The organism is Paenibacillus taihuensis (assembly GCF_003386535.1).
Lineage (GTDB): Bacteria > Bacillota > Bacilli > Paenibacillales > Paenibacillaceae > Paenibacillus_Z > Paenibacillus_Z taihuensis.
Genome location: NZ_QTTN01000021.1, coordinates 1 through 57,671, shown reverse-complemented (window position 1 = coordinate 57,671; position 57,671 = coordinate 1). Strand labels below are relative to the sequence as shown.

Genomic DNA, 57,671 nt, shown 5'->3' with positions numbered 1-57,671 from the left:
GGATATTCAGCTACGTACCGGTGCGAAACCAATAGAAGAATCGAGTTAGAAAGAATTAGGAAGAAGGTTAATAGAAACAGACTAAGGGCAACGTCTTTTACCAATGTTACCCTCCCTTTCTGTGTGAATCCATCGACCAAAACTTGCTATCAGGCAGTTTCCGATGAATAATAGTGTCGTATATATCTTTGATGAATAAGGCGGTGTTTATTGTGACGCAATCCAGCTTTGGCATTCAAGCCATCGAAGTCAGCATGTCCATTCAAGGGAATCCATTCGTCATCTATCCGACTGTACTATGGGATGAGCAGGAAGTTATTCTTGTCGATACGGGTCTTCCCGGCCAAGTGGAGCTTATCCGCGCAGCGTTCGAGAAAGCTTCGGTCCCGTTTGACAAGCTGACGAAAATTATCATCACGCATCAGGACCGCGACCATATCGGCAGCTTGCCGGAGCTTGCGCGCTTGTTCGGCGAGCAAATGCAGATCCTTGCGCATGAAATCGCCGTTCCGTTCTTGTCGGGCAAAGTGCCGCTCGTGAAAAGCAAGACTCACGCCGAACCGGTTCACGTCGATGTCGTGCTGCATGACGGAGATGTACTGCCTTATGCCGGCGGCATTAAGGTTGTTTTCTCTCCTGGACATACGCCGGATCACACTTCCTTGTACCATATCCCGAGCAAAACGCTTATAGCCGGCGATGCTCTTACGGCACAAGACGGCGTACTGCAATCGTTTAATCCTGCATTTACACCTGATCAGACGACTGCGCTGCAATCCATCACGAAATTCCAAGCGCTTGAGCTGGATCGTGTAATCGCCTATCATGGCGGTATTTGCACAGACGATCTGCAAGCGCATCTGGAAACGATCGTTACGGCTCCACAAACGGAGCAAACCAAATAGTCCTTATAAGGAAGGCGGTTTTCCAGCTATTTGCTGCCACGAGCAGCAACGGAAAACCGCCTTCTTCGATCAATCAATTGGAGTTTTACTGCAAACTTGCGATTGAGTCGAGCACTTCCTTAAGCCGTTCCTCTAGCGTATCCAGTACAACCTCAAGCTTCGCATATTTGCCTTCGTGAATCATTGTCTCCAGCCTAAGCGCCGCCTGATGCAGCGGATTTGCGCCAATGTTGGCCGCAACGCCTTTTAACGTGTGTGTCAGGAACCGCGCTCGATCGATATCCCCGCACGAGAATGCAGCAGCGATGTCCTTCACTGCTCCCGTCGATTTCGCCGCGAACTGGCTTAGAATATGCCGGTACGATTCCGGCTTCATGCGATAACGTTCAAGGAACCCGCTAATATCCAGCCCTGGAAGCTGGTCCGGCAATGGCCGTACTTCGCCAGTCAGTTGCTGCTGTACCGGAGCTGGCACAACCGCCGTCTTCGATTGCAGAATAAGCTTCTGCAGCATAACGAACAATTCAATCGGCTCAAACGGCTTCGTAATGTAACCGTCCATGCCTGCTTCGAGCACTTTATCGTGAACGCCTTTCATCGCGTCAGCCGTCATTGCAATAATGGGAATGCGGTGTTCGGTTGCCGCAGCATGCTCCGCTTCCCTAATCTTCCGAGTTGCCTCGTAGCCATCCATAATCGGCATTTGCACATCCATCAGAATCGCATCGAAATGGTCCGCTGCTGTTTTCTCCACGGCCTGCAGCCCGTTCTCCGCGATGTCGACCATGACGCCGGTCTCTTCAAGAATCGACCTCGCGACATGCTGATTTATCTCGTTATCTTCAACGAGCAATACACGCGCGGCGTTCAGCATGGCAAACTTCTCCATCCCTTCCGTTTGTACCGCGCTGCCCGCAACCGCCATCGGCTTCTGCCTGATAACCGAAGAAATTTCGTTATACAGCTGCGATTGGCTAATTGGATAAGGAAGCACCTTGTCCAGATCCGTATCGTCCAAATGCCGCTGCAATTCATAGTTATGCGTATCGCTAATAAGTGCAATTGTCTTCTTCAAGAACGGGAATGCTTCGTAGATCTGCTTGAATACTTCGGTTCCATCATGGTCTTTAAGCTTCCAATCCATAAGAACCAAATCGTAGCTGCCGTATTTATGAATGCTATCGAACGCTTCCGTCGCAGAAGTAGCAATCGTGACAATGTACTGGAACTGCTCCAGCTGCTGCTTCATGACAAGCTGCATCTGCTTGTCTTCACATACGAGCAGGACGCGCAGGAACGTTGAATTCATCTGCCGGATTTCTTTGAATAGATCGTAATCGCCTTCCTTGAACATCGCGCTGAACGTAAAGCAGCTGCCAGCTCCAACCTCGCTCTCGAGCATGATCGTACCACCCATGAGCTCGACTAGACTTTTGCTGATGACAAGCCCTAATCCCGTTCCGCCATACTTGCGGGTCGTGCTCATATCCCCTTGCGAGAATGTCTTGAACAGATGCAGCTGCTTCTCTTGCGAGATGCCGATGCCCGTGTCGGTCACTTTAAACTGCAGTTTGATCTTCTTCGCCTGGTGCTCCAGTACGCTGACGGCGACTGAAACTTCACCATGCTCCGTAAATTTGACCGCGTTATTGACCAGGTTGAGCAGCACTTGATTCAGTCGGAACGGATCGCCGTTCAGCACTTGCGGCACGCCGTGGTCGATTGCGATACGCATGCGCAGCCCTTTGTCAAAAGCCTTGAAGCTGACCATATTCGAGATGTTGCTCAGCACCTCGTACAGATCGAAATCAATATACTCGAGAGCAATCATCTTGGCTTCTACTTTGGAGAAGTCAAGAATGTCATTTATGATCGTCAGCAAGCCTTTCGCCGATTGAATCGTCATATCGACATAATCGAGCTGCTTATCAGACAACGCCGTCTTCTGCAGCAGATAGTTGTAACCGACGATCGCGTTCAGCGGCGTGCGAATTTCGTGGCTCATATTGGCAAGAAACTCGCCCTTCGCCCGGCTTGCGCTCTCCGCGATCTCCTTGGCTTCAATCAGCTGGACATTCTTCAGCTCCAGCTCTTCCGTTCGATCATCGATGAGTTCCTCCAGATGATCCTTGTGTTCCCGAAGCGCTTCTTCCGCCCTCTCGCGAAGCGACCTTGTCAGGAGCAGCACCATAACGAGCACAAGTTCGAGGACAGCAAGCGCGATCCCGCCGATAATGTACCAACGATACTGCTCCCACATGGTCGGATTTCTATATAGAATCTCGATGTCTCTCGGTAGCTCCCGCTCATTGATGCCCCAATTTGCAAGCGTTCTCCAATCGACCTGGACTGAATTCGCTTCGCTAAAAACCGTCTTCACCTCTTGCGATTGTTCCCCTGAGAGAATGATCTCGGCTCGCTGAGCAGCTGTCACGCCAAGATTGGTGAAGCTGTGCAACGCCCCGCCGACAATCCCGTTCCCCATGAATTGGGCGAAAGGTGAATAGACAGGCATATGTACCGTATCCAGAATCTGCTTCACAACATCGGCGGGAATATACGACCTGCCTGTCTGATCCTTGAACAGAAAAACATACAGGACTGCCGCATGCTCGCCAACTGCTCGCCGCAGCTTATCGAGCACCTGCGGATACGCCAAGCCATTCATATATTCAAACATTACCTTATTCCTGTATAAGCTTGTTTCCGCCTTAGCCATTTGAATTGCTCTTTGTTCGTTAGATGAACTGCCGATGACGATATAAATTTTATCTGTCCGCGGTCTCGTCTTCAGAATGAGATCGATCGTGCCAGACAGTTCGAAGTCGCCGATAACGCCGGAATAATGAGGAGGCATCGCATCCGGAAGGGCTCCCTCAAATTCGCTATAAGTGTAAATAACAGGAACGCCGGGAAAGAGGCTCTCACCGTATTCCTTCATAAAAGGCAGCAGGGCGTAGCTTGTCGTCGCAATTAAGTCCGGCTGATTATGTTCATACTTCTGCTTAAGAAGCGACTTAATCGTATCTTCATAACCTGGCCGCGAGCCGTATCTGGTCAAATCCAAATAATCTTGAAATATCGTCACATCAGCATGCGCTTTAAGTTCGCTTGAGAACGCATCCGCGAACAGCTTCGTCGTCGGATAATCCGGTGCCGCCGAATGAAGGATAAGTACTTTATGGTCCGTTGCCAGCGGCGCCGCTTCAGCTGCGCAGCTATAAGGTGCTGCCGTAATGAACATCATAATGAGCGCGAAAAGAGCTAGTAGAATCGTTCGTTTCAATCCAGTCGTGCGATGGCTGGTCATTTGCTCGCTCCGCCCTCCCTGCTTATTCATAGGAAAGAAGTTTCCTCACTTTCCACCATTGTATTGAATGAGCGGCGAATATGTAAAGGCATTTTGTCGATTTATGTCATATGTGCGTTGAATTAGGTAATATATAGCAAAAACCCGCTAAAATGGCGGATTTGACCGCATTTTAACGGGTATATTCACTCTACTAAACGCTGCTAGGAAAGCCACTCTTGCAGGTGCCCTCTTACGAACTCGTCATCATTCAAATGCGGATAATCAAGGTACATCCGGTCAATCTCTTCCAGCTGTCCTGGCGAAAGCGTCTCATGCGGGTTCAAGCACCATATCCCTTGCATCAATCCTTGCCGGCGCAGCACTTCATGTATTCCCGGAATGCAGCCTGCAAAATGATGCGCCGGATCGAAGAAAGCAGCATTCGTCTCGGTCACTTCAATGTTTCTTGTCAACCAATTCGCAGCTATATGCTCCTGCTGTCTGACCTGCTTCATCTCTTCAAGAAGCTCCACCGCTCGCTTCGTCCACACGGCCCAATGGCCAAGAAGACCGCCGACAATTCGTTTCTCAACTGTCTGTCCGTTCACCTGGAACCGATAGAGCGTCAGCAGATCGTTCACGATGTTATCGTCGTTGCCGGTATAGAGGGCGATCTCGTCTCTGCGCTCAGATTCGCACACCGCCCGGACGACATCGATTGTCTGATACCGGTTGAATGGCGCCATCTTGATTGCAGCAACGTTTGGGATATCGGCAAAAGCACGCCAGAACTCATAGCTTAGTATTTTGCCGCCTACCGAGGGCTGAAGATAGAAACCGACCACCGGAATTTGCTCCGCAATTTGCTCCGTACGCTTCAGCAGCTGGAGCTCGGACAGCTCCGCGAGCCCGCCCATGCTGAGCAGCCCTGCGTCATAATGGAGTGACGCCGCAATTTCCGTCTCTGCTAGCGCCTGCGCTGCAGGGCCGCATATACCCGCGATGCGAATGAACGGACGCTGCAGATCAGCGCGCTCCACTTCTTCCGATGCGAGCCGCAGCACTCTCTCGTAGAGGTTGTGCAACGAATCGCGAATTTCAAACTGCGTGGAGTGGACGCCTACCGCAATGCCGCCGGCTCCCGAGGCAACGTAATAACGAGTGAGCGCCCGCTGATGCCGCTCATCGAGACGGCGCCGTTCATCAAGCGCGAGCGGATGAGCAGGGATAACGAGACCATCGTGCAGTGCGCGCTGCTGCTCGGGGGACAATGCTTTTCGCTGACTCATCGTTAGAACTTCCCCTTTCGCTCCTGGAAGTGTGTTGGCTTAGCGAGCGTAGGTCCGTCAGCTTCCACCCATTCCGCTGCCCAATCAATCATTTGCAGCAGCGAAACGCGAGGATAGCCGAAGCGTTGCTGGCATCTCGCCGCATTGTTCAGCAGCGCATCGCTAGATTCAGTGCCTTCGAATATCGGCTCCACGCCGAGTCGTTTGCCGAACTCCTCAGCCGCCCAGCGCACCGACACCGTCTCCGGCCCGGTTACGTTCATGAATGCGGCTGGCGATTCGCAAGCGAGCAAGGAGCGAATGGCAATCTCGTTCGCATCGCCCTGCCAGATGACGTTGGCGTAACCCATCGTCAGATTGATCGGTTTGCCTGCCTTAACCGATCGTGCCAGCTCAAGCAGAACGCCATAACGCATATCGATCGCGTAGTTGAGGCGATAGATTAGCATCGGCGTCCCATTCCGCTTCGAAAAATGCTCAAATATCCGTTCCCGCCCCAAGCATGATTGACCATATTCGCCGACAGGTGACGGCGACACGGCCTCGGTTGCCCCGCCGTAGCCAACCGGCGTGAACGGGTAGACGTTGCCAGAGGAGAACACGACGATACGGGAATCGCGGTATTTCTCAGCGACACGGCCCGGGAGATACGCGTTCATCGCCCATGTGAACGACTCGTTCCCTGTCGTGCCGAACTTGTTCCCTGCCATGTAGATGACATTCGGTACTTCGGGCAGCGCATGAAGCGCTTCTTCGTTCAAGAGATCGCACGCGATTGTCTCCACGCCGTCCGCCTCCAGCTGTGCTTGCAAGCCCGGCTCCGAGAATCGGGATACCCCGATCACGCGTTTGTCCACACCAGCATCGCGAATGGCGTTCAGCAGCAGCCGCGCAAGGCTCGGTCCCATTTTCCCGCCGATACCCAGCAGCAATATGTCCCCCTGAATCTCTTTCACATCCCGTATCAGCGCCTCCGACGGTTCGGCCAGCTTTGCCTCCAACTCCTCAATCGTTCTCATGCTAAGGGCTCCCCTCCATGAATGAGTGATAAGATCTACTTTCATCTTAGAGGGGAGTTTATTAAAAGACAAATCCTTTAATTGTCTTTAAATCGGCGGCTGATGCTGCGGAGAAACCAGCTCCGTACGCCCGGAGAGCTGAGAGATCAAATACGCTCTTTCAGCATCAGATTTACACTAAAAGTCGACTGAGAGATCCTATTTGCTCTCTCAGTAACTAAAACCAGCCACCTTCGCTCGTCCGGCATCCCGAGAGACCATATACGTTCTCTCACCATCAAATTCGCGCCAAAAGTGGACTGAGAGATCATTATGCTCTCTCAGCAACTAAACCAACGACATCCACTCTCCCGGCGAGCTGAGAGATCTCATTCTGAGCTCTCAGCAGCAGGTTCGCGTCATTTCTCAGCTGAGAGTTCCGTTTTGGATCTCTCAGCACTTCAAACGAAATAACTTCGCCAACCCGCCGAGCTGAGAGACCTCATTCGGATCTCTCAGGACAAAATTCGCGCCGTTTTTCAGCTGAGAGATCCACATGGAAGCTCTCAGCCCCCCCTCCCCCTATATCCCCGCCTTATCCCGCAGGAACGAGAGCCGGAATATCTGGCGCGGTCTGCCTTTCGGCACCTTCTCCACGCCGGCGATTGCGACCAGACTGTGGTCCATCCATTGGAGCAGCAAGCGGTGTGTGCTGCGGACACTAATGTCTAGAATTGCTGCCAGTTCATGCACCATGTAGTCCGTTTTACCGGTGCGCGCGACCTGTGCCATCAGCTTGCTCAAGTAGCCCGACGTCATGCCGGCGTCCTCTGCTTTCTTGATTAGCTCCGCATCAGTGAGCGACAATGCGAACTCCAGCGGATCTGCCATTGCGAGCGGACCGATCAATGTTCGGTCTTCGCCTACGATGAAACAGGTGTCACCGCCTGCTTCCTTGGACTTGCGCAGCGCGATACGGGCGTGCGTACCCGCTTCGTTCGCTGAACGGCCGAAGCCCATGCCAATGCTGAGGGAGAGCCCGAACTTTTGATAGACGCTTTTGCCCAGCGAAATCGACTTATAGCCGCCTGTGACCCGCTCGAATATACCGCGCGTCGTGAAGAACAGATATTCATCCCCGCCAAGCGGCGTCAAATAACCGTCGAGCGATTCGACGTAATCGAGCAGCATTCGGTGGATGTCGAGCTTCAGCTTCTGCACTTCATGTTCGGACGTATGCACATGGACCCGCTTCTCGAACTGATCCAGATTGACAAGCCCGACGACGACCTGAGCTTCTCGGCTCTGACGTGTTTCCGTCGAGAGCAGCGCCCGCTCCAGCGCGACTGTAATATTCCCGTCCGTCGGGATGATCCATTCGATCGGAATTCCGCGCGCCGCAAGCTCCTGTGCCACCGATTCATCCGCCGTCAAAGCCGCATCACAGGAGCCTGATTCATAGCACCGCAGATGATAGGCGATCAACTGCTCCTTCGAAGCATAGACAGGACCGTCGTAGTAAACGGCTTCAACGTTCGTTTCATTAATCTCGCTGAGCGACTTCTGCACCATTTGCTTGCTGAGCGTGTCAATGGAAACTCGCAGCAGCTTCTTCGCATCCACGCCAACTGTATTTTTCAATCGAAACAACGCACGGTAGAAGCCCGTATCCGTCAATGGCACCACATGCAGCGCCACTTTCACATTCGCTTCTTCGCGAATCCGATTATATGGTACGGGTCCGGAAGCGAGCAGCACCTCGACCGAATCCTCCAATTCCTCTGCCAATCGCGGCGCATCCTCGTCCTGCTCATATATGAGCGGAATGGGACGGAAGGACGGAAATGCCTTGAGCACCTTCAGTATCCGATCGACCAGCTGCGCGGTGCCAATAATGCCGATCGATATCCCTCTCGCAGCAGCAGCTGTCGTCCCCTCTTCACCACCGTCGGTTGGCATTGCCGCAATTTCATTAATGCTCTTCTGCATCGCTGCTCCTCCTCCACTTACAGACACCAGCAGTAAAATGTCTTTAAATCTTTTATTAATCCAACATAACACAAAAAGACCACGATCGAAATCGCGGACTCCCTGCTTGCACCTTCATTTATGCTTCCACACTATTGCAACCTAAATTTCGTTACCGTATCGGTCAAATCTTGCGCAATCGACGTGAGCGATTGGGACGAGCTTGCCGTCTGCTCTGCCGCTGCCGCCGATTCTTCGCTAACAGCTGCAATCGATTCAATCTCTCTCATAACTTCCATCGATTGAGCAGATTGACCGCGGCTCGCACGTGCGATCTCTTCGGACTGGCGAGCTACCTCTCCAACCATGCGCACAATGTTATCGAGCTCTTCGCCCGTTTGCTGGGACAATGCAGCCGTCTCAGCAACTGCCCGAACGCTCTCTTGCGTGCTGTGCTGCATGCTCGTAATAATCCTGACGATCTGCTTCGTCGCTTCGCCGCTGCGTTCCGCCAGCTTGCGCACTTCATCCGCTACGACCGCGAAGCCTCTTCCCTGCTCGCCAGCACGCGCCGCCTCAATCGCAGCGTTAAGCGCCAGCAAGTTCGTCTGCTCCGCAATGTCGTTAATAACTTGAATGATATCTCCAATTCGGGTCGAATCCTTCTCGAGCTCCGACATCTTCTGCGACAGCCGCTCCATGCTGAGAATCGTCGTACGGACAGACTCTCCGCCTGTAAGCGCGCCTTGGTTCGTCTTCTTCGTCAGCTCGACCGCCTCTTGGGCTCTGCCGGCAACAACGTCCACCGTATCCGTTAATATTTTCATAAGTTCGGATACCGTCTGCGCCGATACCGCCTGATTCATGCTGCCTTTGGCAACTTCCTCTGTCGTCGCTGATATCTCCGCCGCACCGATTGTGACACTTTGTGAAGTTCTCGAGACGGTCGAGATCATTTTATAAATTTGCTGCACCATGCTTGCGAGCCCTTCGGAAATTTGACCGATCTCATTCTTCGATTTCAGATCGAACTGAACCGTCAAATCGCCATTCTCAATGAGCTTGAGCTTCGCTAGAAGCTGTGGAATGTTGCGAAGCATGTAGCGTAATGTGATATATGTGATGAGGACAAGCACAATCAGGCTCACTACAAAACCGCCTATCGTCAAATCCGTGACGCTGTTGAACTCGCCCATCGCTTCTTTCTCCGTAATGGTTAGACCGACGGACCAGCCGGTTTCTTTGCTCGTCGCATAGCCGACGTACCGCTTCACGCCGTTATCGTCGATCAACTGCAGACCGGACTCGCCTGCCACCATTTTCTTCCCGATCTCGCCCATCTCGCCTTTGCTCTCATTGAGCTTTTCCTTCAGAACCTTGTCTTTGTCCGGATGGTAGAGAATGTCGCCCGTCTTCGAAAGAAGGAAAGAATAACCGGTCTCGCCGAGCGTGTAGCTCTGCATGATCTTCGGCATATCCTTCATCGCAATGTCAGCGGCCGTGAATCCGACGACCTCATCCTTGGCATTCTTGATCGGATAGAAAATACCGAATAGCACGTTGCCGCTAACTTGGTCGATGTATGGATCCGAATAATACACCCCGTTCGCTTCCAAAGCTGGCTTATACCATGGCCGGCTCTTCATATCGAAGTCCTGCTTGTTCGTTAAGCCATCATGCTCGAGCCACATGTTGCCGGGAATGTTCGCCACCCAAATATCTGCTAGATTCGGGTCGGTCTTGAAGACAGACATGAGCGTACCCTCAGCCTCTGCTGCGTATGTAGATGTTTTGGCCTGCGCGAGCGAAGGCGTCGTCTCCACATACCGCAGGAACAACGAATTCGTCGCCATCTGCTTGACGATACTGCCTTTCTCGCGGAACAGCGCGTCGATTTGATCGACGATCGCTTGTGTTTTCGCCTCTATCATCTGCTCCTGCTGATGAACGATAACGCTGCGGGTATTGCTATAAATTACGGTCCCCAGAATCGAGAAAATAGCAAAAATAAAGATAAAAAGTACGATTGCTAGCGTGTTGGCTATGTTGGAGAATTGGAACTTACGCTTCAAATTCACATGCTCACCTCGTCATAGTAGTTGGATTCATCGTTGTCCATTCGATCTTTTTCGCCAAAATTCGCCATAAAACCACATCAATGATAGCATCCAATCTATAAACGAACAATGCAAAAACTTACAGTTTATAAGGTATAATGAAAAGAGTTTATATAGAGTAGAAAAGGAGAGATTCATGGGATGGAACAAATTTTTTTGAAGCAATTGGCTTTCGCCCGGGGAAGTACTTTAAGAGTGGCAGAAGGAATTGTAGAAGACGCTGCGCTTCAAATTCCAGCAGGGTTCCGCAATCATATTCTATGGCATTTGGGTCATATCTACACGGTTCATGAACGTGCAACGATGCGTTCCGCTGGCTTGTCGCTGGAGCTCCCTCCGCACTTTCCCGAGCTGTTCGCTAACGGAACTTCTCCGCTGAACTGGACGGATCAACCGATTCCCTCATTAACGGAGCTTATTGCAATGCTGCGCGAACAACCTGCCCGCATTCATGCCGCGCTGGAAGGACGGTTCCAAGAGCAAGCGCTCGCGCCGCTCACTACGCCTTCGGGCTTTACGATGGAAACGGTCGGCGAGTTTGTTGGCTTCGCCTACTATCACGAAGGCTTGCATACGAGCAGAATCAGTTTATACAAAGCACTATTGAAACTTTAGAACAGCAGCAGCAAAAGGAGTACCACGCACCATGACGAACGAGCAAGCACGGATCGACTGTTTGAAATGCCGCCATTACTACGTCACCTGGGACAAGAACTTCCCGAGAGGCTGCCGAGCATTCAAGTTCAAAGGATCAGCGATGCCAAGCGCTGCCGTCCTCGCCTCATCCGGCAAACCTTGCCTGAACTTCGAGCCTAAGCAGACGCCGCAGGGCGGCATAAACAAATAAATAATCCCGCTCCAGCAAGCGCGCCTAGCCAACAGCGAACTTGCCCCCGAGCGGGATTTTCTATTAATTGAACCGTTTGATGATTTCCGCGATCGTCGCATCAGCCTCAGCATAAGGCACCTGGCAAGTGCCTGCCGCCTCGTGACCACCGCCGCCAAACTCGCGCATCAGATAACCGACCGGAACTTCGCAGGTCCGGTTCAAGATGCTGTGTCCGCACGCAATTGCGCAGTTCTGCTTCTGGAAGCCGTCGACAATCCATAACGAAACATTTTGCTCCGGGAAGAGCGCGTAAATAAGGAATCGGTTGCCTGGGTAAATCTGCTCGACGCCTCTCAGATCCGTCACGATCGCATGGCCTTCAATTCGCGTGCGCTCGGCAAGCATCTCGCGGAACAGTGCATCCAGCTCAAAGTAACGATCAACCCGCTGCTTCACATCTTCATCCTGCATAATTTGCTCTAACGGCTGCTCCAGACAGAGCCCTACGAGCTTCTCCATCAGCTGGTAGTTGCTAATCCGGAAATCGCGGTATCTGCCAAGCCCTGTGCGGGAATCCATAATGAAGGACAACAAATCCCAGCCTTCCGGCTTCAAAATATCGTCTTTGTTGAATTTAGCCGCGTCCGCTTTGTCTACGCCTTCCATCATGCTATCGAAGAAAGGACCGAACTTATCTCGGCCGCCATAGTATTCATACACAACTCGGGCTGCGCTATCCGCAATGCGAATCTCGCCTTCGAATTCAAACTTCTCTTCCTGCGACCGCTTCAGCTCGCTGGCGTGGTGGTCGAACCATAGTCCGCAGCCTGGAACGAACGGGATGTTCGTCAAAATATCGTTCTTCGTGATTTCGATTGTACCGTCCTGCATGTCCTTAGGATGTACGAACTTCATTTCATCAATCATACCAAGCTTTCTGAGCAATACTGCAGTCACCAATCCATCGAAATCCGATCTCGTAACGAGCCTCATTATGTTCGCCCCCACTAAGTAGTTCTTTCACCCTAGTAACAGGACTATTATACCAGATAACGTGTCAGAAGAAACCAAAGTTTACTAGATTTTAGAGTTGAGCCAACTATAAAAAAAGCCCGCAGATGCCATTTCATCCGCGGACTTTAATCGATTATTTAGCAAAGCTATGATGACCAATCTTCACGACGACGTCGAGGCTCGACCAAAACTCCCCGCGAGTCACTTGCGGATTGTAGAAATAAACGGCGTCGCCGATGTTGTTCCGACCATTCAGCGCATCCTTCGCAGCTCGCAGCGCGAGCGAATGCGGTGTACTGCGCGCGAGCAATCCGTTATGAGCCGGCGGGAACTGCCTGCCTGAATAGATGACCTCCTTGATCGAATCCGGGAATCGCGTATCCTTCACACGGTTCAGAATGACATTCGCCAGCGCGAGCTGCCCTTCGTACGACTCATAGCCGGCTTCCACCATCGTAATCTTCGCAAGCAGCGTCAGGTCAGCTTCCGTGTAAGCTGCGGCAGGCTTGCTGAAGAATGAAGGAATAACGACCTTGAGCTTCGTTCCATCCGGTGCGTCAGCTTCACTGTTAAGGCCGTTGCGCTTCAACAGCTGCGCCTTGCTAATGCCTGCCTCTTGGCTGATTTCATCGAGGCCCTTCTCTTCTGTCACGAACGCGGGCTGCGCCAACGCTACTTCAACGGTGTCTGATTGCGCATCTACCGTTAGCTCAGCATGCAGCATATCAGCCAGTTGGCGAACAGGCATATAGAGCCTGTCGTCCCGCAATAATGGAAGCGCATCCATCCGATAACGGACGTCATTGAAATAAACGACCGGGACACGGTTTCCAACTACAATCTCATCGCTTAATGCAGTATGTATCGTTAATTCTTCAGCGTCATTATCCCAGTTCACGGATGCTCCGAGCAGCTTCGCAATGCGAGCGGCTGGCACGTAGGTTCTTCCGTCTATAATGGTTGCCCGCTCCGACAGCTTGACAAGCTTGCCATTCACTTGAACAGATACAGCTTGATCGGAACCAGCCTCCTGCGCGCCTGCAACGGCGAGCGGCATCGTGCAACTAAGAAGTAACCCCAGAATCATTGCGAGAAGAAGCCCGTTAGCAGGCTTGATTGCTTTAATCATGTGTACCTCCTTGGTTGGCGTTTGGTTTAAGCTCCCAATCCACTTTCTTTGCCAGATTATATCACAGCTATTTACACAAGTTTCATTAACATTTTCACAGAATTCGCCGATTGGTGCTACTGTATGACGATTTCGGGCACAAAAAACAGCCAGGATTAGGACTCCTGACTGTTGATTCCAGACTATTGATTCAAGCTTCTCGTTACCCGTGTCTCTCGCTTCGGCAGCAATATCAAGAGGAAGCACACGGCAGCGACAATTCGGATACTCCCGATTGTCGTCATGCTTGGCACGTATGCGATCCAGCTATAGAGCTGCATCCCGACGAGCGGGGCGAAGACCGCGGATATTTGGGAAAGCGTGGTGTACAGCGATATAGCCGGACGCCGCGTCTCTTCCGGCGCGATTTCGAGAAGCCGATTGAAGATGGACTGCTGGAAGCCGCTTGTGACGAAGCCTCCTATAAAATCATACACATAAACGTAGTTCATTGAAGGGGCATGCGTCCAAAAGAATGGCGTGAGACCGAGTGCGAGCGACGAGGCGAATACGGTAAAGCCATTCCCTCTGCGGTCCGCCAGCCTTGCCCACAGGCCGAAGGCGAGCAAGGAACCGATCGAGCCGACTACCGTATCGATACTCATCTGCGTATTCGTTGCATGCAGAACGTCTGCCTTCAACTTCGAATAGATCGGCCAAGCGGCCATCCAAGCGAACGTATAGAGCGTCGCGCAGCCGCAAAATAAGATGAATGGCCATCCGCCGCCGACAGCGAATATTTTGCGAAACGCTTGTGCGGGATTGAACGAACGACTCTGTCGCTGCCCGCTATCCACTGCTGCTTCGGCTGTCTCGGCCGCTGACGGCTGCTTCAATTGCTCATGTGCTTGCGCCTGCCCTACCTCTTCCTCGCTCGGAATGCGCAGCTTGCTGAAGAACCAGGTCTCGACGATCGAAGCGAGGAATCCGAGAACGACCGCAGCCTGATATCCGTATGGATAGGTCAAATGGTCAATGCCATAGCCCGCGACGAGCGCCGTCACCATACCGGTGATCCCGATCCATAGATTCCGCTGCGCGAAAACTTTGTTCCGGTAGCTCGAAGGGATAATCTCGCCCATCATCGACTGATAGGACACGGCAATGACCGTGTTGGTGGCGCTATAGGCACTCACCAATGCAATTAATGCTACGATCGGCGATGCATGCCAATACGGCAGGAAGAATAGCAGAAAATAAAAGAATCGGCTTAACAGGATGACGCCGGAAATGATCCGTTTCTGCTGCCGGAACTTCCCGATCAGCATCGAAGCCGGGAAAGTCAATAAGATCGTAAGTATCGCGGGAACCGATGACAGCAGCGCATAGTCGTTGTTCGTCGCGCCGAGCTTTGCTGCCAGTATCGGGATAAACGGCGTCACGAAGTTAAATCCGATGGACCATGCAATGCCGTTGTATAAATTATGTTTAATATTTTGCCGCAGGACGCGGTTGACAGACTTCATCTCATTCACTCCAGTTGTGCTATGCCATGCTCTATTGCTATTCTAATTTGAAAGCCGCGAAATGAACATAGCCAAAATTTAAAAAACCCTTGATTGCTCAAGGGTTGAGTGAATGCAATGATGAATTGTTTCCAAGTTATGTCCGGCGCATGTAAGCACGAACTGTAATTGGCGCGAAGATCAATACGATAACCGCTGCGCCGATGAGCGAGAAGGCCAGATCCCAGCCGGCAGTTCCTTTGTTAATCAGGTCACGGACCGCAGAAATCATATGCGAGAGCGGATTCACGTCAGCGAACCATTTCAGCCATTTCGGCATCGTGTCCGTTGGAACGAATGCGTTCGACAGGAACGTGAGCGGGAAAAGCACGAGCATCGAGATGCCCTGTACGCTGGAAGCGGTACGCGCAATTACGCCGAAGAATGCAAAGATCCAGCTCATAGCCCATGCACAGACGATGACGAGAAGAGCAGCCAAGACGACGTTTTCGAATCCGCCTTCCGGTCTCAGCCCCATCAAGTAACCCATCGAGAGCGTAAGCACTGTCGCGATGGCATAGCGGATCGTATCAGCGAGCAGCGCGCCTGCAAGCGGCGCTATTCTTGCGATCGGCAGCGACTTGAAGCGGTCGAACACGCCTTTATCCATATCTTCCCTAAGCTGAACACCTGTCACGATTGATGTCGTAATTACCGTCTGCACCAAGATACCCGGGATAATGACCGGCAGGTAGCTCGCCACATCGCCTGAGATCGCGCCGCCGAAGATGTATGTGAACATCAGTGTGAAAATAATCGGTTGAAGCGTGACGTCAAACAATTGCTCCGGTGTACGCTTGATTTTCAAAAGTCCCCGGTATGCCATTGTAAACGAGTTGCGAATCGTTTGTCTAAAGCTTAAATGTCTCCGTAAAGGGCGGTTCGTGCCCGTTCTTAGTGTTGCGCTGCTCATCGTGCTGTTCATTGTGCCGCAGCCTCCTCTTTCAAACCTTCTCCTGTTATGGTCAAGAATACTTCGTCGAGCGTCGGTTTCTGCACGCTAACTTCCGATAGCTGGATACCCGCTTCGCGCAGTGCGAGGAGCAGGTCAGTAACACGGTCAGCATCTGCCATCGGCGCCGTGATCTTCGCTGCTTCCGACGAAACATTCGATTGTACCTGGAGCACATGATTGACAATGCGGCGTGCTTCCAAGATATCCGACGCTTGCTGCACCCGCAGCTGCAGAGACGATGTGCCGACGGATGCTTTCAGCTCATCGACTGTCCCTTCTGCTACGACGTGACCGCGGTCGATAACCGCTATCCGGTCTGCCAGCTGATCGGCTTCATCCAAGTACTGCGTCGTGAGCAGCACCGTCGAGCCGGTCTTCACCAAGCGGCGGATCGTTTCCCACATCTGTGCGCGTGTCCGCGGATCGAGACCGGTCGTTGGCTCATCGAGGAAGATGAGCGGCGGCTGCGCGATCAAGCTTGCCGCGAGGTCGAGTCTGCGGCGCATACCGCCGGAGAAGTTCTTGAGCGGACGCTTCGCCGCTTCTGTAAGGCCGAACTCCTCGAGCAGCTCCGCTGCTTTACGTTTCGATTCCGCACGCCCAAGGCCTAGCAGACGGGAGAAAATAACCAGGTTCTCCGTTGCGCTCAGCGACTCGTCAACCGATGCGTATTGTCCGGTTACGCCAATCAGTTGGCGGACAATTTGCGAATCCTTCTCGACGTCGTATCCGAAGATGCGGCCTGTTCCGGCGTCGGGCTTCAGCAGCGTTGCTAGCATCCGAATCGTCGTTGTCTTCCCTGCTCCGTTCGGTCCAAGCACGCCGTAGATCGAGCCTGCTTTCACTTGAAGATCAACACCATCTACTGCACGGTTCTCGCCAAACACTTTGACGAGACCCTGTGCTTCGACTGCCAAATCGCCGTTGCTCGGCTTTATGCTATATCCATTCATTTTTCAAATCCTCCTAGTTGACTAATGACTAAACGCATCTTAACCTGACTCTATGAACTGAATATGAACAGTTAGATGAACACGCTAAGGGGTTAAAAACCGTGCAAATATTATTCTCTGAAGTAACCGGCCAGCACGAAATTACGGTCTATGATACGTCCGAGCTAAGCGGCGAACGCGGCCGTTTCCGCGTACTTCAGTTTGCCGAGAACGCCATGCAAGGCGCAATGGACCTCGACAACCCGGAGCGGATTCTGTTCGAATATCCGCGCGCAATGATCCATTTGATGACGAGCAATAACCCCTCCTATGTAAATGTCTTCTTGATCGGGCACGGCATCGGTACAATTGCACGCAGCTGTCCGGGCGTTCGTTTCACAACGGCCGAGCTGGATGGACAAGTCGTGCAGCTGAGCAAGGAGCTGTTCGGCTGCCGCGATGACAATGTGCGAATCGGCGACGGCAGAGCTATTCTGGAGGAACAGCCGGACCACGCGTTTGACTATATTTTGCTCGACGCCTTCACAGCGAAAGGAACGCCGAAGCATCTGACTTCAAGGGCGTTCTTCGAGCTGACAGCTGCCAAATTGGCAGAAGGCGGCGCGGTCATCCTGAATGTGATGGGCAAAGGTGGGCAAGATACGGTTACAACCGCCGTCCATTCGACGCTGCAAGCGATTTTTGCTTATACGCGCGTTTTCGCGCTGCCTTCAGCCAATATGCCTGAACTCAGGAACATCATCATGGTAGGAAGTGAGCAGCCGATCCGATTCCAGGAGAGTCGAATGGCCGGTTTTAGTCCAATCGAGCTGGAGCGAGGCTATATCATCGAGGACCGCTAGTACTATCATAGCGGAATTAAAAAAGCTGGCATCGGTTCAGAGACCGAGGCCAGCTTAGGCTGCCGAATGATTTTTATTGAAAAGGACATGGCTTAGCAGCCATGTCCTTTTGTGTTGTGGTGTGCTGTGCTTACAGCAGCATGCCGCCTGAAGCTTCGATGCGCTGCGCGTTCACCCAACGCATATCGTCTGTGCAGAGCGCTGCGATGACGCCGCCGATATCGTCAGGCACACCTGCACGGCCTAGCGCCGTGATCGAGGCGATGTGTGAATTCACTTGCGGGTTATCACGCAGCGTTCCCCCGCCGAAGTCGGTCTCGATTGCGCCAGGAGCAACGGCATTGACGCGGATTCCCCGCTTGCCAAGCTCTTTCGCCAAGTAGCGCGTCAGTACTTCAATGGCACCTTTCATCGATGCGTACGCGCTGTACCCTTCCATCGCGAATCGCGCGAGTCCCGTCGATACGTTCACGATGCCGCCGTTATCCGCGAGCAGCGGAAGCAGCTTTTGCGTTAAGAAGTATACGCCTTTGAAATGGATGTTCATCAACGTATCGAACACCTCTTCTGTCATGCTCGGGAACGGTACGTTCTTGCCGATGCCCGCATTGTTGATGAGAAAATCGAAGCTGTCGCGGTCCCACTTGGTCTTCAGCACGTCACCAAGGCTTGCTGCGAAGCCATCGAACGAGGACACCACACTCGTGTCCAGCTGAATGGCTGCCGCTGTACCGCCTGCCTGCTCAATTTCACGGACCACCTCATCAGCTGCCGCTTGCTGGGTATGATAAGTAATAACGACGCCGATTCCTTTGCCGGCAAGCGCGAGTGCTGCATTCTTCCCAAGTCCACGGCTTCCGCCTGTTACGAGTGCGATTTTCGTTGTATGATTCATGGTTTAATTTCTCCTCTGTTTGTCTTTGTATTGGCCTCTTGACCGAGCGGCCCGTGAGGTCTAAAGTGAGAATATCACTTCGAGTTAACTCTAAGTCAAGCGATAGGAGATCGAAAAAATTATGAATTATACAATCAATGAAGTCGCACAGAAATTCGGACTCTCTGCACATACACTGCGCTATTATGACAAGGAAGGGCTGCTTCCATTCATCGAGCGCACAACTTCCGGCAATCGGGTCTTCACGGATGCGGATCTGAACTGGGTTGCGCTGATCTGCTGCCTCAAGGATACCGGCATGCCGATCAAAGAAATGAAGACCTACAGCCAGTGGGCGACATTAGGAGCGGAAACGATCGATGAACGGAAGCAGATGTTGACGGAGCATCGCCTTGAGGTGACGCGCCAAATCGAGAAGCTGCAGCAGAATTTGAAGCTGATCGATGAGAAAATCGAATTCTACAACGATCCGGACAACATTGAACTGATGGAGAAAATGAAGGAGCGCGTGCGGAGTCGGGCGAACTAGGGGAAAGATGGAGATGGAGATGGAGATGCTGAAGCATCAACGCCTCTAGATCCGCTGATGTTCGTCTACTTCTGCGCAATGTTGGATAAATCCAACAACTATAAGCGATTTAGGAGCTTTTCTATGCCTATAATGGAAAAATCCACTCATTCTCAAGCAAACAAGCTAAATTCGCCTGTTAAGCCGAAAATGAGTGGATAAATCCAACATAGTCGTCAAATTTGGAAGTTTCTAGTGTTTTAGAGTGGATAAATCCACTATAGCGAGGGCGTGGCGTAATCGCGGTGGTGGCGCGGACGTACATGCAGGAACGGCGCGGGCGCTGGTGCGAGTGCGGGGTTGGCCTAGGCGCGAGCTTAGGTAAAGCTTAGTTAGCCGACAGCCTAAAGCTGCAAATTCTCGAACTACGCTCTTCCTCTTCCTCTCACTCTCCCCCTAACCCATCAACCAAGCCGCCACGACCTTGTTCTTCCCGGTCTTCTTCGCCTTAATCTCCGCATCATCCGCGCAGCGAATAAGCTCCTCCGCCGTTTCGGCGCGGCACAGCTCCATCGATGCAACACCGATGCTGACTGTTACCTTGTACGGCTGACCGACGCCGCTGCCGAATTCCAGCTCGATCTGCTTGCGGATATCCGACGCGAGCTGCAGCGCATGCTTCCCGTCTGTCTTCGGCAGGATGATCAGCATCTCTTCGCCGCCGTATCGGCCAGGAATATCGTGCTGGCTGAGCAGCGACCGGATCGTGTCGGCAATCCTCTGCAGCACTTCATCGCCGACTTGGTGGCCAAGCTCATTGACTTTGCGGAAGTTGTCCAAGTCAATCATGAGCACGGAGACATCGAGGCCATATTTCTGCGAAATCTCAACCTCTTGCACGAGCCTGTCCATAAAATGCTGGCGCAAATAGAGGCCCGTCAAGCTGTCGATCATCATTTCCTCATACAGCACCGCATTCGCGATATGCGGCTTGACGATGTGCAGCAGCTGATCCAATTGATGTCCGACGTTATCGTTCAGCTGGTGCAAGTATACGTCCATCCGAATCGAACGGTGCTTCGCGCCAAACAGCGTGAAGCTGACACGCTGCAGCTGGTTCTCGCCGGCGCGGTACTCATCCAGCATGTTGCGGCCGATAGGACCAAACGCGGAATAATAGTTCTGCGATTTATGGAACGGCAGATCGAACAGAATGGATGCGTAAGCGACCGGATAATATTCGAACAGCGCGAATGTGACACGATCGATTACCATGCTCAGATTAAGCGTATCCGGCAGACGGTCGAACAAGCGAATCGTCGTCAAGTAGTCGAGCGATTGCTCCAAGAAGCTTCTGCGTTCATTCATGATCTGGGCGACAAAAGCGTTATCCGCCAGCTCCCAGCCGACCGGCAGCCCTACCGGCACCATATAGGCTTCCATCTCCCGCTTCACTTCTTCGGCCCGCTCATTTTGCTGGATCAAATAGTAGGCGTTAATCGCTTTGCGCAGCAGCAGCATCCCGTTCGTCACCGCGCCTTGACGCAGCTCCCGCACCGCAGAGATATAATAATAGTCCGCCCAGAACATATCGTAGGCGTCCGTCTCGATAAACTCCTTGAATCGATTGAGCCAATCGCCGATTTCCCCAATCGTTATCGTCTCGCTCACCGGCTGAATGCTAAGCATCGCCAGCAGCAGCTCGCGGAAAATCCACCCTTCGAGCACCGGGAATCTTGCGGTACGCTCTGCATGAAGAATACATTGCTGCAGCTGGCGGCAAGCTTCCTCCACAGAGCCAAGCTGCAGCAGGCGCAGCGCGCCTACGAACAGAGCCGGCTGCTCCTCCTGAATATCTGACCGCGGAATAATCCGCTCTCCTTTACGATGAGCCGCATAGATGCGATATAACTCCATCCTCATCTTCGTATAGTCGCTCGCGTCCGGAATTTGGCCCATCCGGTCAAGCAGCTCCCACTGCCTGGATTCGCAAGCATACATCCGAATCATATCGCGAACGCCTTCAAGGACGTCTCGGCGCTTAATATCGACGAGCTGATGCCAGTGATAATGGAACGCGGGCATATCGCCAAGAATGAGCGATACCTCCATCCCATTCGCATGGCCAACCTCGAGCATATTCGGATGCCCGAGCTGAGTTGCCCCTGTGATGACCTTCTCGATGTAGCCCCTTGCCATCCGCGCATTATTTTGATGAATGTACATGTTGTACACGCGCAGGATGAGGTCTGGATAGAAGCTGTAGTGAAGCATCGACTCGACCTTGTTGAGCAGTGCAAGTCCCCAAGTGTTCAGCTGAGGGAAATTCTCAAATATGAACGCGATACAGTAATACGAAGAGTCAATGAACTCCCACTCCGGAATCAGGTGCCGGTTCGGGTAAATTTGCCCGATGTACAGCTCCTTAATAAACTCCTTCTCATGCTGCTCGAGGTTCAAATACACACGGTTCGCAACGAGCGGACAGAGTGCATCCAGCTTATCGCTGAGCTTATGATTCGGGTTCTCGAGGTAGGCGAACAGCTCCTCCTTGTGATCAGCGAGATCCAGCTCATTCTGCAGCATCTTGTAGAACATCCACTTGAATCGGTCGCCGTCCCGTCCTCGCAGCTCATAGAGCTTCATGCATACTTCTTCGCAGCGCTTCATCTCACGGAACCCGTTGTACACCGGCAGAATCAGCCGATAAAAGCAGTGCATCGCAGGGCGCCGAAGCTGTTCATGGAGCTCAATCAACTGCTCAAGCAGAAGCCGGCTCTGTTCGGAGGACAGCGCCTTGCGGTTCCTGCGGAAGAAGAGCATCAGCAGCGCATATTCCCGCCGTTTATCGCCGGACTTGCGCACCAGACTAAGCATCGTGAGCGACGGATACTTCTCAAGCTTCAGCATATAGTCAACCGCGCGTGTGCATGCCTGCGCCATATCATAACGGAGGGCAAGCCGCACCTTCACATTGTTGTGAACGAATACGCTGTTCTGATGGAAGAACAGGATAAGTCCAAGCTTCGCCAATCGATGCAGCGTAACATAGAGCTGACCGAGCGGCAGCTTGTTCAAATTAAACAAATTCCATGCGCGAATCGGCGTCGGCAAGCAGCAGAACAGCGCAAGCAGCTCCGTCTCTTCCTTGCTCAGCTGATCCAGATTACGCTCAACAATCGTAATCGGATTTGTGCCTTCCGCTGGAAGATGCCGCTCACCGGTTACCCATCCTGAAGGCGTCAGCTGAAGCAGTCCCTGGTCGATGAAGGCCTCCAGCATCATACTCGTATATTTCGGATCGATTGCCTGGTCGGACAACCAATTCGCGAGTTTGTGGAGCGTTTGCTGCTCGACCCGGCACAATCTCTTGCGCATCAGCCCGCTGTAGGACGCGGCGTTCCGAGGAAGAAACTGAATATGATACATATCTTCATTCAATTCCGATTCCACCATGGCTTTACCGCAGAAGACCGCGAACAGCCGCGGCAGTTGCTCGGCATAACGATTCCACGTATATTTGAACAGCTGGAATGACTCCAGATCCATGTTCGAGCAATCATCAAAGATCAAGAAGATATTGTCGGCAGGAATGAGCGCAATCAGCTGCTGATAGAAGCGAAGCATCCATTCGCCAAACGCTTCGGATACATTTTTGCCAAAATAATAATGCTGCACCAGCTGGCGCTGACGACGGGCCAAAGCTTGAAACTGCGGCTCAGCCTCCGGAAAATATAGCGTAACTAGCGAGGTGCTGACCTTGTTCGCCATCTCCATGATCGTCGAGAACGGCACGTCGGAGCATTTGATCGTCACAAACGATTGCTTCTCCAGCACTTCGTTCATATGGAAGCGGAGCACCTCGGAGATCAGCGATTCGTCCTCATGAATGAGCGCAATCTGCTTCGCGCCTTCAGAACGAAGGAAGCGTCTGAATTGGCGCTGGCTCTCCTGCGATATAGGCGGCTCTGAATGATACAGCCATGCATGTGCATCTGGGCCAATCACAGGCTCGCATTGCTCGCGCGGCAGCCCATAAATTCGGCTAATCTCATCTGCAGCCTCTTCGATAAACAAGAACGAAGGCTCGCCGATTAACCGCTCATAGAGGACTTTGAGCGGCGGATAAACCAAATGCCCGTGGAACAGCTCGCGCATGATCGTCCCTGCCGCGAAGAAGTCAGACGCACGACCAATCGTATGCGTCCGGCAATATGTACTGAATAGTTCAAACGGATAGTCTTTTATATAATAGTCCAAGAACGGATATACAGATGGAAATGGCTGCAAGCATAGCATGACCTTAAGCAGCTTCGGATGCACGCTGATCATATCCGGCGACAAGAAGCCGATATAGAACTGATTCGCATGCAGGAGCCCGAGCGTATCCATGAGCGAAGTCATCACTTGCGCACGATCGGAATCTGTAAGTCCATCCATAGAAGAGAATGCTTCAAACGAAACATAGCCTTCGGAGGGCGGCGTCAGTCTGGCGACAAGCTCGCCTTCGGTTTCGGTCCAATCTACGATCCCTCTTAACCCGTGGCCGTTCAGGGCGATTGCCTGCCACTGCTCGATCCGCTTCATCACCTGACCTCGCTCGAAGAAACGCCAGGTGCGCGGGCTAAATCTCATATAAGCATCGCCTAACTGCGGAGTCACTGTATCTATTGAGAGCAATCGTTCGTTCACTAGGCAATCCCCTTCATGTCGAAATTCCACTTTTAGTATAGCAGGATTTTGCAGGAAAATGACCTATAATACAAAACCCCCAATTATTCGAAAATGGTGGTTGACATAATATGAAATTATCTGTATGTGATCGGTTGAAGAGCCAGCCTCATTCCCGATCGGAATGAGGCTGGCTCTTGTACTAGCGGAGTGTTCGGAAGGCGTTGCGGAGCTCATCCACGAACAGCTTCGGCTGCTCCCAAGCCGCGAAATGCCCGCCCTTGTTCAGCTTGTTGTAATAGATGAGATTCGGATAGGCTCGCTCTGCCCAGCTCTTCGGCGCCTGATAGAGCTCATCGGGAAAAGCGCTGACCGCAACTGGAAGCTTGACGCCTTTGACGCTGAAGAACGGATGCTTGTTCTCCCAATAGAGACGCGCTGAAGAGACCGCTGTGTTTGTCAGCCAATAGAGCGAAATATTGTCGAGGATATCCTCTCTCGTCAGCCCCTCGGTTTGACCGTTGAACACACGTGTGATCAGCTCCAAGCTCTTCGCGTCATGATCAAGCATGAAGGCTGCCAAACCGATAGGCGAATCTGCAAGTCCAGTCAGCGTCTGCGGGCGAGACCCCATTAACTCCGCATATCCAAGCTGCGTATTCAAGAAAGCCAGCTGCTCGCACGCATGCTTCTCATCGCCAGTTAGATCGGGCGGGCAGCCTTTGCCATCCTGGATGGCCTGCGCAATTGCAGCAGGTTCCGCACCTGGCATATTCGTGTGAATGCCGAGCAAGCCCTTCGGCTGCTGAACGCCCATTAAGTCAGCAATTACCGCCCCCCAGTCGCCTCCCTGCGCCACATATTTGGTGTAGCCGAGGCGATTCATCACTCCGCATATGCCTTCGCGATGCGATCGGGCGTCCAACCGGTTGTGGACGGTTTACTCGAGAACCCGTGCCCAGGCATCGATGGAATGACGACATCGAACGCATCGGATGCCTTGCCGCCATAAGCCGTCGGATTCGTGAGCGGATCGATGATCTTCAGCATCTCGACAATCGAGCCTGGCCAGCCGTGCATGAGCAGAATCGGCAGAGCACCTTCATGTTTCGATTTCACATGAATGAACTGGATGTCCTCCCCGTCGATGTTGGTGACGAACATCGGAAGGCTATTCAGCTTCGTCTCGAACTTGCGCCAATCGTAATCGTTCGCCCAGTACTTCGCGAGCTTCTGCATCGTTGCCAGCTGCGGACCTTGCGTTTGATCCGGGACCGTTTCCTTGTCGGGCCATCTTGTCGCAAGAATTCGCTTGCGCAGATCGGCAAGCGCTTCATCCGGTATATGCAGCTGAAACGGTCGAATGGCGGTCTTGTCCGACTCCGATTGAGGTTGCTCTGAAGGAGCTTGAACAAATGCGTAAGCATGAAACGCTCCCGCCTGCGCTTTCGCGCCTCCAGCCGTCGCCGTCACTCCTAGAATCAAAGTCACTATTAGTGTGAAACGAATACTTGAAACGCTGAGCATGTGAAGAAACTCTCCTTTGAGATCCAGTTTGCGTCATGGATGGTATACCATTAAGTTCCAACTAAAACGCCATTCTTATGCTTACTTAAGTAAAATACGGCATGGCAAGCAGCCTGGAGCCATATAAATCTAGGATAGGAGGGATGAGTATGCTTCTGGATTGCATCATTATCGGAGGAGGGCCGGCTGGACTTAACGCAGCTCTTGTTCTAGGCCGAGCGAGAAGAAACGTCATCATATTCGACGACAACAAACCAAGAAACGCCGTTACGCACCAATCCAACGGGTTTATAACGCGGGACGGAATCGCCCCGACTGAATTTCGGCAATTCGCGCATCAAGATTTGCGGAAGTACCCTTCTATCCTGACAAGGCAGGAGAGAGTAACGACAGTCCAGCCCATAAATGGCGTCTTCCAAGCCGTAAGCGAGCAAGGCTACAGCTTTCATGCTCGCAGCGTCATTCTTGCTACGGGGCTCAAAGAAACACTCCCTGCAGTGAGAGGCATTCATGATTATTATGGCAAAAGCTTATTTAGCTGCCCTTACTGCGACGGCTGGGAGCTTCGAGATAAACCGCTCGTTCTGATCGCCGATCATGAGAGCGCATTTTTCTTGGCGAAGAAGGTTTACCAGTGGAGCAGAGATCTAATGTTCTGCACTAACGGTATCCCTCTACTGACTTTCGAGCAGAAAGATAAGCTCTACAGGCGGGGAATCCGCGTTATGGAGCAGAAAATAACAGCACTCATTGGTGCGGGCGGCATGCTGAAGCAAATCCAGTTCGAGGATGGAACTGCCGTTGATCGAGCGGGCGGCTTCGTCACCCCAGGGTGGACGCATGCCTCCCCATTAGTCGATATGCTAGCCTGCCAGACGAATGAGATGGGCGCCGTTGTGAAGGATCATTTTGGCAGGACGAGTGTTCCTGGTGTTTATGTCGCTGGGGACACGTCCTTCCAACCGCCAGCTCAAGTTATTGTCGCTGCCGGCGAAGGCTGCAAAGCGGCGATTGCAGTAAACACGGATCTTGTGGAAGCGGACTTCTAACTTTCGGACCAAGAAACACGAAACAACAAACCCCATGTCCTTGAACGGAGGACATGGGGTTTGTTGTGTTTTCTATCATTCCTCAATCGCAATCTCACGCGGCAAACGCACTTCAAACACCGTGCTTATCACGCTGCTCTCCGCCGTAATCGCACCCTGATGCTGCTCCACAATATTTTTCGCGATGAACAGACCTAGTCCCGTACTGCCTTCGTGGTATGTACGCGCCTTGTCGCTCGTATAGAACATATCGAATATATGCGGCAAATCTTCGGGGGAAATGCTGTCTCCGTAATTGACGATCCGAATCCGGACATCCTCTTCGGCAAGCTCGGCATAAATATCGACATACTCGCCTTCGCTGCCATAGTGGGCCGCGTTACTGAGCAAATTTTCGAATACGCGTGCCAGCAGCTCGCTATCGCCCCGTACGGTTAAGCCAGCTGCCACATGCAGCCGCGAGGTCAAGCCCTGATTCTCGAACATCGGGTACAGCTCTTCGTTCAATTGGAGCAGCAGCTCGCTGAGATCAACGTGCTCCCGGTCCACTGGCATTTTGCCATAGTTCATTCTAGTCACTTCGAACAGCTTATCGATCAGCCGCTCCAGACGCTGCGCTTTCGTGTAGGCTATGGAGGTATAATGTCGCGCTTGCTCAGGCGGCAAGCTATCGTTCTTCAATATGAAATCGAGGTAACCAATGACCGATGTCAGCGGCGTCCGGAGATCATGGGCTAGGTTCAGCACGAGCTGTTCCTTGCTGTTCTCTGCAAAATCGCCCCGCTCCATCGCTTCCCGCAGCTTCTCCCCGGCCAGATTAATGTCCCGCGCGATATCTCCGAATTCGTCCGACGACGGAATGACGATTCTCGTCTCGAAATTTCCGGATGCAAGCTGGTTGATTCCGCCTGAAATATCCCGGAAGTACTGCGCGTACTGCTTGGTGAGCAGGAAGAAGAAATAGATCGACAACGGGATGAAGAAAATGAGGAAGAAATTAACGTCCCCGATCTGCTTGATGAATTGGCGAACCACACGCGTTGGATCTTCATACTTGAGCGTATGGTAATATTGCTGCGCGAGCTTATAGATGAGGAACGTTATGGCCCCCGAGAATAGCATGCTGAGACCTACGAGCACGATCATGTTGAATCTGAAGCTTCGAGATAAATTAGCCATGGTAGGAATAACCGACTCCCCATACGGTCTTAATCAGCTTATTCTTGTTCACGTCATCGCCGAGCTTCTTCCGCAGCGTACGAATATGCACCATCACCGTGTTGTTGCCTTCGTAGTATTCTTCGCCCCACACTTGCTGGAAAATCTGCTCCGTACTGAAAACTTTCTTCGGATGGCGGGCTAGCATGTACAAAATATCAAATTCCTTCGGAGTCAGCGCGATTAACTTGCCTTCCACGAGGACGGAACGTTCTTCCGGATTAATAACAAGACATCCCGCTTCAACAACGGGCTTGTCGGAAGTCATAGCAGGCTGGCTGAATTGAAGCGATCTTCTGAGCTGGGCATTCACGCGCGCGACCAATTCCATCGGGTTAAAGGGCTTGGTCATATAGTCATCCGCACCTTGCACAAGGCCGGTTATTTTATCCAGATCGGACGTCTTGGCACTGAGAAAAATAATCGGCAAGTGATACTTATCCCTAATTTGCCTTGTCACTTCGTAGCCATTCAGCTTCGGCATCATAATGTCGAGAATGGCTAAGTTAATCTCGTGCTTCATAATCGCATCTATTGCTGCTATTCCATCGAGCGCTTTAATACAGCGATAGCCTTCCTTCACCATATGCAGCTCAACGAGATCCGCAATTTCTGCGTCATCGTCTGCAATCAGTATCGTAATGGGCATATTCGTACCTTCCTCGTTGCCTGGATTCATTTTAGTTTAACAGATTTGTCCAGGAGGTGTTACTTGTTCTGCATTTCGTCGAACAGGCCGCTCACCGTGACCGAGCACGATGGTATACATCCAATACAACGTAAATCCAGCCAAGCCCCCGATTGTGTTCAAAATAATATCGTCCACGTCAAAGCTTCCGATCGAGAGTACAGCCTCCGACAGTTCCAGCAGCAAGCTTAACGCACAAGATATTGCCGCTGCAGCAAATACGGTCAGCCGCCTCTGCGAGCCCAGCATCCCAACCAATAGGCCGAATGGCATGAATATCGCAATATTCCCAATCAGGTTCACTAATCCATGGCTCGTCATATCATGCAGGGTTCTCCTAATTTCATGCAATGGAATCAGATTCCCACGCTTCATCTTCATCAAGATTTCAGCAGGATGATTCAAGCTTTCCTGGAGCTGCCACATCATGTAACTATGATTGTCGATAGACCCGCCCTTGAACAGAATGATCTTCACTAACAGATATAAGTAGGCAGCCAGGCAGACACGCACTAGAATATCTCGCTGTTTCATGACTTTGCAGCCCCCTTGCTCTCCCAGGTCGTTACAATAACGCCGTCCATATTGTTCCCCGAAATCGAATAGCTTCCATCCTTCGGCAGCGATAGTTCTTGCTCGCCTTGGACTGGATAATAGGAGATCGTGTACATCTTGCCGCCGACTTCAGCATGAATCGTACTCTGCTCCTTCAGATAAGCCAAGTATTCCTCCAAAACAAAGCCGTACTGCGCCATAATTGCACTGTGCGGCAGCCCTACATAGCGAAAATGCCACGGCTCAGACATGATGCCTGTAATGTCCGTCTTATCTTCCGGGTAACGCAATACAAACCCATACTTCCAGGCGTTCTCCTTCAGCCACTTGCCTTCCGGCGCATCCTTCATGGCAGCCTGCGATGAACCGATGTCCATCGACAGCCCTAAATTATGCTCGCTGTAGCCCGGCGGATTTGCTTGGTCCGATCCAAGCTTCTCATAAAGTTCAGCCTGCTTCGCTTTATCTCTGTATCCGCTATTAATTTGAAAATGACTGACACCGTCAGCCCGTGCAGCTTCGATCATGTCGTCGAATCGCTCCAGCATTTCCAGCGGCAGCTCGATGCTAGTGTCCAGTATACCGAATCCGTCAAGCAATTCTTGATGATCAAACAAGTTGACGACCTGCGGCACTTTCAGTCCCTTCGGCACGGCATGCTGCGAATTCACGAGAAGTAAATCACCTTTATAAATATCATCCTTTTCTACGTTAAGCACTTTCAGCTGTTCAGCGCTTGATAGGGGCAGTGCAGCGTCTGGCCCTTGCAAGACTGCCTCGTTATGATCAGCAGCATCCCGATACCCAAATATGATCAAGCCACCTACGAGCAGCAACATCATGACAACAGTTATTTTCATCATGTTCCGTTCCTCCTTTACCTTACTTAGCTTAAAAGAGAAAGCTAAAAAATAAAGTTGGATAAAAATAAAAAATTTATTAAAACCGGGGTGAATAATAAAAAAACACACCAGCGAGCGGCGTGTTTCGGCGATAATTCTTTTAGCTGAACGGATGCGATAATACGACACCATTAGGTGTCCTGTAAAGAGGCAAATTCGAAGCGACAACCTATTTTCACCGTTGTACAATAGGGGATATGGATTGTTATTGATTCAGATGGGAGAAACACAGATGGATATCAGAAAAATTATCGTCACCGGGCGGATGTACAAAGATCTGGAGACATTATCTACGCTAGACTCAACGAGAGAGTATCTGTTTCTGCCAGAAGAGGAAGTCAGCTCGAGCCATTATGACTGGGCAGATGCGTACGTGGCGTTTAAACCGACGGCATCGTTTCATTTTGGTAAGCTGCAGTGGGTTCATGCGCTTGGCGCCGGCGTAGATGCTTTCCTGAACAACCGGGAATGGAAACAAGATGTGCTGTTGACGCGGACAATCGGCAGCTTTGGCCAGAAAATAGCCGAATATTGCTTGAGCTACATCCTCTCCGATGTACAAGATCAGGATCGATTTGGGCAGCTTCAGGCAAATCGGGAATGGCAGCCTTCCAAGCCGAAGCTAATGAGCGAGCTGAAAATCGTGGTATTCGGAACGGGAACGATTGGACGAGAAGTAACAAGAATCCTTGGCTCATTGGGAGTAACCGTATGCGGAATATCTCGCAGCGGCGAACCGAACGCGCATTTCCATAGCGTGCTTCCTATTGCCGAGGCTGCTTCGATGCTGCCGCACGCAGACTGGGTCATAAACACGCTGCCGTTGACGGAAGCCACCGAACTATTATTCGACAGTCATCTGTTCTCGTACATGAGCGGGGCCGGATTCATTAACGTTGGCCGCGGAGCGTCGGTGAATGAAGAAGCTCTTGTCGAGGCGATAACGCGAGGCCAAGTGCGGAAGGCTGTTCTTGATGTGTTCAGAGAAGAACCATTGCCCGCAGCTTCGCCTTTGTGGACAGCTTCAAACGTGATCATTACCCCGCATATATCTGCGGTAACGGGCGTGGATGAAGCAGTCGACGGCTTCCTCACGGTGCTTAATTATCTCGAGCGCGGAGAAGAGCAGCTTAGTCAAGCAGTCAACATTAGCCGCGGGTATTGAGCATGTATCAGGTGAATAAGCTCCGGATAGGCTGCCTTTTTAAATTGTGCTACACTCAGTCTAGGGGGAGGAGTAACCATGAATCTAGTAAAGCTTGAGGGGATTACAATGCTTGCCGACGATGTTGCTCGTTTGGCGAGGTTCTACCAAGAAGTTCTGGGATTTGCGATCGTTGTAGAAGAGGAACATTACGTCGAATTCAGCAACCCTGGAGTACGATTAGCCATTTGCTCCAGATCGCTGATGGCGGACAACACCAATGCGTATTATTCTTTCCAAGAAAGTCGCAAAGGACAGGCTGTCGAGCTGAATTTCCAATGCGAATCGCCTGAGCAGGTATACGCGCTGTATGATGAATTCGTTTCGAAGGGCGCGCTCGACATCATAGCACCACAAATCAAATCTTGGGGACATACGGCTGCCTTCTTCGGAGACCCAGAAGGAAATGTACATTCCTTATTCGCGGTGAATCCTGCGTAAATGCGATCAAAATCCAATGAAAAGCACGCCATAAGCTGGCGTGCTTTTCATTCTCTATGCGTAGTCCACGCCGTCAAGGAGGTTCGAAACTACCTCAGCAGCTTAACCAAGCCTTGAATAAGCGCTTGCAGATTGAAGCCGCCGAATAGGACCGAATTAATCGTAAAGCCTTCATTAAACGCTATGATTTGGATGGCAGTCATTCGAGTTTCCTGATCCTTGGAAATAAAGCCTTGTTCTTTCAACACGATAATTAATTGCTCGATGCCAATAACCCACTCGCGATATTTGTTCTTCAGCATATCCTGCATCTCTTTATCATGCTTCGTTTGCTGGTAGAAATCGACCAAAACCATAATCCAGTCCGGGCAATCCTTCAGCATCTCCGATAGTCCAATCAGCGTATATGTCAAGACTTCTTCCAATGTCGTATTCGCCGGATTATACTTCCTCGGCACATCCGTCCAACCGCGGGTTAATTCCATCTGGTACTCAAGAACATGCTTGAACAGCTCTTCCTTACTTGCAAAATAACCGTAGAAAGCGCCTTTCGTTTGGCCGGTTTGAAGGGCGATATCTGTTAAAGTCGTACCCACGTACCCCTTCTCCGAGAAACATTTCATTCCTGCTTCGACGAGTTTTTTGTAAGTCGTTTCCCGCTTCAATTGAAAATTATTTTTCGTGATGGTCATCATAGATTCTCCTTGTACTTGTACCATTCGCTCGCTTACAAATTAATAGTGCCTATAGTTTATTATAGCAAGACCAGGGGAACATTTCGACGTGCTGAGGGCTTATACTGGTTATGTTATAATCAAAACATGCTACCAATATTGGATAATGGAGGTAATGATCGTGAGCAACTCCAGAAACGGTTCTTCCATCACGACTCACTTATGGTTTGACAAAGAGGCGCAGCAAGCCGCGGAATTCTATTGCTCTGTGTTCCCCGACTCTTCGATTACAAGCATGGCGAAGCTGCAAGATACACCGTCAGGCGACTGCGATATGGTGTCGTTCAACGTATTCGGACACCCGTTCATGTCCATCTCAGCCGGGCCTCTGTTCAAACTCAATCCTTCCATCTCTTTTATCGTCAATTTCGATCCGTCTCGGGATGAGAACTCTCGTGAATTGATCGACGAAGTATGGAACAAACTGTCCGATGGCGGAACCGCGCTGATGGCACTGGGCAAGTACCCGTTCAGCGAACGATATGGCTGGATTCAGGACAAGTTCGGTGTTTCATGGCAGCTGATGTTGACGAATCCAGATGGTGAGCCAAGGCCGGCAATTGTAACTTCATTGTTGTTTGTAGGCGATAAATGCGGAAAAGCAGAAGCGGCGCGCGAGTTCTATCTCTCCGTCTTCCGTACGACTAGACCAGGTCCTATCATCCGATATGGCCCGGGCATGACACCGGATACCGAAGGGACAGTCATGTTCACGGACTTCATGCTGGAGAACAGCTGGTTCGCGGCCATGGATAGCGCGCATAACCATGGGTTCCAATTCAACGAAGCGGTTTCCTTAATGGTGAGCTGTGAGAATCAAGAGGAAATTGACTACTATTGGGACAAGCTGTCTGCCGTTCCTGCGGCTGAACAGTGCGGATGGCTGAAAGACCAATTCGGTGTTTCGTGGCAGATTGTTCCGAGTAATCTTAGTGAATTCATGTCCAAAGGCACGCCGGAACAGCTCGCTCGGGTCACGCAAGCGTTTCTGAAGATGAAGAAGTTTGACCTTGCGGTGCTGGAGCAGGCGTTTCAAGGGGAATAGAATTCAATTGAAGTTTCCCGGCCGACATGGTATATTGCATCCAATTTACGGTATGAAGCACATACCGCTTCAGTATGTTTGTTGTGTTTACAACGACATACTGGGGCGGTTTTTTTTATTCTCCGAGTAAGGTGTGATGCGGATGTTGAAAGGATTGTGCCGTGGAACGATTGACTTTTTGCGCTACATTTGGTTTCCTGCCATCGGCAATCTGGAGCACTTATTGCCTGAATATGAGGTCAGGGACTTTAATAACGGATATCGTTATCTGGACCTAGCGTACCTGCCAGGAAATGCGAAAGGCTGCATAGAAATTCAAGATTACCGAAGTCATGCCAGAGATATCGAGGTCAGCCGTTTCAAAGATTTATGTATGAAACAGTCTCTGATTGTACTTGATGACTGGCAGTTCCTCCCCGTTGCCTACTTATCCATCCGAGATGACCCTGGCATGTGCAAGCAGCTCGTCCTCTCTTTCGTTGGGAAGTTTCTCTCCCGTTCAGCTTCCAAGGGATTGATTTGGGCTGAAGTCGAGATTATACGGTATGCACATCGACAACTGCGTCCCTTCACACCAACCGAGATAGTTAGTCACATGCAGCTTTCTGACGGCCTGCTGAAGAAAAACTTCTGGAGGTAGCTAGCGGTAATCAGAGATATCGAGCTTATCGACTCGTACAAACAAGATAACCGACAGATTCGATTTTTAACGGTTGTCAGAGTGGTTATTTCCCAAAAATAGCATGATTCGAAGCTCTAGCGGTTGTGACTGACGTTATTAGATCTAATATCGCCGAATCTTATTCGAAATTTCCAAATAAGCGCTCTGGCAACCGCTAGAATTAATGAGTGGCATTGTGAGCATGTTAGCCGCTGTCACAATCGTTAGACTCCAAAGTTGCTTTTGGGTTGCTAGATGATCCCTGCACAAACAAAAAATCCGAACACCTCTCCAATCCAAGGTGTTCGGACTCTATCTCCTTGCTTAACCTTTCACCGCGCCTACCGTAATCCCTTTCACGAAGAATCGCTGGAAGAACGGATAGATGACCATGATCGGCAATACGCCGAGCACCGCGACGGCCATCTTGATTGCCGTGGAAGGTACCTTCGCCGACAAGTCGCTGCCCATCCCCGATGAAGCCGTGCTCATTAGAAACTGGACATCGAGCAGCATTTTGTTCAAGAGAACTTGAATGCTGAACAAATTATCTTTCGTGACATAATAGAGCCCGTTTAACCAATCGTTCCAGTAGGACAAGCCAACAAGCAAGCCGAGTGTCGCCATAATCGGCATCGACATCGGAAGAATAACCTTCGTCAGAATTTGCGACTCGCTTCCCCCGTCTATCTTCGCAGCTTCTACGACGGCATCGGGAATGTTCGACGTGAAGTAGGTACGCATCATGATAATGTTGAACGCTGTGAGCAGCATCCCCGGGACGATCAATGCCCAAATCGTATTTTTGATATGAAAATATTGCGTCCACATCATATACGACGGCACTAGCCCCCCGCTGAACAGCATCGTGAAGAAAATGAAGAATGAAACTACATTTCTTCCCGGAAGCTCTTTCTTCGATAACGGATACGCCATCAAGGTGGTTAGTATAATATTCGTTACCGTACCGATTACCGTTACGAATACAGTGACCCCGTACGCGCCTACGATGGAATGAGAATCCGTCAACAGATACTTGTACGCCGTAAAGTCAATGGCCCGCGGAATAAAAGAATACCCGTTATGGATAAGCGCATCTTCCCCTGTTATCGAAGAGATGAGAAGAAGCGCAAATGGAAGCAAACAAAATATTGCCAAAAAGATCATAATGAAATGTGTTAAAACATGAAAGCCTTTACTGTTGTCGACCAAGCTCGATCCACTCCGTTCCGCTAAAACAAGGCGCTGTCTTCATCTATTTTTTTGACGATATAATTTGCTAGAATGACGAGGACGAACCCGACAATCGATTGGAAAAATCCAGCCGCAGATGCCATCCCTATATTGTTCAGCTTCGCGAGTCCCCGATACACGTAAGTATCGATCGTATTCGTTATATCGATCAGCGCACCGCTATTCATCGGAACCTGGTAGAATAATCCGAAATCGGAATAGAAGATTTTGCTGATGCTCATAAGCGTTAAGATAATGATGATGGATTTCAGTCCCGGCAGCGTGATATGCTTCATCTGCTTCCAGCGGCTCGCTCCATCAATGACGGCGGCTTCGTAATAAGACTTGTCGATGCCAACTAGCGTCGCATAATAAATAATGCAGCTATAGCCGAAGGACTTCCAAATGGCAACGATAACGATGATATACGGCCAAAATTTCGCGGTGGAATACCATGATATCGGCGCAATGCCCAGCGGTTCCAAAATACTGTTATTAACAAAGCCCGATTCCGTGCTTAGAAAACCAAAAACAAGATAGCTCACCACAACGATTGAAATCAAATGAGGCAGCAGAATGATCGTTTGATAGGACTTCCTTGCCCCATTTTGCCGAATCTGATTAAGCAGCATGGCAACGCCGACTGCAATTACGGTTCCAATAACGATAAAAGTTAAATTGTACAAAATCGTATTCCGGGTAATGGTCCACGCTTCCTTGGTCTTAAACAGAAATTCGAAGTTTTTCAGTCCGACCCACGGGCTGTGCAGGATCCCGATTCGATAATTGATCTTCTTGAAGGCGATCATAAGACCGCCCATCGGGATGTAGTTATTGATAAAAATATAAATACATCCCGGAATGAGCATCAAATAAAGAGGAATAAATTGTTTCAGCTTATCTAGCTTTTTTTTTTGAGCAAAGTCATGGTAACCTCCATCTATCTTCTATCCTCGAAATCCACCAACTCGTTTATTTATTAGCGGCCAGCCACTCATCAAGCTGTTTTTGCTTCTCTGCAATCACCTTGTCGACGCCTGCAGCCTTCAGCTCATCCAGGTATTTAGGCAGCGTCTTCGCAGGATCCAATGTGCCTGTTTCCAGTGCGAGACTATACTTCGCGTCAACGTTGCTGACCATTGCAATTTCGTTAGCTACGCTCTCCGGATTGAAACGGAAGCCTTTCGCCGGGGACTGGTGCGCTGAGCTGTTATATTGCTGCAAGTAATCCCATTTGTTCTCAGGCTCGCCTTTCCAGAGGTACGAGATCGCTGCGTTTGGCGTCGCCCAAGGAAGGGACATCCAGCCCGTATTGCTCGCATCTACGCCTTGCGGATAGTCGATAATGCCTTTCGCTTCGTCGACCATGACATAGTTGCGGCCTTTCACGCCGTTAACGAGCAGGTTCGAAATATCGGCATTCGTATGTGCCAAGTTCAAGAATTCAATGGCTTTCTCCGGATTTTCGCTGCCGCTCGCAAGCGACCAGCCCATACCGGAAACATGGCCCGTAATGGAGAATGGTTTCGTCAGCTCGATGACTGTGAACGGTTGACCCACTTGCTTCGCGATGTCATCCACGTTGCCCGGATTCAATCCGCTGAAGCCGCCCATCACTTTGCCCGCTTTGAGCAAGCTGATTCTGCTCTCGGAGTTGTTCGCTGCATCCGGCATTACCAGGCCGGCCTTGGACCATTTGTACATATGGTTTACGAAGTCCTTGTAGCTGTCCGTTTCGATCATATTAACGACTTTCGTGCTTTCTCCCATGGCATCGATGACCCCTGGGCCAGTACCCAAGTTATCTTCCGTGTTCGGGCGATATACGTTCGTGAAATCAAGACCGATTGGGTACATGTCGGGATGCAGTTTCTTCGCTTTGGTCATGATCTCTTCAAGCTGATCGTAGGTTTTCACTTCTTCTGGCTTGAAGCCGACTTCATCGGCAATGTCTTTTCTCATGATGTAGCCGTAGTTCGTCGCTTTTTCTTTGGCGGTCGGGATCGCGTAGATTTCGTTGTTGATCGATACCGCGCGGCGATCGCCTTCGCTCAAGTTCTTCATGATGTCTTGACCGTGGTCTTCCAGCAGCTTCGTCATCGGCAGAATCTGACCGCTGGTTGCCAGCGAGCTGATATCCAGCGCGAATGTAACGAACAGATCCATCTTCTCGCCCGACGACAATGCCAGGTTCGCTTGCTGTTGGAACGAACCGAAGCCGACTCGCGTAATGTTGACGTCCGCGTTGATGAGCGGTCTCGTAATCTTGCTGATCTCTTCGTTTACCGCTTTAATATCTTCCGCTTTTCCATCGCCTACCATCATGAGATCAACCGTATACGGCTTCTCCGAGCTTGCATTCTCGTTCTTGTCAGCAGGAGCTGCGGCGTTATTGCTCGCAGTCGTGCCGCTGTTCGCGCTGTTTGCGCTGTTCGCCGTGTTTGCACTGTTCCCGTTGTTGTCACCGCAAGCCGTAATGAGCGTCGTCGACATCGCGACCGCCGTGAGTAGACCAAGCATCTTTTTCTTTTGCATTGTAGACTCCCTTCGAAACTTTATTTATGTGGAACTATCTTTATCTTAATGATTACGAAAGCAGCGCTCTACCGAACTTGTTACGGTTATTATCACTTTTAATCCTGTAAGAAGACGGCAAAATCCGCATTGTTGAAAATGTATCCTGCCGCTATCGAATTTGTTACTTTGTGAATACAAAGCAGCGATTCAAAGCGAATACCCTCCCATATGCTTGCGCGCATGCGGAGGGCATTCCTTGTTGTCTTCCTATTGGCGATCCTCGGCTGGCGTGACATTCCAGGTCTTCTTGTACACCTGCGAGAAGTGGGAGAAGTTCGAGTAACCGACCTTCGTTGCAATAATGCTGATCGGCAGTTTGGTTGATTTCAGCATCGCTTGCGCAAGCTTCATCTTTTCCAGAATAATAAATTCCTTCAGCGACATTCCCGTTTCCGACTTGAACAGCCTTGAAACGTAGTTCGGATTCAAATAAACTTCCCTCGCGATATCCGTACGCCGAATGTCTTGGTCGATATGGTCGCGTATATACTGAATGATGACGTCGACCTGATTCTTCATTTCCTCGTCGGAACTCGGAAATTGCTTGAAGAATTGAGTCGCATACGCGATAAATTCTTTCATCTCATCTACGTTTGAATAAGAACTCAACCATTTCCTCAGATTCTGCTCGTCTTGAAAAATACGATCAAGCGGAATATCCATCGCTTCGGCAGTCGTGTACAGCATCTGCATAAATTGCTGATAAAACCGCTTCAGAAATTCGGCATCGATCGCCTCGTCGATCACCAACCGGTTCAACAATTCGCTTGCTTGATCACGAACAACCTCCGCATCGCCTTGCTCGATCAATTTACTCCACATTTTCATGTTCGGAATGGGAGACGAGACGCTCTGTTGTTCGATTCGATCCTGCAGCCGGAATACTTTGCTAATATGCGAGACGTTATTCTGCATCAATTCAATAAGCTGCTCCGACTGCTCAGGTACATTAACAATCGAAGCTGCATCACCGGTATAACACGCAATATCGCACCCATAATAGGCGCGATAAACCTCAATCAATTTATCAAGCTGCCGTATAATTCCCTCTTGATCAATCAACTGCCCCTCAGGGGCGTAGACGAAGAACAGCAATCGCTCGTCCTCAAGCTGGACAACCAGTACATGCTGGCCATATCTGGCGAACAGTTCTTTGGCAATATTGCCAATCGAGAATCTCAGCAAGCCGCCCCGCCACGATTCCATTGCTTCTTTCAAACGAAAAACGTCCAGCATCACAAGATAAAGGTTGTCCTTCGGAGCAAGCGTAACCTGAATTTGGCTCAAATCCTGCATGAATCGCGCCAAATCTTTATTTCTGCGATAGATCCAATCCTTGACGATATTGTCGAGCAGGATCTCCTTGTTTTTCTGAAACATTTTACCGTAGGAGTAGTACTTCTTCGTTTCATTCTTCTGATTGATCTTAGAGATCGCTTTCCGAATCGTATTCTCAATCGTCTCGTATCTTGCGGGCTGTAGGATATAATCAAAGCCGCCCAACTGCATCGCCGTCTTCGCATACGAGAAATCGGCATGCGCCGTCAAGAAAATGCATTCGATATCGATCTTCTGTTCTCTGGTCCACTGATAGAGCCTTAGTCCGCTCTCGGCCGGCATTTCAATATCGCAGAGCATAATATCGATGGAGTGGCTGCTCAGGAGCTCACGTGCTTCGTATGCATTGTAAGCTTTGAACACTTCTTCCACGCCGATGTTCGCCCAGTCGATGCCGAAGAACAATCCGTTCACCACTTGCGTCTGATCATCTACGATGAGTACTTTCACGTTCATACTCTCCTCGTCTCTTCATCTGTCCGATATGGAATAAAAATATCGATGCGCGCACCGTTCGACGTACTGAACAGGAAGGTGCATTTATTCAGAAAAATCATGTTGTATCTTCGGATTACATTCAGAATACCGACATTGTCCTTCGACACATGCGCATACGGATTCGAATCATTTAACAATGCCAGCATTTCGTCCGAAAATCCAGCCCCGTTATCCATAATCGTAATATTAACGAATTTATCGTCCCCGTTCTCCAGCAAGCTTGCTTGGATCGAAACGATCAGCTGTTTGTGAATGGCAACGGCATGCTTAATGGAGTTCTCTACGAACGTTAAGATCGATATCGGCGGAATTCGGAAATCCTTCAGACGCTCGTCCACGTTTACTTTGCAGATCAATTCATGCGAGGCGCTCATTCGCTGCAATTGAATATAGTTCTGCACGTTCGTGATTTCATCTTCAAGAAGAACCAAGGAATCGTTCTCTTGGAACATATACCTTAAATGCCGCGACAAGAGGATGATCATATCCTGAATCTGATCGTATTTCTTCTGCTCCGCGATCCCGAATATGTTCTTGAGCACATTCAGATAGAAGTGAGGCTTGATCTGTATTTGCAGAAATTGAAGCTCGGCCTGCTGCTTCTTCATCTCGCTCTCATAGCTCTCGATCTTCAAATCTTTGATTTCTGCCATCATCTCATTGAAGGTATTGCTCATCTGCCTAAATTCATTCACTCCGGAGTCCATGTTCATAGTGGCGTTCAAATGTCCGTTCTTGATCTTTTTCATCGTAGCCATCATTCGCTTAAGCGGCCTAAAGAAAGAACGCTCTAGCAATAGGAACGAGATCAACATCAAGAGCAGGATAGACACGGAGCCGACCAAGAAGGCAATCTGAACCTTGTCCAGGTAGAACATAAACCCGCGATAAGGCATGATGTACAAATAGTGCAAATGCGCCTGCGCCGAGTAGTTCTGTACGACAAAAAATTTCTGAGCGCTGCCAGCTATATAATAGGATTCGTTCTGACGCTGAATGGCAATTCCGTCCTTCTTGATCGCAGCGATGGAGGTCAGCGGCACGCCTTCCTGATTGGCGAATGCGAAGAAGCCGTCCCCTTGGCTTTGGCTGAAGCTCTGGGGCACGATTACGTTATCGAAATCGATCATGGAAACCGTATACGTATCACGATTCCCCATGATACGAAACAGATAGTATTTATCCGCGATTTTATGCGGGAACCATCCCCAAGAGCGATAGTTTTCTTTCGTTTTAAACATCGTTTTCAAATAAGCTTCGGCGTCTCGGCGAATGTTATGCGAATAGTTTTGACTATAGGTTTTATAGAAAAGCGCATTCGCCATCGAATAGACGAACATGCCCCCGACAATTTCATTCGTTCGAAAGTATCCCTGGTAGTTATTCATAATGTCCTGCGCGTAAAATTGCAAATCGATCGGATCCTGCTTAAACATCAGTTTCTTGAAGCTGTTATCGTTCGAAACCAAATTCGACATATACACATCGGCATTGCTTAAATTCTTCTCGAACGTGTCCTGATAGAGCATGATGGAGTTGCGATTCGTCGTCTCGATCTTGCTGTTCAAGACGTTGACGACATAGAAATTATAGACGGCTAGCAGCAATACGAGCGGGATAATAAAAATCATCATAATCAAGACAACTTGCTTCTTCGAAGATAAATTCCATCTAGTTATCACAAGAATATCACCAACTCATTCCCATAGAATCGAGACTGATTATACCAGTTAATCGGCAGAAACACAGTACCAGGGGACACTTGTCCTGGGTCAGCAGAACGGGGTTTCGTATAGAAATTACCCCTATTAAGCAATTCGTGACCTACTAGTCTTCCACTATTATACAAATGTATCCTTCAATCATTGAATTGTAGCCCTACTCAGAAATTACTAATAAATTTATCCTAAAGTTGTACATAAAACCTATTGGGAGGTTGCACTTCATGAAGAAAAGTGTTCTGGTCTCATCGCTTAGCTTAGTCCTAGCAACGACAACTGTGTTAAGTACAGCAGGTGCTGCAACAAAGACGGATACCATTGTGATCAGACATACACAATTAGGCGAGGCGAAACAACAACGTCTCAATATCCTAAAAGATGTATTGGCAAGAGTATCCAAAGAAGTGCCAGGAGTCAAATACAAGCTGGACGGCGTAGATTCGGACGTAAACCGTAAAGAGAAATTGCGTTCCGAAATGGTCGTTAACAAAGCTCCTGCAATCTTCGATCTGTTCGGCGGCACGGACACGCAGCTGTATGTGGAAGCAAACAGACTGCTCGATCTGACTCCGATTCTGAAAGAGCTCGGCCTGTCGAATAAATTCATCTCGCTCGATGAATTTAAAGTGAACGGAAAAGTATACGGCCTGCCTATCGGCGGCTACCAAGAAGGCTACTTCTACAATAAAGATTACTTCAAAGCGCATAACCTGAGTGTTCCAAAAACATTGAGCGAGCTTGAGAGCTTGGCTGCGACGATTAAGAAAGACGGCAAAACACCATTCGCGCAAGCTTCCAAAGCTGCATGGGTACCGCTGATGACAGCGAATACGCTTTGGTCCCGTTATGCAGGCCCGGATATTACGAATGGCTTCACAACAGGCAAAACAAAATGGAACAGCACGCAAATGGTGGCCGCTTTCACGAAGTACCAAGATTGGGTGAAGAAAGGCTACTTCAAACAAGGCGAGCTCGGTTTGGATTATGCGGAACAACGCAACCAGCTGATTCGCGGCGAAGCCATCATGATGTATGACGGATCATGGGCTTCCAGCGTATTCTCGGATCCTAAACAAGCGGGCAGCTTAACGAACAAAGTAGGCTACTTCGCATTGCCGTCGGTATCCGGTGGCAAAGGCAGCCAAACGGCTGTTAACGGCGGCTTCTCCAACGGCTACGGTTTCTCATCGAAAGTGAAAAATAACAAGCAGCAATACGCATTCGTCAAATCGTTCATCAAGAACATGTACAACGACGAAATGCAAATTCGCGGTCTTGAAGCAGACGGCGTACTGCCTTCCATGAAAGTAAGCAGCAGCAAATTGGCTAACGCTAAAGTATCAGGTCTGGTGAAAGAAATCATTGAAGTCGGCAACAAAGCAAGCGGCGCATTCCCTGCCTTCGACTCCCTCGTTCAACCTGACGTAAATACGGCACTTAGCGAAGGCATTCAAAAGCTGATCGCTGGGAAAACGACACCTAAAGCGATGCTGGATGCGGTACAAAAAGCTCAAAACGCAGCAAACAGCAACGAAGATTTCTAAACTCGACACTTTGATCCGTTAAAAGAATACCACCCTCCTCAGCGTGGGTGGTATTTTTTTATAAAATCGATGCTTACAGCAAATGTCTGACTATCACGGAGGAAACGATGAATAAAACATTAAGAAACCCTTGGACCTATGTCCTGTTCTTGCTGCCTCTCCTTGTTTTGTATATCATGTTTTTCGTATATCCGATGATCTCTGCATTCACCACCGGCTTCATGAAATGGAACGGTCTGACCGAGCCCCACTTTAATGGTTTGACTAACTTCAAGCATGCGTTCAATGACGATAAATTTTGGCAGTCTGTTTTTAATAACGGCAAATTCATTCTGTTCTCGGTATTCGTGCAAGTCCCTATCATCATATTCTTCTCGCTCTTAATCAGCAACGTAAAAAAACTCAGAGGTTTATATAAAACGGCCGTATTTGTTCCTTCCGTCATGTCAACTGCTGTAATCGGCATCTTGTGGAGCTTCATCTACGAACCGGATATCGGCTTGTTTAATCTCATCCTGACCCGAATTGGCTTACAACCTGTCATGTGGCTGTCCGACTCCCATTGGGCGATGTTCTCGATCTTGCTCACCAATGCATGGCAGTGGACGGGATTCTATATTGTAATGGTTCTCGCTGCAATCTTGTCGATTCCTAGAGAAATAGACGAAGCCGCTATCGTCGATGGAGCCAGCGCTTTCAAACGCGCAACCAAAATTACGGTGCCGCTTATTATGCCGGTCATCTCGGTTGTTATCATGCTCTCTATCGCAGGAGCCATGAAAGCTGCTGATATTATCATCGTTATGACCGACGGCGGTCCAGGCGGGATCACCGACGTCATGGCCACCTACTTAATCAAATACGGGATTACGAATGCGAAATACGGATACGGCAACTCCATCGGGGTGTTGATCTTCTTATTCTCTCTCATTCTGACCGCATTGTATCAAGTTTTATTTGCTAGAAGAGTCGAAAGGGTCGAATACTAATGACGATGACACTGAGATCGATGAAAAAAACTGCCCCCCATATTCTTTTGCTAGGTTTCTTGATCGTGACCCTGTACCCGTTCATTTTCGTTCTCTTCTCGTCTGTGAAATCGGATAATCAAGCCATTGCGAGCAATCCGTTCGGGTTCCCTTCTTCGTTTCATTTTGAGAATTATTACGAGGCTTGGGTGAATGCGAAAATCAGTGTTTACTTTTTAAATAGCTTGTATATCTCGACACTATGCTCGGTCGCTACCATTATTTTTGCCTCCATGGGAGCTTTTGCGATTACGCGGATGCGCTATCTGAAGATGAGCAAGGGGCTGTACCAATTCATCCTGATCGGCCTGCTCATTCCTGGAAATGCTTTACTGCTGCCTATCTTCATCATGTTGAACAAGATGGAAGGCGTCTTCGGTCACCCGATCTTGGGAACCCATATGGCGCTCATCCTGCCTTACACTGCAGGGGCCATTCCGTTTACAGTGATTATTCTGTCGGCGTTCATGCGATCCATTCCAGGTGAAATCGAAGAAGCGGCTGTGATGGATGGTCTGCGTGCGAAGGGCGTTTTCTGGAAAATCATTATGCCCATCACCGTTCCTGCATTGGTAACCGTGTTTATCATCAACTTCATCGGCAACTGGAATGAGTTCATCTTGGCGAACTTCTTCATCTCCACCGACGAATTGCGGACGCTCCCAGTCGGGATGGTCGGCTTCCGCGACATCTATAATACGAACTACGCCCAAATGTCGGCGGGAATCGTGTTCAGCATCCTGCCAGTAATGATTATCTACGCCGTCCTGCAGAAGCAGATCATTGAAGGATTGACTGCTGGTGGTGTTAAGGGTTAGAGGTTGCCCCGCCATCGCTGCCTTGTAGCACATATGCCACCTCCCCGTTCGTTTACTTAACCTGCCCCCATAAACTCTGAGAGTCGGGCAATCCGACTCTCATGAGTAAAACTAACCCATTTCAAACACGATAGTCGCAAAATCCGACTCTCACAACGCCAAAAGCCCACAATCGCGGCGGCGCCATCTCCGAGAGACGGGATTGCCGACTCTCAGCGACGGATTCCCCTCTCTCGCTGGCTGAGAGTCGGAAAACCCGACTCTCAACAAACAAAGCCGCCCCTCAAGCCACATTACAACATGGGCTTGCGAGGCGGCCTTTTGCCCGCTCGGATATTTGGTTAGATTAGTCGAAGCGATACGTCCAGAAGCGCTCGGTCCCGAATCTCGCTTGTATTTCTTGATCCGACAAACTGTTTCTGCCCATTAGCTCAGCGGCTTGGAATTGCGAACGATGCGATTGAATGGAAGCCATCTTCTGTTTCAAATAGCTCTTAACATCGATCACGACATCAGGTCGCCCGATCGCTTGCTCGTGATCTTTGGAGAAAGCCATGCAATGAACGACAGGGCGCTTATCTGCAGGCAGCTTCTCAATTGCGCGTATAACGGCAGCTCCACACGCATCATGATCTGGGTGAACGCTATACCCCGGATAGAATGTAATGACAAGTGAGGGTTGAAGTTCTTTCAGCAACTCCTCGATCCGACTGTCTAGCAGCTGCTTATCTTCGAATTCGATCATTTTGTCATGGAAGCCGAGCAGCCGCAAGTCATGTATGCCGATTGCCCGGCAGGATGCTTCTAATTCCTGCTTGCGAATGTCAGGCAGTGTTACTCGGTTAGCAAAGGGAGGGATCCCCATATTGCGCCCCATCTCTCCCAAGGTCAGACAAGCATAAGTGATCTTGGTACCTTGCTGAATGTGCATCGCCAACGTGCCGGCGGTTCCGAACGCCTCGTCATCCGGATGAGGCAGTACAACCAGAATATGTTTTTCCACTTCAAGTCTCCTCCCTCTGGATTAGAATGGGGTTTTGCTTAGCTGCAAGGCAACGATCAGCTTTCCTTGGCTGTCATGGCCGGCCATAATCAATCGTTCCTTCTCCTGCTCTTCATAATAAGTAAGACCTTCCGCGTATATCCAGCCTCGTTCCATCTTCAGGCCGACCCGAAATGGGCCGTTTCCCGAGATAGAACCATGCGAATACCTCACCATTGTGTTCGTAATGAAGATCGATCCGGGATGCTTCGTGCTATCAAAATGTGCGGCATACGCTCCAGTGGTCATTTCGAGGTGAATATAAAGCTCTTGTTCCTTGAATGCATCGATTCTTGCTTGAACATCCGATGGATTGATCGGCTGCATCATATTACGTTTACCTCCTCTTCCGTAAAACCTGTGTATAGCTTAACCTTTCCTGACTTTGAAGACAAGTTCATGGCCTGCAATCGCCATCATTCGAGCTCGAATTTACTGACGGCTTCGCTCAGTTTGCTCGCCATTAAGCGGAGCTGCTCGGATGCGCGAGCTACTTCTTCGACGGAAGCAAGCTGTTCCTCGGAGGAGGCCGCTACATGATGCGTATGGGACGCAGACGTATCGACGATGCGGGTCTGCTCCTCTAGTGTCGCGGTAATTTGCTGACTGCTTGCGGACATTTGTTGGCAAGCTGCCGATACTTCCTGCACCAGCTCCGATACCTGTTCCACCGAGGAGAGAATGGTTCGGAACGACTCGCCTGTTGCGTCCGTTATCTCGGTAACCAAACGCGCATCTTCGGCGGAAATAACCAGCTTGGAAGCCGCTTCTGCGGTTTGTGCCTCGATCGCCTGAAGGAGCTCTCGGACTTCATCGGAAGAGTTCTTCGAACGTTCGGCCAGCTTCCGAATTTCTGTCGCAACAACCGCGAACCCTTTGCCGTGTTCTCCAGCGCGGGCGGCTTCGATCGCCGCATTCAGGGCCAGCAGATTCGTTTGATTGGCGACATCGGCAATTAGGCTAAGAATTTCGCCGATTTTCCCGCTAGATGCTTGCAGCTCGTGCATCGTATTCACGGCGGTAAAGACGTTCGTCTCCATCGTTTTCATTTGCTGCAGCGTTCGAGAGATCGCTTGTTCACCTTCTACGGCTCGTTCGGTAGTATGGTGCGCCAGCTCGGATACAAAGGCTGAAGATTCGGCAATCCGCTGGATGCCGATTGCCATCTCCGTCATTGCGCGCCCGGACTCCTGCGAGCTGCGCAGCTGCGTTTCCGTGCCTGCAGCGACAGACTGAATGGCAACTGTAATTTCTTGCGTGGCATGGGCAGTTTGGTTTGCGATTTCTTTCAAGTGAAGCGATGACTCTGTCACTTCATGCGAGGTTGATTTGATGCTGCCAGTCAATTCTCGCAAGCTTTGAATCATCTCGTTGAAAGAGGCTGCAGCTTGACCGATTTCGTTGTTGCTCGTGTTTGGCATTGTAATCGTCAACTTGCCTTTGGCGGCTTCCCCGGCAGCAGCTGCCAGCAATCGAAGGGGGCGAATCGTTACGCGAAGGCTCCGTTAATACGGCTTCCCCTGCCATCACGCGGGTGTAGCTGTCCAGAAACACATCATCGAGCGGATAGTCCGTTCCGTTATCATTGCTGCCGGCGCTGCTTTGGCTGGATTGGATCATCGTAATGAGGTTCTGTTCGCCGCCTTTCTCGAACAGCTTCGTGGACATATAATAGGCATTTGTTATTCGGCCTTCATCCGTCATAGCACCGAGCTCTTGACATAGGCTTGAGCTACAGAGTCGATGGATGAACTGCTGACTTGCGCCTGAGCACCGAGTTTTTCGCCGATATCTCTAAAATTATCGAACGCCGCATTCTTCTGTTCCGTATAAAGCATCCATACCATAACAGTGATCACGCTTACGAAGAGAATTGACAGCATAATAGTGGTGGATAATACTAAGCTTTTACGTTTTGAGAAAGCAAGCAAGACAGTTCACCTCGACTGGATTTATGAACTCTACCATACCATTCGATTGTTAAGAAAGTTTAGGGCGATTGTATATTTATTAATTTCTTTATACTTGGGGAAGGGTCCACAAAAAAACACGCCAGAATTCTGGCGCAGGCGCGCTCGCTCCACACGAAAAACAGCCACCTCGAAAGATGGCTGTTGTATTCGTTTGCAATCAAATGGATTACAGATTCCAAATGCGGTACAGGATGACTGCCGCTTCAGCGCGTGTGAGCGAATCGTTCGGCGCAATCTTGCCGTTCTTGCCGTTCACAATTCCGGATTTAACCAGAGCCATAGCGCTGTCTTTTGCAAAACCTGAAATACTCGCCGCGTCAGCATATGCATCTAAATTACCCGAGACCGCGATTTTCTTGCCAGCTGCAGCCAGAGCGCGTGTCGTCAGCACCATCATTTCTTGACGGGTGATCGCGCTGTCCGGCTTGAACGTATTGACTCCATAACCAGTGGTGATACCTAGTTCTTTCGCGATGACCAACTCATTAATATAATAAGCGGTATTCTTCACATCGCTGAACATTGCTTCATTGTTCCCTGTACCTTTCAATTCAAGCACTCTTACAAGAAGCGCGATGAAATCCGCTCTCTTGATCGAAGCTGCAGGGGAGAAGCTGTTCGCGGAAATTCCCTTGATGACATCGCGTGCTGCCATCGATTCAATCGCTTGCTTCGCCCAAGGTACGGAAGCAAGATCTTCGAATGTCTTCTCCACAAAAGCAACTGCATAGTTACTGAAATGCGTCGTCTTGAAGATGACCGTCCCGCTCGCCGCATCGTAACGAGCGTTCGATACCGGCGTAGCGACACCATTTCCGTCAATGTACCAGATGATAATATCATCCGGGTTGCTTAGTTCTTCTGCCGTAGGCTTGTAAGGTACGGATACCGTAACAGGCACGTTCGGATTGTTCCAAGCTACTACTTTGTCTCCGACCGAAACTTCTAGATTAATGACAGGTTTATCACCAATCTGTTTACGAATCTCATCGCTGAGCCCAGCCGTCGAAGCTTTGGACATGTGAACCGCCACAGCGTCTGCATTGCCTACATCTGTATTAGACAACATATTACCCGGAAGATCGATCGTACCGTTCTCCGTCTTGATGGAGAGTACGGTCGTACCAGAATCTTTCAAATTCGAAGTCGGCAATTTCACTTCATACGAAGTCGAACCCGCTTGTGCCGGGATTTCCACCGTAACTTGTTTCTTGCCTTGGGCATTTACAGGCGCTAGTTCCAGCGCTTTATTCAAGTTGCTGCTGGAGATGCTTGAAGTAGCCTTTCCGTCTTTCACTTCTACCGTCGGAGTTATCGTGACTTTACCGTCAGATTGTCCGATAGGAGGCTCGCTCGGAATGATTGGCGTAGAAGGCCCCGTAGATGGCCCTGCTGATGGTGCAGCTGCGAGTTGCAGCGTGCCGATCTTGAATAGATCCTGATAAGCCGTTCCGGTAGCGTCGTTCCAAGCGAATGCGCCAATACGTGAACCGGCCTTCGCGTCGTTCACCTGAACGTCGAAGCCCATCTGAGTGCCAACTTCAGGCGATATCTGGACAAACGGAATCTTCATCTCTACGGTGTAGGAGTTCGTCTCTTCGTCGAATGTCGTTGAGGAAGTCACCGTCGTCGTTTTGCCCTGAGTATCTGACATGCCCGAGTCTACCGACGCAACGCCGTCATACCGAACGCGGTAATGTCCGGCAGCGTCCGAGTACGTGGAACTGGAGCCGTTCAGCAGATCAACGACCACTTCGAATGAATCCTGCTCGTAAGCGTTCGTTGGCGTCTTGTCCAGCGGTTCGGACGGATCTTTGGTCACCTTCGCGAATACGTACAGGTTCGCGTTGTCCCACAGCATGCGGGCGGTAGCGGCCGGCATAATTGTGCCCGTCTTCGTGTTACCTGCCTGCTTGACGTTGATCGGTATGGATGGTGTCGTCGTCCAAATATCGTCCATGATTCCATCGACAGCCGGCGTTCCTTTTGCGGCCGTTGCGAGCTTGCCTTCAGGCTTCTTCGGATGCTCAAGCGCAGCGTAATACGCGAGGTATTCGGCCGGGTTAATCACGGCTCTAAACGCATCTTTCGGATACAGGTTCCCATCGAACAACAGCGGAGATTCAGGTGCATGCCAACTGGCGGTGTCCGTTAGTCCCCAGATCGAGATACGTTGCACCGTATTCGCGAAATCGGGATGGGTATACACCTGCATCAACCGAGCGTACTGCGCAGCTTGATCTTGAGCTTGCGTTACCGACTGTTGTCCGCCAGAACCGGCTGAGATGTCGAGCTCGCTGATCGAGACTTTGACGCCGATATCCTTGAACATCTGAAGCGTCTTGCGCGTATTGCCAGGATTGGTTCCGAGGCCGTTGTGCTCCTGTAAGCCAACCCCTTGAATGAGCTGCTTGCCTGGGTGATCCTCGGCCCAGCGGTCATTAATGTCCTTCACCATGTCGCGAACTGCCCCAGCCTTGGTCTGGTCGTCCATGCTAAAGTCGTTGTAGTACAACAGAACGTCATAATTCGGCTCCGCCGCACGGGCGTCCTTGAACGCCTGTTCGACGTAGTTCACATCCGTCGCCGCCAGCCACGGGGTGGATTTCAGGTAGCTATGCCAATCTTTCGGATCCAGATTGCTGTTGCGAACGGTGTTCCCCATCGCTTCGTTGACCACGTCCCACGAGATGATGTTCTGTGTGCTCGCGTTGAATTTGCCGTCAAAATGCGTGAGAACCGCCTTGATATAGTCGTTCATGTTCGCATACGCCCCAGCCGCGGTTAGACCTGGGTTGGACAGAGTCGAGTCGGAGTCGGAGATCTTATCGTTGTTTAGCCATGGAATCGACTGATCATGCCACACGAGCGTATGCCCATGTATGAGCAGGCCATTGTCGATCGCGCTCTGAAGCTCCGTGTCCGCTTCAGTAAAGTTCAATTGCTCGACGCTCTTCGTCTTGTCGCTGGTGCCAATCAGCGAGCTTGGCTTCAACGCGTTCTCAGGCGTCACAACGCTGAACTGGGATTTCAGGACGGACATGAACGGGTCGTTCATGAAAGCCGGGTTAATGATGTTGCCCATTAAGTAACCGGAATAAATCGGACTCGCCTTAATCTTATCCAATAGGGCGATGTCAGGGTTGAAGACGTTAGCAGTGTCACCGATCTCGATCTTCAAGTCGGTGATGGATAGCTTGTTGCCCTCTGCCGTACTGCCCGTCTCAAGCAGGAAGTCGCCGCCTCCGGACTTTTGCGTCCAAGCGAACTTAATCAACTTCGGCGTTCTATTAATGGTAGCGGTGCTTGGCCAAACGCCGGGATTCGACGTGTTATTCGGGTTGAAGCGCACCTGACCGGAAGCCGAATCATCCACGGAAGCCATAAACGACACCGTGTATGTCAGGCCAGGGTAGGCGATGAAGCCGTCCTGCGCAGCCGTTCCGCCTGCGGCGGTACCGGTCGCGAACTTAGCGCCCTTATACTTGTTCTTGCCGGTAGGCGCCCACAATTGAAACGCGCTTCCGCTAACCGCGAGTAACGTATCTGCAGGGTTGACTAGGGTTACGCCGGGAACGTAAGTTGTCCCATCGGTGGAAGTCAGACCTGCGCTCGCGTCGGAGAGCGTGGAGGCGTACGCAGGGTTCACTTTCGTCATGTCCAGCGCCCATCCCGCTGGGACCGGACCGCTCTTGTCATAGTTGACCAGCGTATTGCCGCCAGCATCCTTGACGGTGAGCGTGTTGATTGAGAACGCTTTGCTTCCGGCTTGCCCGCGAATTCCGATGCTGCCGATCAGCCCGCCCGCAGCCTGACTGCCGTCCATTGTGAAATCAACATTGTATGTCTGCGTTTGTCCGTCCGATATCGTGTTTTCGAAGTAAGCGGGAACCACCGAAGCGGTCTGATCCGCCGTATATTTGTGAGCGTTAACAGCATCAACATCGGCTTGCGTGTACGTACCGCCATCATCCTTCGTGATCCAGCGCACGCGGAAACCTGTTGCGCCCGATGAAGTCACGTTAAACGAAAGGTGATACGTGGCGCCCTTCGCAGGTGTAAAAGCCGCTAAGGTGCCAGCCGAGAAAGGCCACTGGGAAGCGTTGATGCCCATCATGAGGTTCGCACCTGCCCAAGAACTCCCATCACCTATCGTTAAGCCAGGTACGCTGCCAAGTCCAGGTATTGCCGCAGGCGGCGGCAGATCGCCGGGCTTCGACGTGACGACGATGCTTGAGATCGTGAAATCCGGGGTACTACCCTCCGTCTGGACACGAATGTCCGTTGTTATGTCCGCACCTGCCTTTGTGAACGTCAGCGAGTAGTTTCCATCTGCTCCGACTGTTTGGCTGGCATAAGTGGTATAGTTGCCGCCGTTCTGAGCGAGCTTCACAATTGTACCCTGCGAGGTGGTGCCGTTTACGGTGAAGGTGTAATCTGTGCCAGCCGAGATGCCCAAGCCGACTTTGGAGAGGTCGACGCCATGCCAATCGGCCCCTCTACCCGTAAGGGAGAGAATGTACGAACCCGCGCTGCCGCTCACGACAGCAGCGACTCCAGCCTGCTTCAACACTGTGCTACTGCCCCAGCCGTTCGCCAAGGCGGCGTCCGTCTGCATGTCATAAACGGTTGTGCCTGGCTCGGTCGTACCACCGCTGTCATCCGTGCTTGGCGTGGTGATCTGCATATCGGTTATGTACACGACAGTATCTTGCGCCGTGCTGCCCGTATCAATCTGCAGGTTACCGCCAGTGGCGGCCTGAGTCCAAGTATACGTAACCGGTGTAGGAGTCGTGCTAATGCTTGTTGACGCCCAATCGCCGGAGTTGTTGCCCCTCGCGCGCACCTGACCGGTGCCGTCTGCTACATAGGCGTTAAACGTAATCGTATACGTCTTGTTCGCTTCAGCAACAAAACCGCTGTTTGTGTAATAATTAGTTCCGCCTACGGCGGTTCCAGTTTGGATATTAATCGCCTTATACGTGCCGCCCGACGGGTTAATCCCTAACGAGCCGTCAGCATACATCGCCATCTTCGATGAGCCCGTGTCCGCCAGTTGAACGCCCGGTTGATAATTGCCATTACCCAGATACTGATCGTTGCCCGTCGTGCCCGGAACCACCAACTGGTTTGCGTCAATCGACCAAACAACCGTACTGCCGTTACTGTTATCTGCCGCCTCCGCTGAAGGCGCTGACCATAATTGCGGTACGAATAATGCGGCTGCCAGCAGCAGCATTATTATTTTTTTGAACCGTCGATTCATTCTGATGTCCCCTCCAAGTTTACATACTTTTAAAGCGCTTACAATAACCTCGGAATAGACCTCCTTTCACAGCGCTTAAATCAAACCATGACTCATTATAACGCGCAGAATGAAAGCGTTTGACCAGAGAAAGTATAGACTGTACTGTATTTTACTTAGGCTCTCATGCCCTTGGTATTTCAGCAAATAAAAAACGCAACCTATTAAAAACAGGTTGCGTCTAGAGATTTTTGGTGGAGCCAAGGGGATTCGACTCGGACATGTTCGTCTATCCGTCAAGGGATGTCCGAATCTTGATTGTATTTCAGCGATAGATTCAGACGCCGTGCTCCTCCGCTACCGCTCCGTCCGCGCGGACGAACCACGGGGTTCGCCTCCCTGTAGCGCTCCACTATAATAAACAGAAAACCACGTCCTAGGACGTGGTTTGATTGTTTATTATGGTGGAGCCAAGGGGGATCGAACCCCTGACCTCTTGCATGCCATGCAAGCGCTCTCCCAGCTGAGCTATGGCCCCATGAAAGCGTGTTACAAAGGAAATTATAGCACGCGCCTATTGTGCTGAACAAGCACTATTTTCCCCGTCTTAACACGTCTTCTCACCGTTCCATTCATCCAAACCAAGCCTGCCGCAGCCGCTCTAGCCCTTCGCGGATCTGCTCCTCCCTCAACCCTGCAAAACCAAGCATCACATAAGATCGCGGGCATTCAGCCGGGTTCATCCAATGCCTCATCGGCGAGTAAACACGGACGCCCCGCTCCGCTGCCAGCTCGATTAGTTCCGCACAGTCGCATCCATACACATCGAGCAGCAGATGCATCCCCGATTTCTGCCCGATTACGCCGACTCGGCTTCCAAGCTGCTCATAAATCGCCCGAAGCAGTACGCGATGGCGCGTCTGATAGAGCTTCCGCATCTTACGGACATGGCGCTCGAATGCGCCGTCTCTCATGAACAAGTACATTGCCGTTTGGATGAGCGGCGACACGGACTGGCTGTAATTTTGCAGGCCCTCCCTATAGGTATCCGCGAGCGATTCCGGCAGCACGACATAGCTCAGCCTTGCCCCTGGCAAGAAAGACTTCGAGAACGTCCCCAAATAGATTACCCGATCGGAACGGTCAAGCGCCTTCAACGCCGGAACCGGCTGCCCCTGATAGCGAAACTCGCTATCGTAGTCGTCTTCGAGTATATAGCCGCCCTGTTCATACGCCCAGTGCAGCAGCTTCCCCCGCTTCTGAACCGGCATGACAATGCCTATCGGGAATTGATGCGAAGGCGTCACATAGACCACATTCGCCCCGCTTTGCCGAAGTGCTTCGAGCGATACACCGTCCTCCTCTAGTGGAATCGGCACGACTTCCTTCTTATGATTCGTGAATACCGCCCGGACCCCGTTGTATCCGGGCTCCTCCATCGCAATCCGCTCCGTCAGCGGCAGCAGCTGGCACAGCAAGCTGATCGCCTGAGCAGTTCCTGCGCACAGAAAAATCTGATCAGCTGAGCACGCTACGCCACGCGACTGGTACAAATAGCGCACAATTTCCTCGCGAAGTCCAAGGTGGCCTTGCCGATCCCCGTAGCCGATGACCTCGGGCAGCCGTTCATCGATCGCATCCGACAAACACTTTTTCCACGCCTTCACCGGAAAAAGCCCCAGCTCCACGTCGCCATACTCGAAATCTATCGTATCCGCTCGACCACGCTCACCTGCAGCCTGCTTTACTTTTTCAAAACGACGATTCTTTACGCTTCCACTCTCCCCCTCAACTTCTGGAAGCTGCTCCATAGGAAGTACAAAGATCCCGCTCCGCGGCCGGCTCTGAATATATCCTTCTGACAACAGCTGCTGATAGGCGGCCTCGACTGTATTTTTGCTCACCATTAAGTGGGCCGACAATTGCCGAATCGAAGGCAACCTCTCGTCCATCGGCAGCGCGCCTCCCTCAATTTGCTTTCGGATATACCGGTAGAGCTGGTCGTATAGAGGAGTCTCGCTTTCTTTTGCCAGCTCAGGCGTTAAACTGATCATCTTCACTCACCATCTGTACCCATAAAATTATGTGAAACTGTCACTTCAGACAGGGACAATTTCCGTCTAAAATGACTATAACACAACAGACCTGGCAGCAACAGGAGAAGGAGAGAATTCGCATGTTTCCAATACGTATGTCCAAGCTCGCCTGCACCGATGATGCACGCATCCAGCAATTTCTTAAGAACGCCCGGATTGGGTTTCTCGGCCTCACAACAGATGACGTCCCTTACGTCGTCCCTCTCAATTACTACTGGTCGGATGGTGCCGTCTACTTCCATGGAGCAGCTGAAGGCCGCAAAATCACAATGATCGATCGCAATCCACGCGCTTGCTTCACAGTCAGCGAAGAATACGGCACAATTGCGTCGCCTATCCCAGCTCACACTGACACTGCCTACATGAGCGCTATTGTTGATGGCACCATCGTTAAAGTAACGGACAACGTCGAAGCAACTGAAGCGATGCAAGGGATGCTGAACAAGTACGTCCCGGGCTACTATGACAAACCGCTGCCGCAGAGCCACCTCGAAAAATACGTGTCATCGATGGGGAGCAAGACTGCCGTTTACAAGCTCATCTCCACCTCCATCACCGCCAAGGAAAATGAAGCGAAGCCCGCGCACATGTTTTACCAAGGCAGAACGATCGGCTCAGAGCGACAGTAAGGGACGACAAAATTGCCAGCCTCCCGCTTGTTCGGCTATACTGGAAAAAACAGATCGTGAAGCACACGCCGCTTTGTCACAGAGTCACCTCATCAGGTGATTTTGTAAGCAAGGCGGCTTTTTTGCGTCTGCCCAGCGGCCTATTGGAAGAAAGGATAAACTCCACGATGCTCTTGTTCAAAGAAGCTTACTACGCTTGGCAGCACCATTAACTGACGAACGAATCCAACCACCGAAGACGAGAATGGCTTGAAAAAGGACTCGGTCATGGCACCTACGAATTTCTCCGTCTTGTCTGGTATCCGGCCGTTCAAAATTTTGATCACCTTCATGCGGAGTGGGAGGTACGGGATTTCAATAACGGCTACCGTTATCTGGATCTTGCGAAAGCTTCTCGTTGTAGCCGGAGGTAAGCATCGTTATCGCACGTATGCGATTAGAACGTCATAATTAGCTCGAATTTGAGCGATTTTGAAATTTTAAAGGGAGAAAATTGTTTGAACTTGGTTTGTTTTTGTTTGGACTTGCCCGAATCCCGTTCCAGAGCGCGGATATGCATGCTATAGTGGGGTGAATATCATGAGAGAGGTTGATTGAGCCTAGATGAAAATTACACGTTGCGAATCAAACCCGATTGTCACTCCCGGCTTGTACGATTGGCGTAAAGCTACGGTTTTCAACCCGGCTGTCATTATTGAGAACGATAAATTTTATATGATGGAGCGAACGGCGGGCAGCCTTGATCCGTTCCAATGCTTCTTCGGCTTGCTGGAGAGCGAGGATGGTGTCAACTTTAAGCATGTGCTGGACAAGCCGGTCATCCATCCGGAGCAGTTCGGCTTCCCGTACGGCAGTATCCAGGATCCGCGCGTCGTGAAGATCGACGATACATTCTATCTGAACTATGCGCTGCGTCCTTGCTCGATGAGCTACTATCCGACAGGCGTGGGTATTCCGAACAACTCTCGGCCGTCGTACCCGGACGGATGGGGCGAGGAAGAGGTTCATTGGCGGACGCGCTCGTCCATTGCAACGTCGAAGAACTTGATCGATTGGGAGTTCCTCTGCGACACGACGCCGCTTGAAATTAACGATCGCGACAATATTTTGTTCCCTGAGAAAATTGGTGGAAAATATGCGCTGCTTCGCCGTCCGGAAGAGTATATTGGTGAAGCATACGGCACGGAGAAGCCGGCGATGTGGATTTCGTACTCCGAAGACCTGATCCACTGGGAAGAAGCAATCCTGTTCGCCAAGGTGGAGCAGGAGTGGGAATTCAAGAAGATCGGCGGATCGACACCGCCGATCAAGACCGATAAAGGATGGTTGGTGCTCTACCACGGCGTCGGCCCGGACCATATTTACCGCGTCGGCGCGATGCTGCTGGACCTGGAGCAGCCGGAGAAAGTGGTCGCACGTGCGCCGGGCTTCATAATGGAGCCGGAGACGTATTACGAGAAGTTCGGCTTGTTCATCCCGAACGTCGTGTTCCCGACAGCGAACGTCGTGAAGGACGGCATGCTGTACATCTACTACGGCGCAACAGACACGGCGATCTGCTTGGCGACTGTACCGCTGGATGAGCTGGTGGAGTACGTGATTGCAGAGAGCACGAAGAGTTAGTTTTGGAGAGGGAGAACACACCTGCTGGGCAGGTGTGTTTTTTGTTGTGTGCCACGCATGGCGATTAACTAGGCGGTGAAAGTCCGCTGTGGGGGCTTGTAGTTGCCAACCACTAGCCAAGAGCAAGGGTGTCCATTGTGAGGTGGAATCTGAAGGAAGCTGGAGGCAAAATTCCGACCCGAGGAACACGAATATCATCAGGCATAGGACACGGGACGAGTTTGCAACACATAACGAAGTCCAATTAACTACACGGACGTGCCAATGTAAATGATGCGGGTGCATGGAAGGAAAGTGAATCGTCTTACCGTGGGAGGTCTCATGGACGTGAGGAGATTCATTTCGAATTACGGTTGAAACAAGATTTATCATG

The 57,671-nt window shown here is 50.7% G+C and carries 44 protein-coding genes, 1 tRNA gene and 1 pseudogene; 16 read left to right on the top strand and 30 right to left on the bottom strand.

All coding sequences use genetic code 11. The features are described 5' to 3' along the window. The first annotated feature begins 212 nt into the window (after positions 1 to 212). Positions 213 to 905, top strand: coding sequence for an MBL fold metallo-hydrolase (locus tag A8990_RS17665; RefSeq protein ID WP_116190359.1), 693 nt, complete (start codon positions 213 to 215; stop codon positions 903 to 905). A gap of 85 nt (positions 906 to 990) precedes the next feature. Here A8990_RS17665 and A8990_RS17660 read toward each other — a convergent pair whose 3' ends face one another. The 5 genes from A8990_RS17660 to A8990_RS17640 form a co-directional block, all read right to left on the bottom strand. Then, positions 991 to 4,215: a response regulator gene (locus A8990_RS17660; RefSeq protein WP_181909641.1), complete on the bottom strand. Its 3,225-nt coding sequence runs from the start codon at positions 4,213 to 4,215 to the stop codon at positions 991 to 993. A 203-nt stretch (positions 4,216 to 4,418) separates the two neighbouring features. Beyond that, the gene (locus A8990_RS17655; RefSeq protein ID WP_116190357.1) at positions 4,419 to 5,486 is read right to left on the bottom strand and encodes a dihydrodipicolinate synthase family protein; all 1,068 of its coding nucleotides are present in this window, start codon (positions 5,484 to 5,486) and stop codon (positions 4,419 to 4,421) included. A gap of 2 nt (positions 5,487 to 5,488) precedes the next feature. After that, positions 5,489 to 6,505: an NAD-dependent epimerase/dehydratase family protein gene (locus A8990_RS17650; protein WP_116190356.1), complete on the bottom strand. Its 1,017-nt coding sequence runs from the start codon at positions 6,503 to 6,505 to the stop codon at positions 5,489 to 5,491. A gap of 561 nt (positions 6,506 to 7,066) precedes the next feature. After that, positions 7,067 to 8,473, bottom strand: coding sequence for a hypothetical protein (locus tag A8990_RS17645; protein WP_245996079.1), 1,407 nt, complete (start codon positions 8,471 to 8,473; stop codon positions 7,067 to 7,069). A 131-nt stretch (positions 8,474 to 8,604) separates the two neighbouring features. Then, a complete protein-coding gene (locus tag A8990_RS17640) occupies positions 8,605 to 10,530 on the bottom strand; it encodes a methyl-accepting chemotaxis protein (RefSeq protein ID WP_116190355.1) in 1,926 nt (641 codons plus the stop codon). A 180-nt stretch (positions 10,531 to 10,710) separates the two neighbouring features. Between A8990_RS17640 and A8990_RS17635 the strand changes: the two genes are divergently transcribed. Both A8990_RS17635 and A8990_RS17630 read left to right on the top strand, forming a co-directional pair. Continuing rightward, positions 10,711 to 11,184 carry a DinB family protein gene (locus A8990_RS17635; RefSeq protein WP_116190354.1) on the top strand — a complete coding sequence of 158 codons (474 nt, stop codon included), beginning with the start codon at positions 10,711 to 10,713 and terminating at the stop codon, positions 11,182 to 11,184. 31 nt (positions 11,185 to 11,215) lie between these two features. Beyond that, positions 11,216 to 11,416, top strand: coding sequence for a uracil-DNA glycosylase (locus A8990_RS17630; RefSeq protein ID WP_116190353.1), 201 nt, complete (start codon positions 11,216 to 11,218; stop codon positions 11,414 to 11,416). Positions 11,417 to 11,479: 63 nt separating this feature from the next. Here A8990_RS17630 and A8990_RS17625 read toward each other — a convergent pair whose 3' ends face one another. The 5 genes from A8990_RS17625 to A8990_RS17605 form a co-directional block, all read right to left on the bottom strand. Further along, the gene (locus tag A8990_RS17625) at positions 11,480 to 12,391 is read right to left on the bottom strand and encodes an exopolyphosphatase (protein ID WP_116190352.1); all 912 of its coding nucleotides are present in this window, start codon (positions 12,389 to 12,391) and stop codon (positions 11,480 to 11,482) included. Between the two features lie 154 nt (positions 12,392 to 12,545). Next, positions 12,546 to 13,541, bottom strand: a complete 996-nt coding sequence (locus A8990_RS17620) for a cell wall hydrolase (protein WP_116190351.1) — start codon at positions 13,539 to 13,541, stop codon at positions 12,546 to 12,548. A gap of 182 nt (positions 13,542 to 13,723) precedes the next feature. Then, positions 13,724 to 15,046, bottom strand: a complete 1,323-nt coding sequence (locus tag A8990_RS17615) for an MFS transporter (protein ID WP_116190350.1) — start codon at positions 15,044 to 15,046, stop codon at positions 13,724 to 13,726. A 136-nt stretch (positions 15,047 to 15,182) separates the two neighbouring features. Beyond that, on the bottom strand, positions 15,183 to 15,998 hold the full coding sequence (locus tag A8990_RS17610) for an ABC transporter permease (protein WP_116190409.1): 816 nt from the start codon (positions 15,996 to 15,998) through the stop codon (positions 15,183 to 15,185). Between the two features lie 8 nt (positions 15,999 to 16,006). Continuing rightward, complete coding sequence (locus A8990_RS17605) at positions 16,007 to 16,993, bottom strand: ATP-binding cassette domain-containing protein (RefSeq protein WP_116190349.1); 987 nt, start codon at positions 16,991 to 16,993, stop codon at positions 16,007 to 16,009. 101 nt (positions 16,994 to 17,094) lie between these two features. On the opposite strand from A8990_RS17605, the gene A8990_RS17600 reads away from it, so the two are divergent. After that, on the top strand, positions 17,095 to 17,835 hold the full coding sequence (locus tag A8990_RS17600; RefSeq protein ID WP_116190348.1) for a spermidine synthase: 741 nt from the start codon (positions 17,095 to 17,097) through the stop codon (positions 17,833 to 17,835). A 130-nt stretch (positions 17,836 to 17,965) separates the two neighbouring features. Here A8990_RS17600 and A8990_RS17595 read toward each other — a convergent pair whose 3' ends face one another. Then, positions 17,966 to 18,730 carry an SDR family NAD(P)-dependent oxidoreductase gene (locus A8990_RS17595; RefSeq protein ID WP_116190347.1) on the bottom strand — a complete coding sequence of 255 codons (765 nt, stop codon included), beginning with the start codon at positions 18,728 to 18,730 and terminating at the stop codon, positions 17,966 to 17,968. A gap of 121 nt (positions 18,731 to 18,851) precedes the next feature. Here A8990_RS17595 and A8990_RS17590 point away from each other — a divergent pair, with 121 nt between their 5' ends. Then, a complete protein-coding gene (locus tag A8990_RS17590) occupies positions 18,852 to 19,259 on the top strand; it encodes a MerR family transcriptional regulator (RefSeq protein ID WP_116190346.1) in 408 nt (135 codons plus the stop codon). A gap of 435 nt (positions 19,260 to 19,694) precedes the next feature. Here A8990_RS17590 and A8990_RS17585 read toward each other — a convergent pair whose 3' ends face one another. From A8990_RS17585 to A8990_RS31830, 3 genes are all read right to left on the bottom strand, one after another. Continuing rightward, positions 19,695 to 23,930, bottom strand: coding sequence for a GGDEF domain-containing protein (locus A8990_RS17585; RefSeq protein WP_116190345.1), 4,236 nt, complete (start codon positions 23,928 to 23,930; stop codon positions 19,695 to 19,697). Between the two features lie 181 nt (positions 23,931 to 24,111). Further along, positions 24,112 to 24,798, bottom strand: a complete 687-nt coding sequence (locus A8990_RS31835) for an alpha/beta hydrolase (RefSeq protein ID WP_220376822.1) — start codon at positions 24,796 to 24,798, stop codon at positions 24,112 to 24,114. Continuing rightward, positions 24,795 to 25,436, bottom strand: coding sequence for an epoxide hydrolase family protein (locus A8990_RS31830; protein WP_220376821.1), 642 nt, complete (start codon positions 25,434 to 25,436; stop codon positions 24,795 to 24,797). The genes A8990_RS31835 and A8990_RS31830 overlap by 4 nt, the downstream gene beginning before the upstream one ends. Before the next feature lie 149 nt (positions 25,437 to 25,585). Between A8990_RS31830 and A8990_RS17575 the strand changes: the two genes are divergently transcribed. Further along, the gene (locus tag A8990_RS17575) at positions 25,586 to 26,485 is read left to right on the top strand and encodes an NAD(P)/FAD-dependent oxidoreductase (protein ID WP_116190344.1); all 900 of its coding nucleotides are present in this window, start codon (positions 25,586 to 25,588) and stop codon (positions 26,483 to 26,485) included. A 75-nt stretch (positions 26,486 to 26,560) separates the two neighbouring features. Here the strand turns inward: A8990_RS17575 and A8990_RS17570 are convergent, their stop codons facing one another. The 4 genes from A8990_RS17570 to A8990_RS17555 are packed head-to-tail and all read right to left on the bottom strand — an operon-like array spanning position 26,561 to position 29,809. Beyond that, complete coding sequence (locus A8990_RS17570) at positions 26,561 to 27,664, bottom strand: HAMP domain-containing sensor histidine kinase (RefSeq protein ID WP_116190343.1); 1,104 nt, start codon at positions 27,662 to 27,664, stop codon at positions 26,561 to 26,563. Beyond that, positions 27,657 to 28,352, bottom strand: coding sequence for a response regulator transcription factor (locus tag A8990_RS17565; RefSeq protein ID WP_116190342.1), 696 nt, complete (start codon positions 28,350 to 28,352; stop codon positions 27,657 to 27,659). The genes A8990_RS17570 and A8990_RS17565 overlap by 8 nt, the downstream gene beginning before the upstream one ends. A 36-nt stretch (positions 28,353 to 28,388) precedes the next feature. Beyond that, positions 28,389 to 28,925, bottom strand: coding sequence for a VanZ family protein (locus A8990_RS17560; RefSeq protein ID WP_116190341.1), 537 nt, complete (start codon positions 28,923 to 28,925; stop codon positions 28,389 to 28,391). Then, positions 28,922 to 29,809 (bottom strand): M15 family metallopeptidase, encoded by an 888-nt coding sequence (locus A8990_RS17555; RefSeq protein ID WP_116190340.1) that lies wholly within the window; start codon positions 29,807 to 29,809, stop codon positions 28,922 to 28,924. Before A8990_RS17555 ends, A8990_RS17560 begins: the two co-directional genes overlap by 4 nt. Positions 29,810 to 30,080: 271 nt before the next feature. Between A8990_RS17555 and A8990_RS17550 the strand changes: the two genes are divergently transcribed. Beyond that, positions 30,081 to 31,013, top strand: a complete 933-nt coding sequence (locus A8990_RS17550) for a D-2-hydroxyacid dehydrogenase (protein ID WP_116190339.1) — start codon at positions 30,081 to 30,083, stop codon at positions 31,011 to 31,013. Between the two features lie 78 nt (positions 31,014 to 31,091). Then, positions 31,092 to 31,493 (top strand): VOC family protein, encoded by a 402-nt coding sequence (locus A8990_RS17545; protein WP_116190338.1) that lies wholly within the window; start codon positions 31,092 to 31,094, stop codon positions 31,491 to 31,493. An 89-nt stretch (positions 31,494 to 31,582) separates the two neighbouring features. Here the strand turns inward: A8990_RS17545 and A8990_RS17540 are convergent, their stop codons facing one another. After that, positions 31,583 to 32,185 (bottom strand): TetR/AcrR family transcriptional regulator, encoded by a 603-nt coding sequence (locus A8990_RS17540; RefSeq protein ID WP_181909640.1) that lies wholly within the window; start codon positions 32,183 to 32,185, stop codon positions 31,583 to 31,585. 163 nt (positions 32,186 to 32,348) lie between these two features. On the opposite strand from A8990_RS17540, the gene A8990_RS17535 reads away from it, so the two are divergent. Continuing rightward, positions 32,349 to 33,272 carry a VOC family protein gene (locus A8990_RS17535; RefSeq protein WP_245996078.1) on the top strand — a complete coding sequence of 308 codons (924 nt, stop codon included), beginning with the start codon at positions 32,349 to 32,351 and terminating at the stop codon, positions 33,270 to 33,272. A 142-nt stretch (positions 33,273 to 33,414) separates the two neighbouring features. Then, a complete protein-coding gene (locus A8990_RS17530; protein ID WP_245996077.1) occupies positions 33,415 to 33,912 on the top strand; it encodes a transcriptional regulator in 498 nt (165 codons plus the stop codon). Between the two features lie 345 nt (positions 33,913 to 34,257). Here A8990_RS17530 and A8990_RS17525 read toward each other — a convergent pair whose 3' ends face one another. The 5 genes from A8990_RS17525 to A8990_RS17505 form a co-directional block, all read right to left on the bottom strand. Further along, complete coding sequence (locus tag A8990_RS17525; RefSeq protein ID WP_245996076.1) at positions 34,258 to 35,076, bottom strand: carbohydrate ABC transporter permease; 819 nt, start codon at positions 35,074 to 35,076, stop codon at positions 34,258 to 34,260. A gap of 89 nt (positions 35,077 to 35,165) precedes the next feature. Then, positions 35,166 to 35,975: an ABC transporter permease gene (locus A8990_RS17520; RefSeq protein ID WP_342772903.1), complete on the bottom strand. Its 810-nt coding sequence runs from the start codon at positions 35,973 to 35,975 to the stop codon at positions 35,166 to 35,168. Between the two features lie 163 nt (positions 35,976 to 36,138). Beyond that, positions 36,139 to 37,701 carry an ABC transporter substrate-binding protein gene (locus A8990_RS17515; RefSeq protein WP_116190334.1) on the bottom strand — a complete coding sequence of 521 codons (1,563 nt, stop codon included), beginning with the start codon at positions 37,699 to 37,701 and terminating at the stop codon, positions 36,139 to 36,141. 249 nt (positions 37,702 to 37,950) lie between these two features. After that, complete coding sequence (locus A8990_RS17510) at positions 37,951 to 39,537, bottom strand: response regulator transcription factor (protein WP_116190333.1); 1,587 nt, start codon at positions 39,535 to 39,537, stop codon at positions 37,951 to 37,953. Continuing rightward, the gene (locus A8990_RS17505; RefSeq protein ID WP_147306826.1) at positions 39,534 to 41,261 is read right to left on the bottom strand and encodes a sensor histidine kinase; all 1,728 of its coding nucleotides are present in this window, start codon (positions 41,259 to 41,261) and stop codon (positions 39,534 to 39,536) included. Before A8990_RS17505 ends, A8990_RS17510 begins: the two co-directional genes overlap by 4 nt. A 263-nt stretch (positions 41,262 to 41,524) precedes the next feature. Here A8990_RS17505 and A8990_RS17500 point away from each other — a divergent pair, with 263 nt between their 5' ends. The 3 genes from A8990_RS17500 (at position 41,525) to A8990_RS17490 (ending at position 44,690) form a co-directional block, all read left to right on the top strand. Beyond that, on the top strand, positions 41,525 to 42,844 hold the full coding sequence (locus A8990_RS17500; RefSeq protein ID WP_116190331.1) for a type 2 periplasmic-binding domain-containing protein: 1,320 nt from the start codon (positions 41,525 to 41,527) through the stop codon (positions 42,842 to 42,844). Positions 42,845 to 42,951: 107 nt separating this feature from the next. Then, on the top strand, positions 42,952 to 43,833 hold the full coding sequence (locus A8990_RS17495) for a carbohydrate ABC transporter permease (protein ID WP_116190330.1): 882 nt from the start codon (positions 42,952 to 42,954) through the stop codon (positions 43,831 to 43,833). Further along, positions 43,833 to 44,690 (top strand): carbohydrate ABC transporter permease, encoded by an 858-nt coding sequence (locus A8990_RS17490; protein ID WP_425463916.1) that lies wholly within the window; start codon positions 43,833 to 43,835, stop codon positions 44,688 to 44,690. The genes A8990_RS17495 and A8990_RS17490 overlap by 1 nt, the downstream gene beginning before the upstream one ends. A 346-nt stretch (positions 44,691 to 45,036) precedes the next feature. Here A8990_RS17490 and bshB2 read toward each other — a convergent pair whose 3' ends face one another. The 6 genes from bshB2 to pdxR form a co-directional block, all read right to left on the bottom strand. After that, entirely contained in the window at positions 45,037 to 45,693 is a 657-nt protein-coding gene (bshB2, locus tag A8990_RS17485) for a bacillithiol biosynthesis deacetylase BshB2 (protein ID WP_116190329.1), read from the bottom strand. Positions 45,694 to 45,714: 21 nt separating this feature from the next. After that, on the bottom strand, positions 45,715 to 46,059 hold the full coding sequence (locus tag A8990_RS17480; protein ID WP_116190406.1) for a YojF family protein: 345 nt from the start codon (positions 46,057 to 46,059) through the stop codon (positions 45,715 to 45,717). A gap of 89 nt (positions 46,060 to 46,148) precedes the next feature. Beyond that, entirely contained in the window at positions 46,149 to 47,204 is a 1,056-nt protein-coding gene (locus A8990_RS17475; protein ID WP_116190328.1) for a methyl-accepting chemotaxis protein, read from the bottom strand. 667 nt (positions 47,205 to 47,871) lie between these two features. Further along, entirely contained in the window at positions 47,872 to 52,971 is a 5,100-nt protein-coding gene (locus A8990_RS17465; protein ID WP_116190326.1) for an endo-1,4-beta-xylanase, read from the bottom strand. Between the two features lie 441 nt (positions 52,972 to 53,412). Then, a tRNA-Ala gene (locus A8990_RS17460) sits at positions 53,413 to 53,488 on the bottom strand. A gap of 94 nt (positions 53,489 to 53,582) precedes the next feature. Continuing rightward, entirely contained in the window at positions 53,583 to 55,004 is a 1,422-nt protein-coding gene (pdxR, locus tag A8990_RS17455) for a MocR-like pyridoxine biosynthesis transcription factor PdxR (RefSeq protein ID WP_116190325.1), read from the bottom strand. Between the two features lie 122 nt (positions 55,005 to 55,126). Here pdxR and A8990_RS17450 point away from each other — a divergent pair, with 122 nt between their 5' ends. The 3 genes and pseudogenes from A8990_RS17450 to A8990_RS17440 all read left to right on the top strand — a co-directional run bounded on the left by A8990_RS17450 (position 55,127) and on the right by A8990_RS17440 (position 57,298). Then, positions 55,127 to 55,675 (top strand): pyridoxamine 5'-phosphate oxidase family protein, encoded by a 549-nt coding sequence (locus A8990_RS17450; RefSeq protein WP_116190324.1) that lies wholly within the window; start codon positions 55,127 to 55,129, stop codon positions 55,673 to 55,675. 212 nt (positions 55,676 to 55,887) lie between these two features. Beyond that, positions 55,888 to 56,061, top strand: a pseudogene (locus tag A8990_RS32165) (transcriptional regulator); the annotation flags it as partial. Positions 56,062 to 56,278: 217 nt separating this feature from the next. After that, complete coding sequence (locus tag A8990_RS17440; protein WP_116190323.1) at positions 56,279 to 57,298, top strand: glycoside hydrolase family 130 protein; 1,020 nt, start codon at positions 56,279 to 56,281, stop codon at positions 57,296 to 57,298. Positions 57,299 to 57,671: the final 373 nt, after the last annotated feature.

What these genes read in the sequence shown, in the direction of transcription:
- A8990_RS17660 (WP_181909641.1), bottom strand. Translation starts at nt 4,215, where the DNA reads ATGACCAGCCATCGCACGACTGGATTGAAACGAACGATTCTACTAGCT.
- A8990_RS17655 (WP_116190357.1), bottom strand. Translation starts at nt 5,486, where the DNA reads ATGAGTCAGCGAAAAGCATTGTCCCCCGAGCAGCAGCGCGCACTGCAC.
- A8990_RS17650 (WP_116190356.1), bottom strand. Translation starts at nt 6,505, where the DNA reads ATGAGAACGATTGAGGAGTTGGAGGCAAAGCTGGCCGAACCGTCGGAG.
- A8990_RS17645 (WP_245996079.1), bottom strand. Translation starts at nt 8,473, where the DNA reads ATGCAGAAGAGCATTAATGAAATTGCGGCAATGCCAACCGACGGTGGT.
- A8990_RS17635 (WP_116190354.1), top strand. Translation starts at nt 10,711, where the DNA reads ATGGAACAAATTTTTTTGAAGCAATTGGCTTTCGCCCGGGGAAGTACT.
- A8990_RS17630 (WP_116190353.1), top strand. Translation starts at nt 11,216, where the DNA reads ATGACGAACGAGCAAGCACGGATCGACTGTTTGAAATGCCGCCATTAC.
- A8990_RS17625 (WP_116190352.1), bottom strand. Translation starts at nt 12,391, where the DNA reads ATGAGGCTCGTTACGAGATCGGATTTCGATGGATTGGTGACTGCAGTA.
- A8990_RS17620 (WP_116190351.1), bottom strand. Translation starts at nt 13,541, where the DNA reads ATGATTAAAGCAATCAAGCCTGCTAACGGGCTTCTTCTCGCAATGATT.
- A8990_RS17615 (WP_116190350.1), bottom strand. Translation starts at nt 15,046, where the DNA reads ATGAAGTCTGTCAACCGCGTCCTGCGGCAAAATATTAAACATAATTTA.
- A8990_RS17610 (WP_116190409.1), bottom strand. Translation starts at nt 15,998, where the DNA reads ATGAGCAGCGCAACACTAAGAACGGGCACGAACCGCCCTTTACGGAGA.
- A8990_RS17605 (WP_116190349.1), bottom strand. Translation starts at nt 16,993, where the DNA reads ATGAATGGATATAGCATAAAGCCGAGCAACGGCGATTTGGCAGTCGAA.
- A8990_RS17595 (WP_116190347.1), bottom strand. Translation starts at nt 18,730, where the DNA reads ATGAATCATACAACGAAAATCGCACTCGTAACAGGCGGAAGCCGTGGA.
- A8990_RS17590 (WP_116190346.1), top strand. Translation starts at nt 18,852, where the DNA reads ATGAATTATACAATCAATGAAGTCGCACAGAAATTCGGACTCTCTGCA.
- A8990_RS31830 (WP_220376821.1), bottom strand. Translation starts at nt 25,436, where the DNA reads ATGCTCAGCGTTTCAAGTATTCGTTTCACACTAATAGTGACTTTGATT.
- A8990_RS17575 (WP_116190344.1), top strand. Translation starts at nt 25,586, where the DNA reads ATGCTTCTGGATTGCATCATTATCGGAGGAGGGCCGGCTGGACTTAAC.
- A8990_RS17570 (WP_116190343.1), bottom strand. Translation starts at nt 27,664, where the DNA reads ATGGCTAATTTATCTCGAAGCTTCAGATTCAACATGATCGTGCTCGTA.
- A8990_RS17565 (WP_116190342.1), bottom strand. Translation starts at nt 28,352, where the DNA reads ATGCCCATTACGATACTGATTGCAGACGATGACGCAGAAATTGCGGAT.
- A8990_RS17560 (WP_116190341.1), bottom strand. Translation starts at nt 28,925, where the DNA reads ATGAAACAGCGAGATATTCTAGTGCGTGTCTGCCTGGCTGCCTACTTA.
- A8990_RS17555 (WP_116190340.1), bottom strand. Translation starts at nt 29,809, where the DNA reads ATGATGAAAATAACTGTTGTCATGATGTTGCTGCTCGTAGGTGGCTTG.
- A8990_RS17550 (WP_116190339.1), top strand. Translation starts at nt 30,081, where the DNA reads ATGGATATCAGAAAAATTATCGTCACCGGGCGGATGTACAAAGATCTG.
- A8990_RS17545 (WP_116190338.1), top strand. Translation starts at nt 31,092, where the DNA reads ATGAATCTAGTAAAGCTTGAGGGGATTACAATGCTTGCCGACGATGTT.
- A8990_RS17540 (WP_181909640.1), bottom strand. Translation starts at nt 32,185, where the DNA reads ATGACCATCACGAAAAATAATTTTCAATTGAAGCGGGAAACGACTTAC.
- A8990_RS17530 (WP_245996077.1), top strand. Translation starts at nt 33,415, where the DNA reads ATGTTGAAAGGATTGTGCCGTGGAACGATTGACTTTTTGCGCTACATT.
- A8990_RS17520 (WP_342772903.1), bottom strand. Translation starts at nt 35,975, where the DNA reads ATGATCGCCTTCAAGAAGATCAATTATCGAATCGGGATCCTGCACAGC.
- A8990_RS17515 (WP_116190334.1), bottom strand. Translation starts at nt 37,701, where the DNA reads ATGCAAAAGAAAAAGATGCTTGGTCTACTCACGGCGGTCGCGATGTCG.
- A8990_RS17510 (WP_116190333.1), bottom strand. Translation starts at nt 39,537, where the DNA reads ATGAACGTGAAAGTACTCATCGTAGATGATCAGACGCAAGTGGTGAAC.
- A8990_RS17500 (WP_116190331.1), top strand. Translation starts at nt 41,525, where the DNA reads ATGAAGAAAAGTGTTCTGGTCTCATCGCTTAGCTTAGTCCTAGCAACG.
- A8990_RS17495 (WP_116190330.1), top strand. Translation starts at nt 42,952, where the DNA reads ATGAATAAAACATTAAGAAACCCTTGGACCTATGTCCTGTTCTTGCTG.
- A8990_RS17490 (WP_425463916.1), top strand. Translation starts at nt 43,833, where the DNA reads ATGACGATGACACTGAGATCGATGAAAAAAACTGCCCCCCATATTCTT.
- A8990_RS17480 (WP_116190406.1), bottom strand. Translation starts at nt 46,059, where the DNA reads ATGCAGCCGATCAATCCATCGGATGTTCAAGCAAGAATCGATGCATTC.
- A8990_RS17465 (WP_116190326.1), bottom strand. Translation starts at nt 52,971, where the DNA reads ATGAATCGACGGTTCAAAAAAATAATAATGCTGCTGCTGGCAGCCGCA.
- pdxR (WP_116190325.1), bottom strand. Translation starts at nt 55,004, where the DNA reads ATGATCAGTTTAACGCCTGAGCTGGCAAAAGAAAGCGAGACTCCTCTA.
- A8990_RS17450 (WP_116190324.1), top strand. Translation starts at nt 55,127, where the DNA reads ATGTTTCCAATACGTATGTCCAAGCTCGCCTGCACCGATGATGCACGC.
- A8990_RS17440 (WP_116190323.1), top strand. Translation starts at nt 56,279, where the DNA reads ATGAAAATTACACGTTGCGAATCAAACCCGATTGTCACTCCCGGCTTG.